The sequence below is a fragment of the Pantoea coffeiphila genome, from assembly GCF_016909495.1.
GTDB lineage: Bacteria > Pseudomonadota > Gammaproteobacteria > Enterobacterales > Enterobacteriaceae > Erwinia > Erwinia coffeiphila.
In genome coordinates this window covers 402,383-460,053 of record NZ_JAFBFW010000002.1, presented here as the reverse complement: position 1 = coordinate 460,053, position 57,671 = coordinate 402,383, and the positions used below count along the sequence as shown (strand labels likewise).

50 protein-coding genes and 13 tRNA genes (1 of these 63 cut by a window edge) are annotated in these 57,671 nt (G+C 53.6%); 43 read left to right on the top strand and 20 right to left on the bottom strand.

The genetic code is table 11. The features are described 5' to 3' along the window. Nucleotides 1–68: 68 nt before the first annotated feature. The gene (miaB, locus tag JOE09_RS07805; RefSeq protein WP_200547373.1) at nt 69–1,493 is read right to left on the bottom strand and encodes a tRNA (N6-isopentenyl adenosine(37)-C2)-methylthiotransferase MiaB; all 1,425 of its coding nucleotides are present in this window, start codon (nt 1,491–1,493) and stop codon (nt 69–71) included. Nucleotides 1,494–1,672: 179 nt separating this feature from the next. On the opposite strand from miaB, the gene ubiF reads away from it, so the two are divergent. Continuing rightward, the gene (gene ubiF / locus JOE09_RS07800; RefSeq protein ID WP_200547374.1) at nt 1,673–2,851 is read left to right on the top strand and encodes a 3-demethoxyubiquinol 3-hydroxylase; all 1,179 of its coding nucleotides are present in this window, start codon (nt 1,673–1,675) and stop codon (nt 2,849–2,851) included. A gap of 131 nt (nt 2,852–2,982) precedes the next feature. Here the strand turns inward: ubiF and JOE09_RS07795 are convergent. From JOE09_RS07795 to nagB, 12 genes are all read right to left on the bottom strand, one after another. After that, nucleotides 2,983–3,057, bottom strand: a tRNA-Gln gene (locus JOE09_RS07795). A gap of 68 nt (nt 3,058–3,125) precedes the next feature. Then, nucleotides 3,126–3,200 (bottom strand) — tRNA-Gln (locus tag JOE09_RS07790). A gap of 6 nt (nt 3,201–3,206) precedes the next feature. Then, nucleotides 3,207–3,283, bottom strand: a tRNA-Met gene (locus JOE09_RS07785). A 28-nt stretch (nt 3,284–3,311) separates the two neighbouring features. Next, nucleotides 3,312–3,386: transfer RNA gene (locus JOE09_RS07780), tRNA-Gln, on the bottom strand. Between the two features lie 55 nt (nt 3,387–3,441). Further along, nucleotides 3,442–3,516 (bottom strand) — tRNA-Gln (locus JOE09_RS07775). A 26-nt stretch (nt 3,517–3,542) separates the two neighbouring features. Then, a tRNA-Leu gene (locus JOE09_RS07770) sits at nt 3,543–3,627 on the bottom strand. Nucleotides 3,628–3,638: 11 nt separating this feature from the next. Next, a tRNA-Met gene (locus tag JOE09_RS07765) sits at nt 3,639–3,715 on the bottom strand. Between the two features lie 219 nt (nt 3,716–3,934). Next, nucleotides 3,935–5,599 (bottom strand): asparagine synthase B, encoded by a 1,665-nt coding sequence (asnB, locus tag JOE09_RS07760; RefSeq protein ID WP_105591051.1) that lies wholly within the window; start codon nt 5,597–5,599, stop codon nt 3,935–3,937. A gap of 267 nt (nt 5,600–5,866) precedes the next feature. Continuing rightward, on the bottom strand, nt 5,867–6,619 hold the full coding sequence (locus tag JOE09_RS07755; RefSeq protein WP_205065366.1) for an HAD-IIA family hydrolase: 753 nt from the start codon (nt 6,617–6,619) through the stop codon (nt 5,867–5,869). A gap of 17 nt (nt 6,620–6,636) precedes the next feature. Beyond that, on the bottom strand, nt 6,637–7,857 hold the full coding sequence (gene nagC / locus JOE09_RS07750; RefSeq protein WP_205065365.1) for a DNA-binding transcriptional regulator NagC: 1,221 nt from the start codon (nt 7,855–7,857) through the stop codon (nt 6,637–6,639). Nucleotides 7,858–7,864: 7 nt separating this feature from the next. Then, the gene (gene nagA / locus JOE09_RS07745; RefSeq protein WP_205065364.1) at nt 7,865–9,013 is read right to left on the bottom strand and encodes an N-acetylglucosamine-6-phosphate deacetylase; all 1,149 of its coding nucleotides are present in this window, start codon (nt 9,011–9,013) and stop codon (nt 7,865–7,867) included. A gap of 101 nt (nt 9,014–9,114) precedes the next feature. Continuing rightward, a complete protein-coding gene (nagB, locus tag JOE09_RS07740) occupies nt 9,115–9,915 on the bottom strand; it encodes a glucosamine-6-phosphate deaminase (protein ID WP_105591055.1) in 801 nt (266 codons plus the stop codon). 332 nt (nt 9,916–10,247) lie between these two features. Between nagB and nagE the strand changes: the two genes are divergently transcribed. From nagE to JOE09_RS07720, 4 genes are all read left to right on the top strand, one after another. Then, complete coding sequence (gene nagE / locus JOE09_RS07735) at nt 10,248–12,203, top strand: PTS N-acetyl glucosamine transporter subunit IIABC (protein WP_205065363.1); 1,956 nt, start codon at nt 10,248–10,250, stop codon at nt 12,201–12,203. A gap of 157 nt (nt 12,204–12,360) precedes the next feature. Next, nucleotides 12,361–14,028, top strand: coding sequence for a glutamine--tRNA ligase (gene glnS, locus JOE09_RS07730; protein WP_205065362.1), 1,668 nt, complete (start codon nt 12,361–12,363; stop codon nt 14,026–14,028). Between the two features lie 253 nt (nt 14,029–14,281). Further along, complete coding sequence (chiP, locus tag JOE09_RS07725) at nt 14,282–15,685, top strand: chitoporin ChiP (RefSeq protein ID WP_205065361.1); 1,404 nt, start codon at nt 14,282–14,284, stop codon at nt 15,683–15,685. Nucleotides 15,686–15,730: 45 nt separating this feature from the next. After that, the gene (locus JOE09_RS07720) at nt 15,731–18,391 is read left to right on the top strand and encodes a beta-N-acetylhexosaminidase (protein WP_205065360.1); all 2,661 of its coding nucleotides are present in this window, start codon (nt 15,731–15,733) and stop codon (nt 18,389–18,391) included. Nucleotides 18,392–18,398: 7 nt separating this feature from the next. On the opposite strand, the gene JOE09_RS07715 is transcribed toward JOE09_RS07720, so the two are convergent. Beyond that, the gene (locus JOE09_RS07715) at nt 18,399–19,316 is read right to left on the bottom strand and encodes a LysR family transcriptional regulator (RefSeq protein ID WP_205065359.1); all 918 of its coding nucleotides are present in this window, start codon (nt 19,314–19,316) and stop codon (nt 18,399–18,401) included. 71 nt (nt 19,317–19,387) lie between these two features. Here JOE09_RS07715 and JOE09_RS07710 point away from each other — a divergent pair, with 71 nt between their 5' ends. The 3 genes from JOE09_RS07710 to mtr all read left to right on the top strand — a co-directional run bounded on the left by JOE09_RS07710 (nt 19,388) and on the right by mtr (nt 22,487). Beyond that, nucleotides 19,388–20,737: an MFS transporter gene (locus JOE09_RS07710; RefSeq protein WP_205065628.1), complete on the top strand. Its 1,350-nt coding sequence runs from the start codon at nt 19,388–19,390 to the stop codon at nt 20,735–20,737. Continuing rightward, on the top strand, nt 20,734–21,123 hold the full coding sequence (locus tag JOE09_RS07705) for a hypothetical protein (protein ID WP_205065358.1): 390 nt from the start codon (nt 20,734–20,736) through the stop codon (nt 21,121–21,123). The genes JOE09_RS07710 and JOE09_RS07705 overlap by 4 nt, the downstream gene beginning before the upstream one ends. A 116-nt stretch (nt 21,124–21,239) precedes the next feature. After that, a complete protein-coding gene (mtr, locus tag JOE09_RS07700; RefSeq protein ID WP_205065357.1) occupies nt 21,240–22,487 on the top strand; it encodes a tryptophan permease in 1,248 nt (415 codons plus the stop codon). A gap of 55 nt (nt 22,488–22,542) precedes the next feature. Here mtr and fur read toward each other — a convergent pair whose 3' ends face one another. The 4 genes from fur to ybfF all read right to left on the bottom strand — a co-directional run bounded on the left by fur (nt 22,543) and on the right by ybfF (nt 25,250). Then, nucleotides 22,543–22,986, bottom strand: a complete 444-nt coding sequence (gene fur / locus JOE09_RS07695; protein ID WP_105591064.1) for a ferric iron uptake transcriptional regulator — start codon at nt 22,984–22,986, stop codon at nt 22,543–22,545. Nucleotides 22,987–23,381: 395 nt separating this feature from the next. Then, nucleotides 23,382–23,912 carry a flavodoxin FldA gene (gene fldA / locus JOE09_RS07690; RefSeq protein WP_205065356.1) on the bottom strand — a complete coding sequence of 177 codons (531 nt, stop codon included), beginning with the start codon at nt 23,910–23,912 and terminating at the stop codon, nt 23,382–23,384. Between the two features lie 145 nt (nt 23,913–24,057). After that, the gene (gene ybfE / locus JOE09_RS07685; protein WP_105591066.1) at nt 24,058–24,339 is read right to left on the bottom strand and encodes a LexA regulated protein; all 282 of its coding nucleotides are present in this window, start codon (nt 24,337–24,339) and stop codon (nt 24,058–24,060) included. A 146-nt stretch (nt 24,340–24,485) separates the two neighbouring features. Beyond that, a complete protein-coding gene (ybfF, locus tag JOE09_RS07680; RefSeq protein ID WP_200547384.1) occupies nt 24,486–25,250 on the bottom strand; it encodes an esterase in 765 nt (254 codons plus the stop codon). Nucleotides 25,251–25,512: 262 nt separating this feature from the next. Between ybfF and seqA the strand changes: the two genes are divergently transcribed. Both seqA and pgm read left to right on the top strand, forming a co-directional pair. After that, nucleotides 25,513–26,049 (top strand): replication initiation negative regulator SeqA, encoded by a 537-nt coding sequence (seqA, locus tag JOE09_RS07675; protein WP_105591068.1) that lies wholly within the window; start codon nt 25,513–25,515, stop codon nt 26,047–26,049. A gap of 24 nt (nt 26,050–26,073) precedes the next feature. Beyond that, the gene (gene pgm, locus JOE09_RS07670; RefSeq protein WP_105591069.1) at nt 26,074–27,714 is read left to right on the top strand and encodes a phosphoglucomutase (alpha-D-glucose-1,6-bisphosphate-dependent); all 1,641 of its coding nucleotides are present in this window, start codon (nt 26,074–26,076) and stop codon (nt 27,712–27,714) included. A 68-nt stretch (nt 27,715–27,782) separates the two neighbouring features. On the opposite strand, the gene kdpE is transcribed toward pgm, so the two are convergent. Beyond that, entirely contained in the window at nt 27,783–28,466 is a 684-nt protein-coding gene (gene kdpE / locus JOE09_RS07665; RefSeq protein ID WP_200547386.1) for a two-component system response regulator KdpE, read from the bottom strand. 300 nt (nt 28,467–28,766) lie between these two features. Between kdpE and JOE09_RS07660 the strand changes: the two genes are divergently transcribed. From JOE09_RS07660 to nei, 8 genes are all read left to right on the top strand, one after another. Further along, on the top strand, nt 28,767–28,973 hold the full coding sequence (locus tag JOE09_RS07660) for a YbfA family protein (RefSeq protein ID WP_105591071.1): 207 nt from the start codon (nt 28,767–28,769) through the stop codon (nt 28,971–28,973). 184 nt (nt 28,974–29,157) lie between these two features. Next, the gene (locus tag JOE09_RS07655; protein WP_205065355.1) at nt 29,158–30,135 is read left to right on the top strand and encodes a DUF523 and DUF1722 domain-containing protein; all 978 of its coding nucleotides are present in this window, start codon (nt 29,158–29,160) and stop codon (nt 30,133–30,135) included. 18 nt (nt 30,136–30,153) lie between these two features. Further along, on the top strand, nt 30,154–31,584 hold the full coding sequence (gene phrB / locus JOE09_RS07650; protein WP_205065354.1) for a deoxyribodipyrimidine photo-lyase: 1,431 nt from the start codon (nt 30,154–30,156) through the stop codon (nt 31,582–31,584). 2 nt (nt 31,585–31,586) lie between these two features. Further along, nucleotides 31,587–32,330, top strand: a complete 744-nt coding sequence (locus JOE09_RS07645) for a type 2 GTP cyclohydrolase I (protein WP_105591074.1) — start codon at nt 31,587–31,589, stop codon at nt 32,328–32,330. A 122-nt stretch (nt 32,331–32,452) separates the two neighbouring features. After that, entirely contained in the window at nt 32,453–33,109 is a 657-nt protein-coding gene (pxpB, locus tag JOE09_RS07640; RefSeq protein WP_205065353.1) for a 5-oxoprolinase subunit PxpB, read from the top strand. Next, on the top strand, nt 33,103–34,029 hold the full coding sequence (gene pxpC, locus JOE09_RS07635) for a 5-oxoprolinase subunit PxpC (RefSeq protein ID WP_205065352.1): 927 nt from the start codon (nt 33,103–33,105) through the stop codon (nt 34,027–34,029). The genes pxpB and pxpC overlap by 7 nt, the downstream gene beginning before the upstream one ends. Continuing rightward, nucleotides 34,026–34,763 (top strand): 5-oxoprolinase subunit PxpA, encoded by a 738-nt coding sequence (pxpA, locus tag JOE09_RS07630; RefSeq protein ID WP_205065351.1) that lies wholly within the window; start codon nt 34,026–34,028, stop codon nt 34,761–34,763. The genes pxpC and pxpA overlap by 4 nt, the downstream gene beginning before the upstream one ends. A 143-nt stretch (nt 34,764–34,906) precedes the next feature. Further along, complete coding sequence (gene nei, locus JOE09_RS07625) at nt 34,907–35,698, top strand: endonuclease VIII (protein WP_205065350.1); 792 nt, start codon at nt 34,907–34,909, stop codon at nt 35,696–35,698. Nucleotides 35,699–35,774: 76 nt separating this feature from the next. Here the strand turns inward: nei and JOE09_RS07620 are convergent, their stop codons facing one another. Continuing rightward, on the bottom strand, nt 35,775–37,058 hold the full coding sequence (locus tag JOE09_RS07620; protein WP_205065349.1) for a citrate synthase: 1,284 nt from the start codon (nt 37,056–37,058) through the stop codon (nt 35,775–35,777). A 628-nt stretch (nt 37,059–37,686) separates the two neighbouring features. Here JOE09_RS07620 and sdhC point away from each other — a divergent pair. The 25 genes from sdhC to JOE09_RS07495 form a co-directional block, all read left to right on the top strand. Next, nucleotides 37,687–38,076, top strand: coding sequence for a succinate dehydrogenase cytochrome b556 subunit (gene sdhC, locus JOE09_RS07615; RefSeq protein WP_105591080.1), 390 nt, complete (start codon nt 37,687–37,689; stop codon nt 38,074–38,076). Continuing rightward, nucleotides 38,070–38,417, top strand: a complete 348-nt coding sequence (sdhD, locus tag JOE09_RS07610; RefSeq protein ID WP_123336541.1) for a succinate dehydrogenase membrane anchor subunit — start codon at nt 38,070–38,072, stop codon at nt 38,415–38,417. The genes sdhC and sdhD overlap by 7 nt, the downstream gene beginning before the upstream one ends. Continuing rightward, nucleotides 38,417–40,183: a succinate dehydrogenase flavoprotein subunit gene (sdhA, locus tag JOE09_RS07605; protein ID WP_205065348.1), complete on the top strand. Its 1,767-nt coding sequence runs from the start codon at nt 38,417–38,419 to the stop codon at nt 40,181–40,183. Before sdhD ends, sdhA begins: the two co-directional genes overlap by 1 nt. A 15-nt stretch (nt 40,184–40,198) precedes the next feature. Next, nucleotides 40,199–40,915: a succinate dehydrogenase iron-sulfur subunit gene (locus JOE09_RS07600; RefSeq protein ID WP_123336537.1), complete on the top strand. Its 717-nt coding sequence runs from the start codon at nt 40,199–40,201 to the stop codon at nt 40,913–40,915. 229 nt (nt 40,916–41,144) lie between these two features. Next, on the top strand, nt 41,145–43,952 hold the full coding sequence (sucA, locus tag JOE09_RS07595) for a 2-oxoglutarate dehydrogenase E1 component (RefSeq protein WP_205065347.1): 2,808 nt from the start codon (nt 41,145–41,147) through the stop codon (nt 43,950–43,952). Nucleotides 43,953–43,966: 14 nt separating this feature from the next. Continuing rightward, a complete protein-coding gene (odhB, locus tag JOE09_RS07590) occupies nt 43,967–45,187 on the top strand; it encodes a 2-oxoglutarate dehydrogenase complex dihydrolipoyllysine-residue succinyltransferase (protein ID WP_205065346.1) in 1,221 nt (406 codons plus the stop codon). 91 nt (nt 45,188–45,278) lie between these two features. Next, nucleotides 45,279–46,445 carry an ADP-forming succinate--CoA ligase subunit beta gene (sucC, locus tag JOE09_RS07585; protein WP_105591086.1) on the top strand — a complete coding sequence of 389 codons (1,167 nt, stop codon included), beginning with the start codon at nt 45,279–45,281 and terminating at the stop codon, nt 46,443–46,445. Continuing rightward, nucleotides 46,445–47,320: a succinate--CoA ligase subunit alpha gene (gene sucD / locus JOE09_RS07580; protein WP_105591087.1), complete on the top strand. Its 876-nt coding sequence runs from the start codon at nt 46,445–46,447 to the stop codon at nt 47,318–47,320. Before sucC ends, sucD begins: the two co-directional genes overlap by 1 nt. Before the next feature lie 606 nt (nt 47,321–47,926). Beyond that, nucleotides 47,927–49,495 (top strand): cytochrome ubiquinol oxidase subunit I, encoded by a 1,569-nt coding sequence (gene cydA, locus JOE09_RS07575; RefSeq protein WP_105591088.1) that lies wholly within the window; start codon nt 47,927–47,929, stop codon nt 49,493–49,495. 15 nt (nt 49,496–49,510) lie between these two features. After that, nucleotides 49,511–50,650, top strand: a complete 1,140-nt coding sequence (cydB, locus tag JOE09_RS07570; protein WP_105591089.1) for a cytochrome d ubiquinol oxidase subunit II — start codon at nt 49,511–49,513, stop codon at nt 50,648–50,650. Between the two features lie 14 nt (nt 50,651–50,664). Continuing rightward, nucleotides 50,665–50,772, top strand: a complete 108-nt coding sequence (cydX, locus tag JOE09_RS07565; protein ID WP_105591090.1) for a cytochrome bd-I oxidase subunit CydX — start codon at nt 50,665–50,667, stop codon at nt 50,770–50,772. Further along, nucleotides 50,772–51,065: a cyd operon protein YbgE gene (ybgE, locus tag JOE09_RS07560; protein ID WP_205065345.1), complete on the top strand. Its 294-nt coding sequence runs from the start codon at nt 50,772–50,774 to the stop codon at nt 51,063–51,065. Before cydX ends, ybgE begins: the two co-directional genes overlap by 1 nt. Before the next feature lie 250 nt (nt 51,066–51,315). After that, nucleotides 51,316–51,720, top strand: coding sequence for a tol-pal system-associated acyl-CoA thioesterase (gene ybgC / locus JOE09_RS07555; RefSeq protein WP_200548051.1), 405 nt, complete (start codon nt 51,316–51,318; stop codon nt 51,718–51,720). A 5-nt stretch (nt 51,721–51,725) separates the two neighbouring features. Continuing rightward, a complete protein-coding gene (gene tolQ, locus JOE09_RS07550) occupies nt 51,726–52,403 on the top strand; it encodes a Tol-Pal system protein TolQ (protein WP_205065627.1) in 678 nt (225 codons plus the stop codon). A gap of 12 nt (nt 52,404–52,415) precedes the next feature. Beyond that, on the top strand, nt 52,416–52,844 hold the full coding sequence (gene tolR, locus JOE09_RS07545) for a colicin uptake protein TolR (protein WP_205065344.1): 429 nt from the start codon (nt 52,416–52,418) through the stop codon (nt 52,842–52,844). Nucleotides 52,845–52,873: 29 nt separating this feature from the next. Further along, nucleotides 52,874–54,181: a cell envelope integrity protein TolA gene (gene tolA / locus JOE09_RS07540; protein WP_205065343.1), complete on the top strand. Its 1,308-nt coding sequence runs from the start codon at nt 52,874–52,876 to the stop codon at nt 54,179–54,181. A gap of 109 nt (nt 54,182–54,290) precedes the next feature. After that, nucleotides 54,291–55,583 carry a Tol-Pal system beta propeller repeat protein TolB gene (gene tolB, locus JOE09_RS07535; protein WP_205065342.1) on the top strand — a complete coding sequence of 431 codons (1,293 nt, stop codon included), beginning with the start codon at nt 54,291–54,293 and terminating at the stop codon, nt 55,581–55,583. Between the two features lie 42 nt (nt 55,584–55,625). Then, nucleotides 55,626–56,141, top strand: coding sequence for a peptidoglycan-associated lipoprotein Pal (gene pal, locus JOE09_RS07530; protein ID WP_123336515.1), 516 nt, complete (start codon nt 55,626–55,628; stop codon nt 56,139–56,141). 9 nt (nt 56,142–56,150) lie between these two features. Next, entirely contained in the window at nt 56,151–56,954 is an 804-nt protein-coding gene (gene cpoB, locus JOE09_RS07525) for a cell division protein CpoB (protein WP_205065341.1), read from the top strand. Nucleotides 56,955–57,118: 164 nt separating this feature from the next. Continuing rightward, nucleotides 57,119–57,194, top strand: a tRNA-Lys gene (locus JOE09_RS07520). Between the two features lie 30 nt (nt 57,195–57,224). Further along, a tRNA-Lys gene (locus tag JOE09_RS07515) sits at nt 57,225–57,300 on the top strand. A gap of 75 nt (nt 57,301–57,375) precedes the next feature. Continuing rightward, nucleotides 57,376–57,451, top strand: a tRNA-Val gene (locus JOE09_RS07510). Between the two features lie 4 nt (nt 57,452–57,455). Then, nucleotides 57,456–57,531, top strand: a tRNA-Lys gene (locus JOE09_RS07505). Nucleotides 57,532–57,580: 49 nt separating this feature from the next. Then, nucleotides 57,581–57,656 (top strand) — tRNA-Val (locus tag JOE09_RS07500). A 4-nt stretch (nt 57,657–57,660) separates the two neighbouring features. Next, nucleotides 57,661–57,671 (top strand) — tRNA-Lys (locus JOE09_RS07495) (it continues 65 nt past the right edge of the window).

Sequence of the window (57,671 nt, the reverse complement as noted above, 5' to 3'; positions counted from 1 at the left end):
AGAAACCAACCGTTGTTGCATGAAATAATGCGGCGAACTGGAAGCCTCGCCGCATTTAAAAGGCGGGATCAGGGCTGGAATGACCCTACGCCCAGCTCGTTTTCTTTACGGGTACGAGCAATCACCGAGGCAGGGGATTCAATACTGCGCAGGCCCATCTGTTCTTCGCTGCGCACCAGCACGCCGCGCAGTGAGTTGGTGTAAACATCCACGATTTCGACATCAACGAATTTGCCGATATGTTCAGGTGTACCTTCAAAGTTGACCACGCGATTATTTTCCGTGCGGCCTGAAAGCTCCATCACATTCTTACGCGAGGTGCCTTCGACCAAAATTCGCTGGACGGTACCGAGCATGCGGCGGCTCCACGCCATCGCCTGCTGGTTAATGCGGTCCTGCAAAATATACAGGCGCTGCTTCTTCTCTTCTTCTGACACATCGTCAGGGAGGTCGGCGGCAGGCGTACCGGGGCGCGCGGAATAGATAAAGCTGAAGCTAACGTCGAAGTTGATATCGCCAACCAGCTTCATCGTCTGCTCAAAATCGGCCTGCGTTTCACCAGGGAAGCCGATGATAAAGTCGGAGCTCATCTGAATATCGGGTCGTGCGGCCAACAGCTTACGGATAATTGCCTTATATTCCAGCGCGGTATGCGAACGCTTCATCAGTGTGAGTATGCGGTCGGCACCGCTTTGTACCGGCAGATGCAGGAAGCTGACCAGTTCGGGCGTATCGCGATAGACGTCAATAATGTCGTCAGTAAATTCAATCGGATGGCTGGTGGTGAAACGAATGCGATCAATACCGTCAATGGCGGCGACCAGGCGCAGCAGTTCGGCAAATGTGCAGATTCCACCGTCGTAAGTTTCACCCCGGTAAGCGTTAACGTTTTGCCCCAACAGGTTGACTTCACGCACGCCCTGAGCGGCGAGCTGAGCAATTTCAAACAGAATGTCATCCGAAGGTCGGCTGACCTCTTCACCACGCGTATAGGGCACCACGCAGAACGTACAGTACTTATTGCAGCCTTCCATGATAGAAACAAAAGCAGTAGGACCGTCCGCGCGCGGTTCTGGCATGCGGTCGAATTTTTCAATTTCCGGGAAGCTGATATCCACCACCGGGCTTTTGGTGCCGCGAACGGTGTTGATCATTTCCGGCAGGCGATGCAGCGTTTGCGGGCCAAAAACAATATCCACGCAGCTGGCGCGCTGACGAATATGTTCACCCTCCTGCGATGCCACACAGCCACCCACGCCGATAATGACGTCCGGTCGCGCTTCTTTCAGTTTTCGCCAACGGCCAAGCAGATTGAAAACCTTTTCCTGAGCCTTTTCACGAATTGAGCAGGTGTTGAGCAGCAGTACATCAGCGTCTTCCGCTTCTTCGGTCAGCGTATAGCCGTGGGTGCTGTTTAACAGGTCAGCCATTTTGGATGAGTCATACTCATTCATCTGGCAGCCCCAGGTTTTAATATGCAGTTTTTTTGTCATCGACTTGCCATTTGTCATGCAGAAAAGAGTGCAGGGCGCGTATCCTATTGTTTCGCGACCAGTGAAACTGAGGTAACGGGGTTAAAATCCGGTACACTTACTAACTATCAGGATAACAGAATTCGCCCGGCGAGGTGTAGCTGTAGAGCATATTTGGCAACGCCGGTGAAGGAAAAACAATGACAGAAAATGAGCAGAAGATAGATGTGGCCATTGTGGGCGGTGGCATGGTTGGCGCCGCGCTGGCCAGTGGTCTGGCACAGCACGGGTTTGAGGTAGCGGTTCTGGAGCAGGAAGCCCCGGTGGAATTTGATCCGGCCAGTCCTCCCGATGTGCGTATCTCAGCTATTGGTGCTGCATCCGTCGCTTTACTCAAACAGCTTGATGTCTGGCCAGCGGTTACCGCAATGCGCTGTGTGCCCTATCGTCGGCTGGAAACCTGGGAGTGGCAGACGGCTCAGGTGTCCTTTGATGCCGCCTCGCTTGGACTGCCGGAACTCGGCTATATGGTGGAGAACAGCGTGCTGCAGCGGGCGCTGTGGCAGCGCTTGCAACAGCAGCCCGTGCGGATAATCTGCCCCACGCGGTTGCAGAGTTTACAACCGGTCAACGGTGGCTGGCAGCTAACGCTGGACGGCGGCCAGCGGCTGAATACCCGTCTGGTGATCGGTGCTGACGGGGCCAATTCTCAGGTGCGCCAGATGGCTGGTATTGGTATTCGCGGCTGGAATTATGCTCAGTCCTGTATGTTAATCAGCGTGCGCTGTGAGCATGATGCGGGAGATACCACCTGGCAGCAGTTTACTCCGCAGGGGCCACGTGCATTTCTGCCGTTGTTTGATAACTGGGCATCACTGGTCTGGTATGACAGCCCGGCGCGCATTCGCCAGCTACAGGCGATGCCGATCCCTCAGCTGCAAAAAGAAATTGCTGCACATTTCCCGGCGCGGTTAGGCAAAGTGACTGCCGTAGCGGCCGGATCGTTCCCGCTGGTGCGCCGCCATGCCATTGATTACGTCAAGCCCGGCCTTGCACTGGTGGGGGATGCGGCGCACACCATTAATCCGCTGGCAGGGCAGGGTGTAAATCTTGGCTATCGCGACGTGGACGCGTTGATTAACGTGCTGAGTGAATCACGTTTGCGTGCTGAAGACTGGGCTTCTGAAGCGGTTCTGCTGCGCTATCAGCGTCAGCGCCAGAAAGATAATCAGCTGATGCAGAGCGGCATGGATCTGTTCTATTTCGCCTTCAGCAACCAGCTGGGCCCGTTGAAGCTTGTGCGTAATCTGGGATTGATGGCGGCACAGCATTCCGGCGGGCTGAAGCGACAGGCGTTGCGGTACGCGCTGGGACTGTAGTTTTACTCCGGGTAGGTTAACCGCCTGCCCGTTAATCCATAGCGCGGTCTGTTTTAAGAGTGCTGTATGCGACTGGAATTTCATGATCGACAGACGTAAAAAAGCCCGCTTGCGCGGGCTTCTTTACTTTATGGCTGGGGTGCAGGGATTCGAACCCCGGAATGCTGGTATCAGAAACCAGAGCCTTACCACTTGGCGACACCCCAATTTTTACTGCGACTGGCGAACCAGGCGACTTTTACTTTGCGACTTAATACAACCAGCCGTCTTTATATGGCTGGGGTGCAGGGATTCGAACCCCGGAATGCTGGTATCAGAAACCAGAGCCTTACCACTTGGCGACACCCCAATAATTTGGTGGCTACTACGGGAATCGAACCTGTGACCCCAGCATTATGAGTGCTGTGCTCTAACCAGCTGAGCTAAGTAGCCGTACATTATTGCTTTACAACTTTCTGACTGGCTGGGATACCTGGATTCGAACCAGGGAATGCCGGTATCAAAAACCGGTGCCTTACCGCTTGGCGATATCCCAATGTCCGCATCGTGATAACACGACAGTCAGAACTACACATTCTACTACAAAAAACTGGCTGGGGTACCTGGATTCGAACCAGGGAATGCCGGTATCAAAAACCGGTGCCTTACCGCTTGGCGATACCCCATCCTTGCTGCAAACCTCTGTCGGAAATGGTGCGGGAGGCGAGACTTGAACTCGCACACCTTGCGGCGCCAGAACCTAAATCTGGTGCGTCTACCAATTTCGCCACTCCCGCGCAAAAAGAAGTGGTGGCTACTACGGGAATCGAACCTGTGACCCCAGCATTATGAGTGCTGTGCTCTAACCAGCTGAGCTAAGTAGCCTTCTTTTTTTGCGTCACCTTCATCGGCGTTGCGGGGCGCATTATGCGGAGTTGGCCCAAAAGCGTCAACTAGTTTTTTCCCGTTTTTTGCCATAAACGTGTTGTTTGCATGGCTTGTGACCATTATGTCGATAAAATCGACGAATTCTGAGTCTAAACAGCGTTATGGCAAAAAAAAACGGGCCATAAAGGCCCGTAAGTATTTGTGAAACGGTGAGGATTAGTAGGCTGCCTGATGCACGCCAACCGCACGTCCTGACGGATCGTCCATGGTTTTGAACGCTTCGTCCCATTCGATGGCTTTAGCCGACGAGCAGGCCACGGACGGACCGCCTGGAACGCACTCAGCCGCGCTTGGTACCGGGAACAGCTCTTCAAAGATTTCACGGTACAGATACGCCTCTTTTGAGGTTGGCGTGTTGTACGGGAAGCGGAAGTGCGCGGTTTGCAGCTGCTGGTCGCTAATCTGCTCTGCTGCCACTTCTTTCAGCGTATCAATCCAGCTGTAGCCAACGCCGTCAGAGAACTGCTCTTTCTGGCGCCATGCTACGCTTGCCGGCAGGTAGGATTCAAAACACTCACGCAGGATGTGTTTTTCCATTTTGCCGTTGCTGCCGCACATTTTATCTTCCGGGTTGATGCGCATTGCCACATCAAGGAATTTCTTGTCCAGGAACGGTACGCGAGCTTCCACGCCCCAGGCTGACATCGCCTTGTTGGCACGCGCACAGTCAAACATGTGCAGCGCATGCAGTTTACGCACGTTCTCCTCGTGGAACTCCTGTGCGTTTGGTGCCTTATGGAAGTACAGGTAGCCGCCGAAGACTTCGTCCGCACCTTCGCCGGACAGCACCATCTTGATGCCCATCGCTTTGATCTTGCGTGACATCAGATACATCGGAGTGGATGCACGAATGGTGGTCACGTCATAGGTTTCAATGTGATAAATCACATCGCGAATCGCATCAAGGCCTTCCTGCACGGTGAAGTGAATCTCATGGTGCACAGTACCCAGATGCTCAGCCACGGCTTTCGCTGCTTTCAGGTCCGGTGAACCTTCCAGACCCACAGCGAAGGAGTGCAGCTGTGGCCACCAGGCTTCGCTCTTGTCGTGATCTTCAACGCGCTTGGCGGCAAATTTCTTGGTAACGGCTGAAATAATTGAAGAATCCAGTCCGCCGGACAGCAGAACGCCGTAAGGCACATCTGACATCAGGTGGCTTTTTACTGACTCTTCCAGCGCGCCTTTCAGAGCTGCTGCATCGGTGGTGTTGTTAGCCACTGCGGCATAGTCGAACCAGTCACGCTGCCAGTAGCGTTTGATTTCACCGTCGGTGCTGGACATATAGCTGCCCGCCGGGAACTCTTTGATTGTGCGGCAAACCGGCACCAGCGCCTTCATTTCAGAAGCGACGTACAGGTTGCCGTGCTCGTCGTTGCCCATATACAGCGGAATGATACCGATATGGTCACGGCCAATCAGCCAGGTTTTCTTCTCGGTGTCATACAGAATAAAGGCGAACATGCCCTGCAGATCGTCGAGGAAGTCGATACCTTTTTCCTGATACAGCGCGAGGATCACTTCGCAGTCGGAATCCGTCTGGAATTCATAGCGGTCGCTCAGCTCAGCGCGCAGTGCCTGATGGTTGTAAATCTCGCCGTTAACCGCCAGAACGTGGGTATGCGCAGCGTTGTACAGTGGCTGTGCGCCATTGTTCACGTCAACGATCGACAGACGCTCGTGTGCCAGGATGGCATAGTCATCGGCATAAATGCCAGACCAGTCCGGGCCACGGTGGCGCATCAGGCGAGAAAGCTCCAACGCTTTCTTACGCAGTTCAGTAGGATCGGTTTTCAGATCGAGTACACCAAAAATAGAACACATACACAGCTCCCTAAACGACTTACCTTGCGGTATTGATATTGGTTTGAGGCGAGAGTTGCCGCCTGATGTATAAGAAAATGCGCTAACGGAGCAGACTATGCAAGCAATTTAGCCAATACCTGAAAAATAGCCCGTTGACCTGGCCTTATCTTTGATGATTATTCAATTAATGGGTGTTTTTATTGTCGAATCGGCAAAAAATGGCAAAAATCGGCTGAATTTTGCGCGAAGAAGAAAGAGAAAGCCCGGCGCTAACCGGGCTGGGGATTAAAAAATGTCGATATCTGCGACGGAGGGGTAAACCCACGTAGGGCGGAAGGGCATGGCGTCAATATCGCTGAGGCTGGAAACGCCGGTAAGCACCAGTATGGTTTCCAGACCGGCCTGGAATCCGGCCAGAATATCGGTGCGCAGATTATCGCCAACGATAACCGTTTCCTCTGAATGGGCCTGCATCTTATTCAGCGCGGCACGCATAATCCACGGGCTGGGCTTACCGACGTAGAAAGGCTGTCGGCCTGAGATACGCTCAATTCCGGCACAGAGTGCGCCGCAGGCAGGCGAATGGCCGTGGCCATGGCTGTCCGGGTTGGTGGCAATAAACCGCGCGCCGTTAGCAACGAAGAAGGCGGCTTTGTGCATCATGTCCCAGTTAAAGGAACGCGTCTCGCCGACAATCACAAAATCCGGATTGATATCGGTAATGGTAAACCCGGCTTTATACAGCTCATGGATTAATGCGCCTTCACCGACGACATAGGCTTTTTTCCCTTCCTGGCGCTTAAGAAAATCGGCGGTAGCCATGGCGGAGGTATAAAACACGCTGTCCGGGAGGTCTATACCCGCGGAGGCAAAGCGGTTGGCCAGATCCATGGCAGTTTGTGACGGGTAGTTGGTCAGTACCACCAGCGGCATATTATTTCCCATGATCCGCTGCAGGAACTCGCGAGCCCCGGGTACGGCAGTATTGTCATGCATTAATACGCCGTCAATATCGCAAATTACGTTCTTAATCGTCATGCACTTACTGTCCTTGATTACGCTTCCAGAAGTCGCTGCAGCAGGATGCCGTTAAGCATCGCCCGTTTTGCCAGCGCAAAGGCGCCGATAGCCGAGCGATGATCGATCTCTGAGCGTACTACCGGCAGATTTTTTCGGAACGCTTTTAGCGCCTGAGTATTGATGCAGCTTTCAATCGCGGGTAGCAGGACCTTATCGGCCTCGGTTATTTCACCGGCGATAACAATTTTCTGCGGGTTAAACAGGTTAATCGCAATCGCAATCGCTTTGCCCAGATGGCGGCCCACATGTTCGATAACCTCGGCGGCCAGCGCATCGCCGCGATTGGCGGCACTGCAAATATGCTGGATCTGGCAATTATCCAGACTCAGGCTGCTCGGATATCCCTGCGTCAGCAGATGCCGTACGCGATTTTCAATGGCACTATTAGCGGCAATGGTTTCCAGGCAGCCAAAGTTGCCGCAGTGGCAGCGCTCTCCCAGCGGATCGACCTGGATATGCCCCAGCTCACCGACATTACCGTTACTACCGAGGAAGATATGTCCGTTGGCGATGATTCCCGCCCCCGTTCCGCGATGAACACGCACCAGAATGGAGTCTGCGCAGTCGCGCGAGGCACCAAAATAGTGCTCCGCCAGAGCAAGACTGCGGATATCGTGGCCGACAAAACTAGTGACGTTAAAGCGTTTTTCGAGGTTGGCGACCAGCGGCCAGTGACTGACGCTGATATGCGGCATGTAGCGGATCACGCCGTTCTTCGGATCGACCAGGCCGGGAAGAATCACGGAGATCGCAATGAGTTCGCGCAGCTTGCGCTGATGTTGCTCATGGAAGGCGGCGATGGCATTAAACAGCGCATGTTCCAGCGTTTCCTGGCTGCGCTCTGGCAGAGGGTAGTGCTCTTCCGCCAGTGATTTGCCGCTGAGATCGAACAAAGTCAGCGTGGCATCGTTACGGCCAAGGCGAACGCCAATGGTATTAAAGCCGCGAGTTTCGCAGACAATCGATATGGCCCGGCGGCCACCGGTTGATGCCTGTTGCTCAACTTCTTTAATCAGCCCGCGTTCAATGAGCTGCCGGGTGATCTTGGTGACGCTGGCGGGTGCAAGCTGGCTGTGTTCGGCAATCTGAATGCGCGATATGGGCCCCTGCTGATCGATGAGCCGGTACACGGCTGCGCTATTCAGTTGTTTAACAAGATCAACATTTCCAATTTGGGCCTGGCCGCCAGTGGTCATTAAATATCTACTCGCTAAAGACCTCGTTACCATTAACGATGGTCCGGGTGATTTTATAGTCGCGGGTGAATACCGTCAGGTTCGCCACTTTTCCGGCTTCAATTGACCCTAACTGATTATCAACCCCCATTGCACGGGCTGGATAAAGCGTTGCCATACGGAGCGTTTCATCCAGAGCGATACCAACATGTTCGACGCTGTTCTCGACAGCTTCAATCATAGTTAGTGCAGAACCACTCAGTGTACCGTTCTCATCAACGCACAGCCCGTTACGATAGTATATTGTTTTGCCAGCAAAAATGAACTGGTCAATATTAGCGCCTGCCGGTGCGGTGGCATCGGTTACCAGTACCAGCTTGTCACCTTTGATGCGTTTTGCATTCCGAATGTTGGCGAAATGAACGTGTAAACCGTCGGCAATCACACCACACCAGACGTCCGGTGAATCAAACAGCGCACCGATCAAACCCGGTTCGCGGCCGGTGGTGGTTGGCATTGCGTTATAAAGGTGGGTCGCAAAACTGACGCCGGCGGAGATGCCGCTGCGTGCTTCATCATAGGTCGCGTGCGAGTGCCCGGCTGAAATCACAATGCCGGCCGCGCGCAGCTGGCGGATGACTTCTGTGCCCACTTTTTCAGGGGCCAGCGTAATCTTGGTAATCACGTCCGCATTTTCACACAGGAAATCAACCAGCGCTTTATCCGGTGCACGAATCAGTGCCGGATTGTGCGTACCTTTCTTCAGCGGATTCAGCCACGGACCTTCCAGGTGCAGACCCAACGCCTGATTGCTGTTTTGTGCCAGCCAGGCCCGCATCACTTCAACCGCACGCTTCATCAGCTCGTCGGTACTGGTGATAAGCGTTGGCAGGAAGCTGGTACAGCCGGATTTTTCATTTGCTTTCTGCATAATATTCAGCGTTTCAACGCTGATTGCAGCAGGGTCATCATTGAACTGCACGCCGCCACAGCCGTTAAGCTGCAGATCGATAAAGCCAGGGGCAATAATGGCACCGTTGACGTCACGGGTTTCAATACCGGCAGGCACATCGCCCTGCGGGCAAACACGGTCGATCAGGCCGTCAGCGATCACCACTGCGTGCCCGTCGAGGACTTCATGGCCGGTATAAATGCGACCCTGAGTTAAAGCGTACATAGTCATTCTCCTGACTTTTAATGCTGGTACGATCCGGCCAGCGTTAAGGAAACCGCGTTTGGCCGGATGCGATCGGTGAAGGGGAGGCTTACCTCCCGGCATCACAGACCGGTGATATTTTCCGCTTCCATTTCGCGGAAGTACTTCACGGTCTTCACTTTCAATTCCATGGTCGCTGGCTCATCGCAGACGACAACGGATTTCGCATGCAGCTGCAGGCAGCTGATGGTCCACATATGATTCACATTGCCTTCAACGGCCGCTTTCAGTGCATGAGCCTTCAGGTGCCCGGTAACCAGAATCATTACTTCCTCTGCATCAAGCAGCGTACCGACGCCTACGGTCAGCGCGTATTTAGGTACCTGATCCACATCGCCACCGAAGAAACGCGAGTTGGCGATACGGGTATCGTGGGTCAGCGTTTTGATACGGGTACGTGAAGCCAGAGAGGAAGCGGGTTCGTTAAAGGCGATGTGTCCGTCGTTGCCTACGCCACCCATAAACAGATGGATTTTGCCGTAAGCGCGAATTTTTTCCTCATACTGACGACATTCTGCGTCAATATCAGGCGCATTACCATTGAGAAGGTTGATGTTTTCGCTTTGAATATCAACATGATCGAAAAAGTTACGGTGCATAAAGCTGTGATAGCTTTCAGGGTGCTCTTTTGGCAGACCCACATATTCGTCCATATTGAACGTAACAACATGCTTGAAGCTAACCTGGCCCGCTTTATGCATATCAATAAGGTGTTTGTAGGCTTCCAGTGGGGTGCCACCGGTCGGCAGGCCGAGAACGAAAGGGCGCTCTGCGGTAGGCTTAAAGTTATTAATGCGGTTAACAATGTGGCGTGCTGCCCACTTGCCGACCTGAGGAGATGTTGCCAGTGGAATCAGTCTCATGATGAACCTCGTCAATTGCGCAATATGAAATAGGTCTGAAAACGCTGCCCTGCTAGTTAAGAATTATCGTAACGTGATTACGAACAGATAACAGAGGGATAAGTCCGTTTTGATTTTTCGTATCATAAAATAAGTTTGTTCTGTTGACCAGTGTAATGGTTGCAAAAATGCTCTTTTTGGTGATTTTAGTCACATAAGTAGCGATATAATTTGCGAAGCGAATTAATTTTTTTTTACACTTATGGCTGTGGTGTATACTGTCACTCAGACTGCAGAAGACCGTAAAAAAATAAACGATTTCTGGCACCTTAACGGGTTCAAAGGGGGAAAAGGTGAATATTTTAGGATTCTTTCAACGATTGGGGCGTTCGCTACAGCTGCCGATAGCCGTACTACCGGTTGCTGCACTGATGCTGCGCTTTGGTCAGCCTGATTTACTGAATATGCCGTTCATCGCGCAGGGCGGCGGTGCAATCTTCGATAACCTGGCGCTAATCTTCGCCATCGGCGTGGCGTCAACCTGGTCAAAAGATAATGCCGGTGCGGCAGCACTGGCTGGTGCAGTGGGTTATTTCATCCTGACTAAAGCGATGGTCACCATCAATCCCGCGATTAATATGGGCGTGCTGGCCGGTATCATCACCGGTCTGGTCGCGGGCGCAACCTATAACCGCTGGGCCGACATCAAACTGCCTGACTTCCTCAGTTTCTTCGGCGGCAAGCGCTTTGTGCCGATTGCGACGGGCTTCTTCTGTCTGGTGCTGGCAGCCATTTTTGGCTATGTCTGGCCGCCGGTTCAGAACGCGATTCACGCCGGTGGTGAGTGGATTGTGGCTGAAGGCGCATTCGGGGCAGGTGTGTTCGGCTTCGTTAACCGTTTGCTGATCCCTACCGGTCTGCATCAGGTGCTGAATACCATTGCCTGGTTCCAGATTGGTGAATTCACCAACGCAGCAGGCACCGTCTTCCACGGCGACATCAACCGTTTCTACGCCGGTGATGGCACCGCAGGGATGTTTATGTCGGGCTTCTTCCCGATCATGATGTTCGGTCTGCCGGGCGCTGCGCTGGCGATGTATATGGCCGCGCCAAAAGAGCGTCGTCCAATGGTTGGCGGTATGCTGTTGTCCGTTGCGGTAACGGCTTTCCTGACCGGTGTAACCGAGCCGCTTGAATTCCTGTTCATGTTCCTGGCACCGATGCTGTATCTGATCCACGCATTGCTAACCGGCATCAGCCTGTTTGTCGCCACGCTGCTGGGTATTCATGCCGGATTCTCCTTCTCTGCGGGTGCCATCGACTATGCGTTAATGTACAACCTGCCTGCCGCCAGTAAGAACGTTTGGATGCTGCTGGTGATGGGTGTTGTTGCCTTTGTGGTCTACTTTGTGCTGTTCAGCGCCGTCATTCGCATGATGAACCTGAAAACGCCTGGCCGCGAGGATGCATCTGACCTGGTGGTAGAAGAAGAGGCAAACAGCAATACCGAAGAGGGTATGGATCAGCTATCCCGCCAGTATATCGTGGCAGTTGGCGGTTCCGATAACCTCAATGTGATTGATGCCTGTATTACTCGCCTGCGTCTGTCGGTGAAAGATGCCGGACTGGTTAACGATGCGGCCTGTAAGCGTCTGGGCGCATCCGGTATTGTTCGGCTGAACAAGCAGACAATTCAGGTGATCGTGGGTGCGAAAGCAGAATCCATTGCTGAAAGCATGAAAAAACTGATTGCTAAAGGACCTGTCGCAGCGGCAGCGGCTACCGCTACCCCAGTCGTTCCTGCAGCATCTGCTGCGGCGCCACAGGCGGTTCCAAACGCCAGCAAAGGGATTGTTGGTACTCTGGTGGCACCGGTAAGCGGTACGGTTGTAGCCATTGACCAGGTGCCTGATGAAGCCTTCGCCAGTAAAGCGGTAGGTGACGGTCTGGCGATCAAACCGACCAGCAGCACCGTTGTTGCGCCGGCCAGCGGTACGCTGGTGAAAATCTTTAACACCAATCATGCCTTCTGTCTGGAAACGGAAAAAGGGGCAGAAATCGTGGTGCACATGGGGCTGGATACCGTTGCACTGCAGGGTAAAGGCTTTACCCGCCTGGTGGAAGAGGGTGCTCATGTGGTTGCCGGTCAGCCGGTTCTGGAGATGGATCTGGCCTTCCTTGAGGCGAATGCCCGCTCGATGATAAGTCCGGTCGTGGTCAGCAACATCGAGGACTTCTCCGGATTAACGCTGCTGGCAGGCGATACCGTGGTTGCCGGTGAGAGCCGTATCTACGAGATTAATGGCTAAAATACGATACTAGCGTAAGCAGAAAGGGCGGCGAGCAATTCCCGCCCTTTTTTTATTGGATTTCCGTAACAAACGGTTGTCTCTGTCCCCCGCTTTGTGGATCATACTCCGTTATTTCGTAGCGAATTTATTCCAGGCATTAATTGAGGAAATTGAGATGAGTGAGGCTGAAGCCCGCCCAACGAACTTTATTCGTCAGATTATCGACGAAGATCTGGCGTCCGGTAAGCACAAGAGCGTGCATACCCGCTTCCCGCCTGAGCCAAACGGCTACCTGCATATTGGTCACGCTAAGTCGATCTGCCTGAACTTTGGTATCGCCAATGATTACCAGGGGCAGTGCAACCTGCGTTTTGATGATACTAACCCGGTGAAGGAAGACCTGGAGTTCGTTGAGTCAATTAAACGTGACGTGCAGTGGCTCGGCTTCGAGTGGAGCGGCGAGGTGCGTTACTCATCTGACTATTTCGACCAGCTGCACAACTATGCGGTAGAACTGATCGAGAAAGGACTGGCGTATGTGGATGAGCTCTCACCGGAGCAGATCCGTGAATACCGCGGCAGCCTGACCGCGCCGGGCAAAAACAGCCCTTATCGCGATCGCAGCGTAGAAGAGAACCTGGCGCTGTTCGAGAAAATGCGCAGCGGCGGTTTTGAAGAAGGGAAAGCCTGCCTGCGTGCCAAAATCGATATGGCGTCAAACTTTATCGTTTTGCGCGATCCGGTTCTGTACCGTATTAAGTTCGCCGACCACCATCAGACCGGCTCAAAGTGGTGCATCTATCCGATGTACGACTTCACGCACTGTATTTCCGATGCGCTGGAAGGGATCACCCACTCCCTGTGCACCCTGGAATTCCAGGACAACCGCCGCCTTTATGACTGGGTGCTGGATAACATCACTATCCCGGTTCACCCGCGTCAGTACGAGTTCTCTCGTCTGAATCTTGAATACGCCATTATGTCGAAGCGCAAGCTGAGCCAGCTGGTGAGCGAGAACGTGGTTGAAGGCTGGGACGATCCGCGCATGCTAACCGTTTCCGGTCTGCGTCGTCGTGGTTATAGCGCGGAGTCAATCCGTGAGTTCTGCCGCCGTATCGGCGTGACCAAGCAGGATAACAATGTTGAGATGGCCGCTCTCGAATCCTGTATTCGTGACGATCTGAACGAAAACGCCCCGCGCGCGATGGCGGTGCTGGACCCGGTTAAACTGGTGATTGAAAACCTGCCTGCTCATCATGAAGAGATGATTAGCATGCCGAACCACCCGAACAAGCCGGAAATGGGCACCCGTGAAGTTCCGTTCAGCCGTGAGATCTATATCGATCGCGCCGATTTCCGTGAGGAAGCGAACAAGCAGTATAAGCGTCTGGTGCTGGGTAAAGAAGTTCGCCTGCGTAACGCCTATGTGATTAAAGCCGAGCGCGTGGCGAAGGATGAAGACGGCAATATTACCTGCCTGTTCTGCACCTGCGATGTTGATACCCTGAGCAAAGATCCCGCCGATGGCCGTAAAGTAAAAGGCGTGATCCACTGGGTTTCCGCCGTGCATGCGCTACCGGCAGAGTTCCGCCTGTACGATCGCCTGTTTAGTGTGCCAAACCCGGCGGCAGCGGAAGATTTCCTTGCCAGCATCAACCCTGAATCTCTGGTGATCCGTCACGGTTTCGTCGAGCCGGGTATGCAGAAAGCGGAAGCTTCAGCGGCGTATCAGTTTGAGCGTGAAGGCTATTTCTGTGCCGACAGCGTTTATTCTTCAGCCAATAATCTGGTATTTAACCGTACCGTAGGCCTGCGTGACACCTGGGCTAAAATCGGCGACTAACCGATTCTGTTTTAATAAAAGGGCGATTATTCGCCCTTTTTTTTCGCCTTAACATCCCCATCATTGATTTACATTCATTAAATGTGCTGTCGATCATACTTTGCACTTTTTGCTGTTTTAATCGATTGATAATTCGCGATGCGAAAAATATCCTAATCCAATAATTAGCCGGTTCTGGATTCAGCTGGCTGAGATTAACTGATAGTAATCTACTGACATAAATGGATTTTTTCTGGGATAAAAGGATTTTTCAATGCAGCGCAAAGCCGTGCTTACTAAAGCACTTAGTACTATTTTAGCTATTATCTCTGGTTCCAGCGGCGTTTTGCTAAATTCGCCTGCCCTGGCCAGTGGTTTTATTGATGACTCTTCGCTGGCTGGCGGCGTTTATTACTGGCAGCGCCATCGCGAACGCAAAGATCTTCAACCCGATAGCGAAAAATATAAACAGTACACCTCAAATCTTCATCATTCGACAATTAACGCCAACCTCGATTTTTCTTCAGGCTTTGCCGCCGACTGGATCGGTATTGATCTGGCGGCATTTACCGCTGTAGAGCTTTCTAACAAAGGGCCTGGTGCACCGAACGAAATCGGTTTCAGCGACGGTGACAGCCGTTGGGATGAGCCGTGGAGCGGTGACAGAAATGGCGTAAGCCTCTATAAAGCTGCGTTAAAAATGAAATACAACGACAGCTGGCTGCGTACCGGATATCTGCAACCCAGTGGGCAAACGCTGATGTCGCCGCACTGGAGCCTGCTGCCGGGTACCTATCGCGGAGTAGAAGTGGGGACAGCACGCCACTTTGCTTCTTTGGGCAATCTGTCCGTTTCTTATCTGTGGTCCGATAAATATAAGGCACCGTGGTATCAGCATATGTATGACTTCCGCAAGGCGGACGGCACAACGAAACTGAACTACATGCATTCGCTGGGTGCTAAATTTTCCTCGGAAAATAAGTGGCAGCTGGAAGCGGCTGTTGGCCAGGCCGATGGCTATATGGACCAGTTCTTTACTAAAGCCAGTTATGCCGTTCCGCTGCTGGGCAACGATCTGGAAACCAGCTGGCAGTTTTATGGCGCACACGATCGCGAGCACGGCGGTGCAGCAAATGTTAACGATGTCTATTCCGGTCTTGCCTGGCTGCAGGCGCTCACCCTGGGTTATCGCACCGGTCCGTTTAAATTCCGCCTGGAAGGCACCTGGGTCAAAGCTGACGGTAATCAGGGATATTTTCTTCAGCGTATGACCCCATCCTATGCCAGTTCGAATGGTCGCCTGGATGTCTGGTGGGATTCGCGTTCTGACTGGAATGCCAACGGTGAAAAAGCGGTGTTCGCCGGCGTGATGGTTGAGCTGGATGGCCTTCACCTGCCCGGATGGGAAACGGGGACTTCATTTGCCTGGGGATGGGATGCCAAACCCAGCAGCAACCCGGCATTCGACCAAAATCAACGCGTACGCGAATCGGCGTGGAATCTGGATTTGCTCTATACGCTTCAGCAGGGCTGGGGCAAAGGGACCCAGTTCAGGTTGCACTACACCCACTACGATAATCACAGCAGTATTCCGAGCTACGAAGGGGGCTACGGCAATATGTTTCAGGATGAAAAGGACGTGAAGTTTATCGTCACCGCGCCGTTTACCATTTTTTAAGCGGTGACTGGCGTAATGGATAACCTAACCTCAAAGGGGAACAGGATGAGGCTTATTGCAACAACAATCGCTGCGGCAACGCTGGGGCTGGCAGGGTGTAGTAACGGCGTTAATGACCAGCAAACCGTCCACCGCATCAGCCAGTTTGGCGTCAGCTATCAGGTAACGCAAAATGATGCGGCGGCACACGGTGTGGACTGTGCTGCGCTGGGAGCGGACTGGGCCGCCTGTAACCTCGCCACCATCAGATTGACCAACCCCGGACCGGCAGTGAACAGTAAAAACTGGGCTATCTGGATGAGCAACGTCCACCAGACGATCAAAGTAGACAGCGACCAGTTCCGTATTGTGCATATTGTCGGCGATCTCAGTCGCCTGGAGCCGACCAGTAAGTTCAAAGGATTTGCCGCCGGAGAGTCCGTTGAGATACCGATTATCAACGAGTACTGGCAGCTGTTTATTACCGATATCATGCCGCGCTGGTACGTCACTGCCGGTAAGGCGGAACCGGAGATTATGGTCAGTACCAATACGGAGGATCTGACGACGTTTGTTGAGCCGTTTGGCGATAACTGGAAGCGTTTCGCCGGGGATAAAAATGTCCTGATGACGGCCGAAAGCCGCTTTGCCAAAAATGCGGACGTGAGTTTGCTGCCTGCTGCGGCGCTACGGGCCGAAATTTTTCCGACTCCGTTGAAAGCAACCCGCTTAAACGGTAATGCCGATCTCAGCCGGGGTGTGTTGCTCAATTTGTCTGGGTTAAACACCGATGAGGCTCGCGCCGCCGAGCAGCGTTTTGCGCTGATGGGCATTAAGGTTAATTCTCGCGGTTATTCCGTTTCTACTCGCATCGATTCGCGTGGATTTAGCGACAGCATGGCGGTATCCGGTGCCTATCGTCTGGAAGTCCTGCCGGGGGGAGCCACCATCGTGGGCTATGACAGTGCGGGCATTTACTACGGTCTGATGTCTGTGCTGTCTCTGGTTCCCGCTTCCGGCCCGCAAAAAATCGCCGCGCTGCGAGTGAAAGATGCGCCGCGCTTTGCGTATCGCGGAATGTTCCTGGACGTTGCGCGTAACTTCCACAGCAAGCAGATGGTGCTGAGGCTGCTGGATCAAATGGCGGCGATGAAAATGAATAAGTTCCACTTCCACCTGTCCGACGATGAAGGCTGGCGTATTGAAATCCCAGGCCTGCCGGAGCTGACGGAAACAGGGGCCAGGCGCTGCCACGATCTTACCGAGCAACAGTGTCTGCTGCCGCAGTTGGGCTCTGGCCCGTTCAGCGACAACAACGGCAGCGGCTATTTCACCCGCAGCGATTACATTGAAATCCTGAAATATGCCAGGGCGCGGAATATTGAAGTGATCCCCGAAATTGATATGCCGGCTCATGCGCGAGCTGCGGTGATCTCTATGGAAGCCCGTTATCAGAGGCTGATGCGCGAAGGCAAGCCGGATGAGGCCGGTGAGTATCGTCTGCGCGATCCCAGCGATACTTCAAATACCACGTCGGTACAGTTTTACGATCGCACCAGCTACCTGAATCCGTGCCTGGATTCATCGCTGCGTTTTGCCGATAAGGTCATCACTGAAATCGATCTGATGCACCAACAGGCTGGCGTGCCGCTGACCACCTGGCATTTTGGTGGAGATGAGGCGAAAAATATCTATCTTGGCGCGGGCTACACCGATATCAGACATCCTGAGGCCGGAAAGGGCATTAAGGATATGAGCCACGAAGATAAGCCATGGGCAAAATCTAAAGTCTGCCAGCGTATTATTAAGGATGGTAAGGTTGAGGAGCTGTCACATCTGCCCAGCTATTTTGGCCTGAAGGTCAGTCGGATCGTTGCCGAAAAAGGTATTGGCGACATGCAGGCCTGGCAGGACGGTCTTAAGGATGCTAAAGCCGCGAGCGATTTTGCCACTCAGCACGTTCGGGTGAACTTCTGGGATACGCTGTTCTGGGGCGGAGCCTCCAGCGTCAACGACTGGGCCAATAAGGGATATCAGGTGGTGATCTCCAACCCGGACTATGTCTATCTGGACTTCCCTGCAGAGGTTAACCCGCTGGAGCGCGGTTACTACTGGGGGACTCGCTACAACGATGAACGTAAGATCTTTAGCTTCGCGCCGGATAATCTGCCACAGAATGCTGAAACCTCGGTTGACCGTGACGGCAATACCTTTGATACCAAATCAGAACAGCCGTGGCCGGGTGCCTACGGTCTGTCTGCACAGCTGTGGAGCGAAACGGTTCGTACAGACGGCCAGGTTGAGTCGATGATTTTTCCACGAGTATTGGCGGTAGCCGAACGCAGCTGGCACCGCGCCGCGTGGGAGCAGGATTACCAGCAGGGCAGGGAGTATCAGGGGGGGAAAACGCATCACGTTGACCAGCAGGCCCTGCATCGCGACTGGCAACGCTTTGCTAACCTGCTGGGGCAGCGTGAACTGGCCAGGCTCGACAAGGCCGGTATTGCCTGGCGCCTGCCGCAGCCGGGTGCAGTAATTGTCGATAGCTATCTGCAGGCAAATACCGCGCTACCGGGGATTCTGGTGGAATATTCCATCGATGAGGGGCGCAGCTGGCAGCGCTACAGCGACAGCCATCGCCCGCTAATTAACGGGGAAGTCTGGGTACGCACCAGTAGCGCTGACGGCAAGCGCTTCAGCCGTACAGAACACGTTATGCCTCTGTAGGTCTGATCTAACCCGGCTGCATCGGTAATTTCTGCGAAAGAAAATCGATAAACAGCCGGGTTTTTCGTTGCATTTCCCCCTGTCCGGCAAACACGGCACTGACCGGTTGATTCGGCAGCTGCCACTCTTTACACAGATGCTGTAGCCTGCCTGCGGCAATATCTTCGCGTACCAGCCATTCTGGCAGCACCGCGACACCCATTCCGCCCAGTGCCATCTGGCGGACGATTTGCGCGGAGTTGGCAGTATAAGCAGCATCGGACTTCAGCTCGGACAAACGATTATCCGCTCCACGAAACGTCCAGCGGCCGGGATGAGCCAGGTTGCTGTTGTGTATCCACGGCATGGCAAAAACCGCCTGCAGATCCTGCGGACGACAGCGTTTGACCAGAGAAGGTGAAGCCACCAGTAAAATGGCATAGTCTGCCAGCCTGCGGCTTTTTAGCGACGAGTCGCGCAGCGACCCCAGCCGTATCGCCACATCCAGTTTATTAGTGACCAAATCATCCAGTGAAGCCCCCACGCTGTAGTTCAGTTTCAGCAACGGGTGGCGCTGGCAAAATTCGCTGACCAGCGGCATCAGGAACTGCTGGCCATACTCCCACGTGGAGGTGATGCGCAGTTCCCCGGAGAGGGAGTGATGCTCTGTGGCGACTCGCGAGACCGCCCGGTCAATATCAGCGAAAATCAGCTTAAAATCCTGATAAAACTGCTGTCCGTGGCCGGTGAGGGCGAGGCTACGGGTATTGCGTACCAGCAGTGTGACGCCAAGCAGCTGTTCCAGGCTTTTGATATGCAGGCTGACCATCGCGCGGCTCAAGCCGAGATTACTGGCGGCCCGGGTAAAGCTGCCGCTGTCGACAATCGCAAAGAAGGTGTGGATCTTATCAAGATGGGCGTGCATCGGATTATTCAGTTTAATCAAACAATCATTTAAATTTATGCGTCTTTATTTGTCAGGTCAACCATCGCTATGCTGCGCGTGGAGGTATGACAATGCACTATGGTTATCGGGTTGCAGCGATCTTTCTGCTCGGCTTTTTCATTGATTGTATTAATATTTTTATGTCAGCCATTGCGCTGCCGTCGATTGCAGCGCAGATGTCCGTGGCGACGGAATCCATCAGTTGGGTGGCTAATAGTTATATTTTGGGGCTGACGCTGATCGTGCCGTTGAGCGGCTGGCTGGCTTCACGTTTTGGCACCCGGCAGACCATCGTTGCCTCAATGCTGATTTTCAGCATCGCTGCGCTGGGCTGCGCGCGGGCCGATTCCTTTAGCACACTGGTTGCGTGGCGCTTTATCCAGGGCGCGGGTGGAGGGTTGCTGATCCCGGTAGGGCAGGCGCTAACCTTTAATTTGTTTCAGGGGCGGCAGCGCGCCGCTATTTCGACGTTGATCATGTGCGTAGCGCTGATTGCCCCGGCGCTGTCCCCTCTGCTGGGGGGCATGTTGGTGGATGTGCTTTCCTGGCGCTGGATCTTCTATAGCAATATTCCTTTCAGCCTGCTTGCGGCGCTGCTGGCAGCGATATGGATTCGCCCACAGGCAATGGATCGCACACGTGCAGATATCACCGGAATCATTCTGGTCTGCGGCACTTTGGGTACGCTGTTGAGAAGCCTGTCGCTGTTTAGCGAGCAGCACGCTGTACTGCAGGCTGCATTATGGCTGGGCGTTTCTTTACTGCTGGGGTGTGGCTATCTACGGCACTACCGCCGCCAGTCGACGGCCATTCTCGATCTCAGCCTGCTGCGCAATCCTCAGTTGAATCTGTCCATTGCCGTTTACTATGCCGTTCCGGGCGTGTTTACCGGGGTTAATCTGCTTAACATTTTCTACCTGCAGCAGGTTTTGCATTTCAGTGCCGGGCATACCGGTAGCTTTATGCTGCTTTACGGCGTCGGCGCGCTGGCGGCGATGCTGGTGGCCGGGCGGATTTATTATCGCGCAGGCGCACCCCGCTTATTCATCTGCGGCATGTTGCTGCATAGCGGCGGCATTGCGCTGCTGTCCTTAGTCAGTGATACAAGTAGTAGTGGGATCCTGTGTGCGGCCTATCTGCTGATGGGGATTGGCGGCGGGATTGCTGCAAACTGCGCGCAGACCACGGCGTTAATTGAACTGAACGAGCAGCAAATGAGCGGGGGAAGTACGCTGTGGAATATTAACCGGCAACTGACGTTCAGCCTCGGCACCGCGTTGTTTACGCTGCTGCTGGCGGTGCTAAGCCGTTATTTTCCTGGTGAACTGGCGTGGCATCTGGCATTTATTATTGCAGCCGTGAGCGGTTTACTACCGCTGTGGCTAATTTATCAACGACGTTTTCATAAGGAAATCCAATGATCGATCTTACTAACAAGGCATCACAGAGCGTCATTGTTCTGCATCAGCTGATTGAGGCTGTCTTTCACGGCGACGGCAGCAAGACTGCTGAGCTGCTCACGCATTTTGCCGACGATTTTGTGATGGTCACCCCGACCGGTAAAAGCCTGGCGCTGGCAGACGTAGGAGACTTATTCAACCGCTTAACCGGCGCGCGTCAGGGGATGATGATAAGCATTGAGCAGTTCAATGTCATTTCGCAGCGGGGGGATGAGGTGGTCATCCAGTATCACGAGCTGCAACAGCAGCAGAATAATCATTCGCATCGTATTTCGCTGGCGGTCATCGACTGTGCCACCCAGCCGCCGAGCTGGCGTTATCTGCAGGAAACCATGGTAACAAACTGATTATCGTACTAGTTCGCGGGTGCGGTCTGGTGTAGAATGTGCGGCGTTAATGCCGTGCATCCAGTGAATAATTCCGGGGATGGCGGTGAGTTTCCGTTTTTTGCTAAGGATTAGTCATGGATTTACCGGTTTCCACCGCCCGCCTGCCTTCTACTCTCTGGGGAACGCTAATTATTAGCGGCACGATTATCGGTGCCGGGATGTTCTCGTTACCGGTGGTGATGTCCGGTGCATGGTTTCTCTGGTCGTCAGCATTACTGATTATCACCTGGTTCTGCATGCTGCTTTCCGGGTTGCTGTTTTTGGAGGCCAGCCTGCATTATCCGGCCGGTTCAAGCTTCGACACGATCACTCGCGATCTGTTGGGACGGGGCTGGAATCTGATTAACGGTCTGTCCGTCGCCTTTGTTCTGGGGATACTGACCTATGCCTATATCTCCGCCAGCGGAGCGATTATTCAGCACACGCTGAGCCAGCTATCGCTGCCGGTTTCTGCCCGCAGCGCTGGGTTCGCTTTTACGCTACTGGTAGCGCTGTTTATCTGGCTGGGTACGGCAATGGTCAGTCGTATGACGCTGATTTTTCTCGGCGCGAAAGTGATTACGTTTTTGATTATTTTTGGCGGACTGCTGTGGCACATCGAACCGGTGAAACTGCTGGACAGCCATGGGGAGGAAAGCCACTACCTGCGCTATCTGTGGATGGTTATCCCGTTCTGCCTTGCGTCATTTGGCTATCACGGGAATATCGCCGGGCTGGTCAGCTACTATCAGAAGAACGGCAGCCGGGTTTGTCGCTGTCTGGTATTTGGTACACTGCTGGCACTGGTCATCTACTTTATCTGGATTATTGGCACGATGGGCAATATTCCGCGCCATGAATTCAAAGCGATTGCAGCGCAGGGCGGAAATATCGACGTGCTGGTCGCCGCACTGTCGGGTGTGCTGCACAGCCCCTATCTGAATCTGCTGCTGGATATTTTCTCGAACTTTGCCGTCGCCTGTTCATTCCTTGGCGTCAGTCTGGGTTTCTTCGACTATCTTGCCGATCTTTTTAAGTTTGATCGTTCAGCCTTCGGTCGGTTAAAAACGACGGTGGTCACCTTTATTCTGCCGCTGACGGCGGCGATGATCTGGCCAAACGGCTTTCTTGTGGCGATTGGTTATGCCGGGCTGGCGGCTACGCTGTGGGCGGTGATCACTCCTGCAATGCTGGCGCGAAAGGCTCGACAACATTTCACCAACGCGGCCTGGCAGGTGAGAGGAGGGACGGCACCGATCGTTCTGGTACTGATCTTCGGCGCGGTGAATGCGCTGGTTTCCATACTTTCGTACTGGAACGTCCTGCCGGTCTATGCCGGATAACGCGCAAAAAAAAACCGGTGGATAGCCACCGGTTTCATACTGATTTCAGAACGGATTACTCGTCGTGCAGCGTATCGTCTTCGCGGCAGTCGCCCTTAGAGCAATGGCCATAGAGATACAGGCTGTGATTGCTCAGCTTGATTCCGTGGCGAGTCGCGATTTCACGCTGACGTGCTTCGATATACTCGTCGCGGAATTCAATAACTTTACCGCAGTCCAGGCAGATCAGATGATCGTGGTGGTGCTGCTGAGTCAGTTCGAAAACGGATTTACCGCCTTCAAAGTTATGACGGGTAACGATCCCTGCGTCATCAAACTGGTTGAGCACGCGGTAGACCGTGGCTAAACCGATTTCTTCGCCCATATCAATCAGGCGCTTATACAAGTCTTCCGCACTGACGTGATGGCCTTCTGGTTCCTGAAGCACTTCCAGAATTTTCAGTCGTGGAAGCGTGACTTTCAGGCCGGCCTTCTTTAATGCGGTATTGTTGTCAGTCATGCGGATATTGTCCTGTTACTTTGCTAGTCACTTAGTGGCTGAAAAGCCCTGAACATCGGTTGACGCTAGAGTTGGATGCGTCACAGTATAGAACTCATACATCGAAATGAAAACAACAAGGAATGCCTGATACCACTATTGGATGTAAGGATTAATGTCATTACGTCCAGTGAGGCCTGCGTCCAAATCTTATAAAGTTAACATTTCGCTCTATCTCACCCCGCCGCACGGCGATCGCAAAAAGATCGTTTAGAGAGGCTGAAGGATGAGAAAGCGGGTAACCGATAGGGTTATTGTACATTTTTACAGGTGGAAGTTACAAATACGTATCTATTACTTCTATAGGAAAAATCACTGGCCTGATGTGAGATGTCTCTCACATCAGGCCGTTTGGCTTAGGCTTCGATGATTTCTTTCAGCTGAAGTTCATCAAAAATTTGCTTAACCCACTTGTCAACGCGTTCGTTGGTCAGTTCTGGCTGACGATCTTCGTCAATCGCCAGACCCAGGAAGTGGTTGTCATCCGCCAGGCCTTTAGAAGCTTCGAAACTGTAGCCTTCGGTCGGCCACTGGCCCACCAGGATCGCACCGTTTGGTTCAATGATGTCGCGGATAGTGCCCATCGCATCGCAGAAGTATTCTGAGTAGTCTTCCTGATCGCCACAGCCGAACAGGGCTACCAGCTTACCGTTGAAGTCGATCTCTTCCAGCGTAGGGAAAAAGTCATCCCAGTCACACTGGGCTTCACCGTAATACCAGGTGGGAATGCCCAGCAGCAGAATGTCGAAGGCTTCAAGGTCTTCTTTGCTGCTTTTGGCAATATCACGAACTTCTGCAACGTCTTTACCCAGCTGTTTCTGGATCATCTTTGCAATGTTTTCCGTATTGCCTGTATCGCTGCCAAAGAAAATGCCTACGAGTGCCATGAGTTTAATAACCTCTTGAATCTTAATGATATGGTGGCTGCCAAAATTTTTGCAGATAGCCGTAATAATAGCAGACCGCCGTCAATGGATAAATGAGTAATCCTGCGGCATTTGTCGCTTTGTGCGTTGAGCGCACGCGGTGTATTCAGGACTGAAGGTGTTTCAACTGGTTTAGCAACATCTCTTCAATCAGTTCACTGCGGCTCATATTGCGCGCTTCGGCCAGCTGGTTAAGTGCATCAACGGCTTCACTGTTCATTTTCAGCTCGACACGCTTAAGCCCGCGAACTTTATCGCGTTTAAGCTGATTACGTTTATTGATGCGCAGCTGCTCATCACGCGTCAGCGGATTAGTTTTCGGTCGTCCCGGGCGACGTTCATCTGCGAACAGATCGATCGTTGTGCGGTCCGTGTTCTCTTTTGCCATAGATTAGTGATACTGAAAGGCTGGATTTCTGATGTGTCAGGCCGTTATCCGCCGTAAAAATCACCAGCGGAAAAATGTCAGCGCGCATCATACCCCAGTGAAAGTGATGACGACAATGTTTTAACAACATAGGGAAATAATTGTTTTTACAGCACAAAAAATCGACGAATTGCGCGTAAAACTGCATCAGGTTTTTCAGCGTGAACCCAGTGCCCGGCCCCGGCCACAACATGCGCCCGTGCCTGAGGAAACTGTGCCAGCAGTGCGTCACGATATTCATCGGCCAGATAGGGTGAACGCTCACCGCGAATGAACAGTGCAGGATGCGGCCAGGCAGGCACTGGCTGCCAGCCAATAATCTGGTCGTAGCATTGGTACAGCACCGGGACATTAAAACGCCATTCACCTTCGTGGAAAGATTTTAACAGAAACTGGATCACGCCCTCTTCCGCCAGTGTCTGGCGCATGAGCGCTGCGGCCTGACTACGCGAGGTGATACCAGCATGGGTAACTGCCTGGAGCGCGGCGAAGATATCATCATGATGGCGGGTGGGGTAGGCGACCGGTGCCATATCAATTACCACCAGTCCTGCCACGCGGTCCGGTGCCAGTGCGGTTAACATCATGGCGATTTTGCCGCCCATTGAATGGCCGATAACGCCGAAACGCTCAATGCCCAGTCCGTCTAGTGTTTCCAGCACATCCTGCGCCATCAGCGCGTAGCTCATTTCGTTCGAGCGTGGCGACAGACCATGATTGCGCACATCAATCTGAATCAGTCGACGGTACTGAATGAGGTCACGAGCAAGGATACCCAGGTTATCAAGGCTGCCAAAAAGCCCGTGGATCAATACCAGAGGCAGATCGTCTGTTGCAGATTGTTCAGATTGCAGGCGGACATTCAAATTCATAGCAAAGTTCTTACAGTTGGAACGAAGGCTTAGGGTATCATGGATTTTACATTTTCTGCCGGGGGTAGCACAGGCGCTGCCAACGATCTTTTTACGGCAAATTCTGACTTTTGCTGGCAAAGAGGGCTTAGGCTACACCCGGGCTGGATTTAACTTTATAATCCTGAAGTTAGGATACGGGTTCCAGAAAGCCGACGATCCTGAAGATCGTATCTGTTTTTGCGCTCGATTCTGATAGAAGCAACAACCGTACTGGATAAAGATGAAAACGATAGAAGTCGACGAAGAGCTATACCGCTATATTGCCAGCCATACTCAGCATATTGGGGAAAGTGCATCGGACATTTTACGCCGTATGCTGAAGTTCACTGCGGGGCAGACTGCGCCAGCGGCACCCGTTGCCCAGGTGGTTAAAGAGCCCGCTGTCGTGAAATCTGAACCTCGCCCGCAGGACCGGGTTCGCGCCGTGCGTGAACTGCTGCTTTCTGACGAATATGCCGAGCAGAAGAAAGTGGTGAACAGGTTTATGCTGATTTTATCGACTTTATACACCCTGGACGCCAAAGCCTTTGGCGATGCCACCGAGTCGCTGCATGGCCGCACGCGGGTCTATTTCGCGGGTAACCAGCAGACGCTGACTCAGAATGGTACGCATACCAAGCCTCAGCATATTCCGGGTACCCCTTACTGGGTAATCACCAACACTAATACCGGCCGCAAGCGCAGCATGGTGGAACATATCATGTTATCGATGCAGTTCCCGGCGGAACTGACCGAGAAAGTTTGCGGTACCCTTTAACCGAAGCGTCAGGGAGAAGCGCCAATGGCCAATCACCCCCGTGCCGGGCAGCCAGCCCGGCAGAGCGATTTAATTAACGTTGCACAGTTAACATCGCAGTACTACGTATTGCAGCCTGAATTGGGTAATGCTGAACATGCAGTAAAATTCGGTACCTCAGGCCATCGCGGTAGCGCGGGTCGTCACAGTTTCAATGAAACGCATATCCTGGCTATTGCTCAGGCTATTGCCGAAGAACGTAAAAAGAACGGCGTGACCGGGCCCTGCTACGTCGGTAAGGACACCCATGCGCTGTCTGAACCGGCGATTATCTCGGTTCTTGAAGTGCTGGCGGCAAACGGTGTGGATGTGATTGTGCAGCAGGATAATGGCTATACGCCGACCCCTGCGATTTCCAACGCCATCCTTGAGCATAATAAAGCCGGTGCTGCACTGGCGGACGGCATTGTGATTACGCCTTCCCACAATCCACCGGAAGATGGCGGCATCAAATACAATCCGCCAAACGGCGGACCGGCGGATACCAACGTCACCAAAGTGGTGGAAGATCGTGCCAACGCCTTAATTAAGGACGGTCTGAAAGACGTTAAGCGTATTTCTCTCGATCAGGCATGGGCCAGCGGCCATCTGCAGGAGCAGGATCTGATCCAGCCGTACATCGAAGGCCTGGCGCAGATCGTTGATATCCCGGCAATCCAGAAAGCGGGCCTGAAAATTGGCGTCGATCCGTTGGGTGGCTCCGGCATTGCCTACTGGCAGCGTATCGCTGAGTTCTACAAGCTCGATCTGACCATCGTTAACGATGCTGTCGATCAGACTTTCCGCTTTATGCACCTGGATAAAGATGGCGTGATCCGTATGGACTGCTCATCCGAGTGTGCAATGGCGGGCCTGCTGGCGCTGCGCGACAAGTTCGATCTGGCGTTTGCTAACGACCCGGATTATGACCGTCACGGTATTGTCACGCCTGCCGGATTGATGAATCCTAACCACTATCTGGCGGTTGCGGTGAACTACCTGTTCCAGCATCGTCCGCAGTGGGGCAAAGATGTTGCAGTCGGCAAAACGCTGGTGTCCAGCGCAATGATTGACCGTGTGGTTGACGATATCGGCCGTAAGCTGGTGGAAGTGCCGGTGGGCTTTAAGTGGTTCGTTGATGGCCTGTTTGACGGGACCTTCGGATTCGGCGGTGAAGAGAGCGCGGGTGCATCCTTCCTGCGCTTCGACGGCACCCCATGGTCGACCGACAAAGACGGTATCATCATGTGTCTGCTGGCGGCAGAAATCACCGCCGTAACCGGCAAGAATCCGCAGCAGCACTATGATGAACTGGCCGCACGTTTTGGTGCCCCAAGCTACAACCGTATCCAGGCAGCGGCAACGTCTGCTCAGAAAGCCGCGCTGTCGAAGCTTTCGCCGGAAATGGTGAGTGCAGACACGCTGGCAGGCGATCCGATCACCGATCGTCTGACCGCCGCGCCAGGCAACGGAGCCTCCATTGGTGGCCTGAAAGTGATGACCAAAAACGGCTGGTTTGCCGCGCGTCCTTCCGGTACTGAAGATGCCTACAAAATCTACTGTGAAAGCTTCCTCGGTGCCGAGCATCGCGAGAAGATAGAGAAAGAAGCAGTAGAGATCGTTAGCGCGGTGTTGAAAAACGCCTGAGTCTGACGTTATTTTTGCAGTAAATATGAAAAGGCCATTCACTGAATGGCCTTTTTTGTTGCCGTGATTCAGGGAATAAAGCGATAGCCAACGCCGGTTTCCGTCAGCAAATGCTGCGGCTGGGCAGGATCGCGTTCCAGCTTCTGGCGAAGGTGCCCCATATAGATCCGCAGGTAGTGGCTGTGCTCAACCGCATTCGGTCCCCAGACCTGAACCAGCAGCTGGCGCTGGGTCATCACTTTGCCTGGATGATTCAGCAGGCTGACCAGCAGACGAAATTCAATCGGCGTCAGATGCAGATCGCTGCCATCTCGTGTGACTCGCCGGGCAGCAATATCGACGCTGACCTCGCCAAAGGTAATTTGCGCCTGTTCACTGCTGCTGGTGGAACTTGGACGGTGGCGCAGGGCAACACGCACTCTCGCCAGCAGTTCACCCACGCCGAAAGGTTTCGTCAGGAAATCATCCGCACCGGCATCCAGCGCGTTGATTTTGTCCTGCTCGTCGCTGCGGGCTGACAGGACAATTACCGGCATACTGCTCCACTGGCGCACCTCGCGAATAAACTGAATGCCGTCGCCGTCCGGCAACCCGAGATCGAGGATCGCCATCTCAGGCTTACGTGTAGCGGCCTCAATTAACCCGCGGCTGAGCGTATCGGCATCAACCACGCGAAAGCCTTCGCCTTCAAGTGCCACGCGCAGAAAACGGCGGATCTCTTTTTCATCTTCAACGATCAGAATAGTGGTCAATGTTCCTCCGCACCGGCAGCCAGAGAGCCTTACCGGAAAACGTCATTATGGCGGCTAATTTAGCAAAAGATGATGCGGCTCGCCCACCGCAGTTTTACTGGAGGGTAATTGTGAATTAATCGATCTTATTAACGGCTTTTTTAAGCCTTAATTAACCATTCTGTAACAGAATTACAGTCAGAGCAAAAACAGCACAATTTTTCGTCAAAAAAGTGGTCCGATCAGTAGTAAAATTACATTAAAGGCGGTATTATTTTGCTCAGATTACAGACAATCTTTTAGCCGATTTGAGGAGGACGTATGAATCTTTATCACTCTTATTCTACTACGCGGATTTTCATGCGTCGTGCAGCGGTAGTGCTCGCCGGTGTGCTCGCGCTGCCGGTTATGCTTTTCCGCGCCGACCGCGCCCGCTTTTACAGTTATCTGCATCGTGTTTGGGTAAAAACCAGCGATAAGCCCGTCTGGCTGGCCGAGGCTGAATCGGTCTGCTGCGATTTTTATTAAGCATCGCTTTGAGGTTACAGCTCTAAAGCTAACCCCAACGATTTCAATGAATTTGTTCTGTTTACTATCCCGCCGGAGTGCGGGATTTTTTTTGCGAAAAATTCAGCAATTAAGGTTTTAAGAGAAAAAATAGCGAAATTGATCTACACTCAAACCTGTACAATAATTTTTTGGTTGTATAGATATGAGCAAAAAAATTCCTGTTGGCATCAGTGCCTGCCTGCTCGGTGAGCGGGTAAGATTCGACGGTGGGCATAAGCGTTCTGTTTTCGCGGCAGAAGAGCTGGCCCCTTATCTTCATTACGAACCGGTCTGCCCGGAAATGGCGATAGGCCTGCCTGCTCCGCGACCCGCACTGCGTTTGACTCAGGGCGAAGAGGGCGAAGTTGCCCTGCGATTTAGCAACGATAAAGAATCTGCCGTCATCGGGAAGAACTCTGCCGTCACAGAAAATATGCAGGCGTTTTCCGCTGAAAAGGTGGCTCAGCTTCACCACCTGTGCGGCTATATTGTTTGTGCCAAATCGCCCAGCTGCGGCATGGAACGCGTCCGTGTCTATCAACCTGACAATAATAATAATCAAAAAGAGGGCGTCGGCATTTTCACCCGCGAGCTGATGGCACAACTGCCGTGGCTGCCGGTGGAAGAAGACGGGCGGCTGCACGACCCCATCCTGCGGGAGAATTTTGTCGCGCGCGTTTACGCGCTGCATGAATTTAATCAGCTGTGGGCAGGTGGCCTGACCCGGGCAAAACTGATGGACTACCACAGCCGATACAAACTGCTGCTGCTGGCCCACTCCCAGCCAAAATACCGGGAAATCGGCCCGTTCGTGGCAAAAATGGATCGCTGGGAATCGCTGGAGGAGTTCGCTTTTGCCTACCGTCAGCTGCTGATGGATTTGATGAAGCTGCCTGCCTCGCGCAGCAACCACACCAATGTGCTGATGCATGTTCAGGGCTATTTCCGTCGCGAGCTGAATTCGCCGCAGCGCCAGGAGCTGTCCACGCTGATTGACAGTTACCGCCGTGGCATCCAGCCTTTACTGGCACCGATGACCCTGCTGAAACACTATATGGCGCAGTATCCGCATCCCTGGCTGACCGGGCAGCGCTACTTCTCTCCTTATCCCGAAGCCCTGCGGCTGCGTTATGGATACTAATTAAATTCAGGGAGCATTATGACAACCCACCTTGTCTGGTTGCGTAACGATCTGCGCATAAACGACAATCATGCCCTTTATGCCGCCTGCCGCACGAACAGCGCGAAAGTCATTGCGCTATTTATCGCCACGCCGAAACAGTGGCACAGCCATGATATGGCCGCGAAGCAGGCGGAGTTTATCTGGCAGAATTTGCAGGACCTGCAGCAATCGCTGGCGCAAAAGGGCATTGAGCTGCACCTCGCTGAATGTGATGATTTCAGCGCCTCCGTAGATGTGCTACTGGACTTCTGCCGGGAGCATCGCGTTGACCGGATGTTCTATAACTATCAGTACGAGGTCAATGAGCGCCAGCGTGATGCTGCAGCCGAACGGGTGCTGTTTGATAATGATGTGATGGTGCAGGGTTTTGACGATAGCCTGCTGTTACCTCCCGGCAGCGTACTGACCGGTAATCGTGAGATGTATAAGGTGTTTACACCGTTCAGCAAGGCCTTTGTTAAGCGCCTGCAGGAAGGATTACCTGAATGCTTTACCGCACCTGCCGCACGAGAAAGCGGGCCGATAAAAGACGTTTCTCCGCTGAAGCCGTTTAACTATCCACGAGAATCCGTCGACAGCTCACTGTTTCCCGTTGGTGAGAAGGCCGCGATTGCCAGGTTGCGGGAGTTCAGCCAGCAGCCTGTGACACACTACCCCGACCGGCGTGATTTGCCTGCGCTTGATGGCACCAGCCGTCTTTCAGTCTATTTGACCATCGGCGTGCTGTCACCGCGTCAATGCCTTTATCGACTGCTGAAAGAACATCCGCGCGGACTGGAAGACGGTAAGGTTTTTGTCTGGCTGAATGAGCTTATCTGGCGCGAGTTTTACCGCCATTTGATCGTGGCTTATCCGGCGCTGTGCCGCCATCAGCCTTTTGTTCGCTGGACGCGAAAAGTCGCCTGGCGCGATGAACCCAGGCATCTTGCCGCCTGGCAGGAAGGCAAAACAGGCTATCCGATTGTCGATGCCGCTATGCGCCAGCTAAACAGCCTTGGCTGGATGCACAACCGGCTGCGGATGATTACTGCCAGTTTTCTGGTGAAAGATCTGCTAATCGACTGGCGCGAGGGCGAACGCTACTTTATGTCACAGCTGATTGATGGCGACCTGGCCGCCAACAACGGCGGCTGGCAGTGGGCCGCGTCTACCGGCACCGATGCCGCACCTTATTTCCGCATTTTTAACCCGACTACACAGGGTGAACGTTTCGATGCGGCAGGCGAGTTTATCCGCCGGTGGCTGCCAGAGCTGCGGCAGGTGCCGGAAAAATATATCCATCAGCCCCACGAGTGGGCAAAGAAAACTAACCAAAAGCTCGATTATCCTGTGCCGATCGTGGAACATAAACAGGCACGCCAGCAAACGCTGGACGCCTTTGAAGCTGCACGAAAACAGATGGATTAATTATGCGCAATAGTGAACTCGAACAGCTGGTTAACCAGTTACTGAATGCCGCCGCCTTCAAAGACTACGGCCCGAACGGGTTGCAGGTTGAAGGCAGAAGCGAAATTAAAAAAATCGTCACCGGCGTCACCGCCTGCCAGGCGCTCCTCGACGAAGCCGTGCGGTTGGAAGCCGATGCTGTACTGGTGCATCACGGCTATTTCTGGAAGAACGAACCTTCTGTTATCAAAGGGATGAAGCGTCAGCGCCTGAAAACGCTGCTGGCAAACGACATTAACCTGTTTGGCTGGCATCTGCCGCTGGATGCGCACCCTGAACTGGGCAACAACGCGCTGCTGGCGAAGCTGTTTGGGATTGAAGTTAAAGGTGAAGTGGAAGAACTGCTGTTCTGGGGTGAATTTGCCCAGCCGGTTAGCGGTGAACAGCTGGCGAAACGCATTGAAGATACGCTGGGGCGCACTCCTCTGCACTGTGGCGACAACGCACCAGCACTGATTAAACGCGTGGCGTGGTGCAGCGGCGGCGGACAGGGCTTTATTGATGCCGCTGCCGCGTTTGGCGTCGATGCGTTTATCAGCGGCGAAGCTTCCGAACAGACCATTCACAGCGCGCGCGAGCAGGGGCTGCATTTTTATGGTGCTGGTCACCACGCCACCGAACGCTGCGGTATACAGGCGCTCGGCGAGTGGCTGGCAGAAAATCACGGGCTGGATGTCACTTTTATCGATATCAATAACCCGGTCTGATCCCAGATAAGCAACCTGCCGGGCACCATCGTCGCTGCCCGGCAGGTTGACACCGTTACCGCAATCTCGCATAACTATTTTCCTGTCCGTCAATGGCTATCACTTCCGCTCAGGAGGCTTGAGTGCAGCGAGCACGATGTTATTTGTTAGGAGAACGCACGGTGGTGCTGGAACTGGACCCGCCGGTTTCACTCAGCAGCCAGCAGCGAATATGGGGACTGGCTCAGCGCCTTCACGATCGTCCTGAAGTTATCGATGTTGTCCCCGGGATGAATAATATTACCGTCGTGTTAAGCGATCCGCAGCAAACCGCACTGGATGCCATCGAGTGGCTGCAGCAATGGTGGGAAACCAGTGAAATACAGGTCCCGGAATCACGCTTAATCGACATCCCTGTGGTCTACGGTGGCCCGGCGGGTCCCGATCTTGACGAGGTCGCGCGCCACTGCGAAATGAGCGCCTCGCAGGTGGTTGAATGCCACAGCGCCGTGGAGTACGTCGTCTACTTCATCGGTTTCCAGCCTGGTTTTCCTTATCTTGGCGGCCTTGACCGTCGTCTGTACACTCCACGGCGTGCCGATCCCAGGCTAACGGTTCCTGCCGGCTCGGTTGGTATCGGCGGGGCACAAACCGGTATTTATCCTCTGGCCACGCCCGGTGGCTGGCAGCTGATCGGTCAGGCTCAAACCACGCTCTTCACACCAGATCAGCAGCCGCCGGTGCTGTTACGTCCCGGCGATCGGGTGCGCTTTGTGCCACAGAAGGAGGGGGTATGCTAAACATCATTCGTGCCGGGATCAGCACCAGCATTCAGGACGCCGGTCGGCAGGGCTGGCGTCAGTACGGCATCAGCCGATGTGGATCGCTGGATAATCCGGCAATGCAGACCGCAAATATGCTGGTAGGAAACCCGGCGGAGGATGCGGTGCTGGAAATCACTCTTGGGCAGTTTACTGCGGAGTTTGGCCGCGACGGCTGGCTGGCACTGACCGGCGCGGGCTGTAACGCAAAACTGGACGGAAAGACCGTCTGGACCGGCTGGCGAACCGCAGTAAAGAAAGGCCAGCGGCTGACTTTAAGTATGCCGCAGCGTGGCATGCGCAGCTATCTGGCCATCAATGGCGGTTTTGCTGTTGAACCGCAGCTGGGGTCGATGAGCACCGATCTGAAAGCGGGTTTTGGCGGGCTTGATGGGCGCAAGATTCAGGATGGCGATAGGCTTCCTCTAAGGGCCGCGACGCGTGATTTTAGTGAACCCGCAGGCGTACGGCAATTACTGTGGGGTAACCGGGTACGCGCATTACCCGGGCCGGAGTATCATGAATTCAGTGCCGAGAGCCGTGAGGCCTTCTGGCGCACTGCATGGCGGCTCGATCCGCAAAGTAACCGGATGGGATACCGCCTTCAGGGGCGTAAGCTACAGCGCGATGCCGATCGTGAACTACTTTCCCACGGGCTGGTTCCCGGCGTAGTCCAGGTTCCCGCCGGAGGGCAGCCAATCGTGCTGCTGGCCGACGCACAAACAACCGGTGGCTATCCGCGCATTGCCTGCGTCATTGAAGCGGATCTTTATCATCTGGCACAGCTGCGGTTGGGAGAGCCGATCCACTTTGTGCACTGTACTCTGGAAGAGGCGCTGTGGGCCAAAAGGGAACAGCAGCGTGTTCTGGATCAGATCGCCTGGGGGTTACGTGCATGAAGATCGATCTGAACGCTGATATCGGTGAAGGATGCTCCGGCGAGCGTGAGCTTCTGACGTTGGTCACCTCGGTGAATATCGCCTGCGGTTTTCACGCGGGCGATGCCTCCACCATGTTGCAGTCGGTGCGGCAGGCTATGGAAGCGGGCGTGGCGATTGGCGCACATCCCAGCTTTCCGGATCGGGAAAACTTTGGTCGTACTGCAATGCATCTGCCGCCGGAAGAGGTCTATGCACAGGTAATCTATCAGGTTGGCGCACTGAAGGCGCTGACCGAGAGCCTTGGCTGCAGGCTGGTTCACGTCAAACCTCACGGTATGTTGTACAACCAGGCGGCGAGAGAAGCACCGCTGGCGGAAGCGATAGCTCAGGCGGTAAAAGCTGTCGATCCGGCACTGATTCTGGTCGGATTAGCCGGTAGTGAATCCATTCGTGCTGCGCGCGCGCAGGGGCTGGTCACCTGCGAAGAAGTGTTTGCGGATCGCGGCTATCAGGCCGACGGTTCGCTGGTAACGCGCGGGCAGCCGGGGGCGTTGATAGACGACGTGGAGCTGGCGATTCGCCAGACGCTGGATATGGTACGGCGTGGCGAAGTGCAGAGCGTGGCTGGCGAGTGGGTGAAGGTAAAAGCGGAAACAGTCTGCCTGCACGGCGACGGCGCCCACGCGCTTAACTTTGCACAGCGGCTTCGGCAGGCTTTTCGTGCGCATCAAATCGATGTCACCCGACGTTAAAGCCGGGATTCTTAGTCAATACACTCTCTTTATGTAACGACGCAGCGTTCCCGGTCATAAAGCCTTACAAGCTGATTATTCCACGGTCGTCGTCAGAAATGTTTCTGTCGCCGACTTTTTCTTACAGACGCAACGGAGTTTGCATGCCGGAAGGTCCTGAAATTCGCCGGGCGGCGGACCGCCTGGAAGAGGCAATTCAAGGTAAAGTGCTGACCAAGGTTTGGTTCGCCTATCCTGCGTTGCAGGCCCGTCAGCATGAGCTGGTGGGGCAGCGGGTGACGGCAATTGAGACGCGCGGTAAGGCCTTACTGACTCACTTTTCCAATGGGCTAACGCTATACAGCCACAATCAGCTTTACGGTGTATGGCGCGTGGTGCCAACCGGCAAAGAGCCGGACAGCAAGCGCGTGCTGCGGGTCAAACTGTCGGCGGTGGATAAAACGCTGCTTTTATATAGCGCATCGGATATCGAACTGTTGGATGCCAACGGCGTGGCCGCCCATCCGTTCCTGAACCGGGTCGGGCCGGACGTGCTGGATATGAAGTTGACGGTTGAGCAGGTACGCGAGCGTTTGCTGTCGAAGCGCTTTCGCCGTCGCCAGTTCAGCGGGCTGCTGCTCGATCAAAGCTTTCTTGCCGGATTGGGTAACTACCTGCGGGTTGAAATTCTCTGGCAGGCTGAGCTGGCGGCGAGTCATCGGGCCGAGGATCTGAGTGATGCGCAGTGTGATGTACTGGCGGGAGCACTGCTGGCAATACCGCGACTTTCCTACAAAACGCGCGGCACACCAGATGAAAACCGCCATCACGGCGCGATTTTCAGTTTTAAGGTGTTTCATCGCGCAGGGCAGGCCTGCGAGCGATGCGGCGAAACTATCGTCAAAACGACGCTATCTTCCCGGCCGTTTTACTGGTGCCCGGGTTGCCAGAAATAAAAAAAACCGGGATGCAGATCCCGGCTTTTTACTGGCGTGTTTCTGGCACTGATTAAAAATCAGGCCAGCCTCGCAGTTACTTCTTCAGACTGGAGGTAAAATCGCGTTTGTCGTAGCCGGTGTACAGCTGACGCGGACGGGCAATTTTCACGCCGTCGTCGTGCATTTCTTTCCAGTGTGCAATCCAGCCAACGGTACGCGCCATCGCGAAGATAACGGTAAACATTGAAGATGGAATGCCCATTGCTTTCAGAATGATGCCGGAATAGAAGTCGACGTTTGGATAGAGCTTGCGTTCAATAAAGTACGGATCGTTCAGCGCGATGTGCTCCAGTTCCATGGCGACTTCCAGCAGGTCATCTTTCATACCCAGTTCTTTCAGCACTTCATGGCAGGTTTCACGCATCACGGTGGCACGCGGATCGTAGTTTTTGTACACGCGGTGGCCGAAGCCCATCAGGCGGAACGAATCGTTCTTATCTTTGGCGCGGCGCAGGAACTCAGGAATGTGTTCAACGGTACTGATCTCTTCCAGCATACGCAGGCAGGCTTCGTTCGCGCCGCCGTGAGCCGGTCCCCACAGCGAGGCGATGCCCGCGGCGATACAGGCAAACGGGTTCGCACCGGAAGAACCGGCGGTACGTACGGTAGAGGTGGAGGCGTTTTGCTCGTGATCGGCATGCAGGATCAGAATACGATCCATCGCTCTTTCCAGTACCGGATTCACGACATAATCCTCACACGGTGTGGAGAACATCATGTGCAGGAAGTTACCGGCATAGGAAAGATCGTTGCGCGGATAGGCAAACGGCTGACCGATTGAATATTTGTAACACATTGCCGCCATGGTAGGCATTTTAGACAGCAGGCGGAAAGCGGCGATCTCACGATGGCGTTCAATGTTAACGTCCATGGCATCATGATAGAAAGCAGCCAGCGCGCCGGTTACGCCGCACATAACGGCCATCGGATGCGAGTCGCGACGGAAGCCGCGGAACAGATGATGGATCTGCTCGTGCAGCATGGTGTGGCGGGTCACTGTCGTTCTGAATTCGTCAAACTGGGCTTTTGTCGGAGCTTCGCCGTTTAACAGGATGTAGCAGACTTCCAGATAGTTGGAATGCAGAGCCAGCTGATCGATGGGGAAACCACGATGCAGCAAAATGCCTTCATCGCCGTCGATGTAGGTAATTTTTGATTCGCAGGACGCGGTAGAGGTAAAGCCTGGATCAAAGGTGAAATACCCTTTGGAACCTAAAGCCCGGACATCAATCTCTTCCTGACCTAATGTGCCTTTAAGCACATTAAGTTCAATAGGAGCTTCGCCTTCGAGGGTTAGCGTCGCTTTTTTATCAGCCATTTATAGTCTCCTTAGCGCCTTATATAGGGATCTTTAACACCGGGAAGTCACGCACTCCCAGCTCATTGCCTGGCGCAGAAGGTAATCATCTCTGTGGCATCTTTAAGGCGTGCAGGGTACAGAGTGACGGGCGCTCGTGGGCTGGGTTAGGCACATTCCTGAGAGTGTAGCATGGTAGTTAAGAGATCCGGTCTAAACATGCTTACGTTATAACCAATACCGTTGCTTTATAAAGAATACGACTCAATGTTACATAACTTGTGCTTAGGGGAAAGTGTATCCCCATAACTTTTGTGCATCATAGAACTTTTATTGCTCAGTTTGTAACAGAGATGTTGAAGTTATGTCAAATCAGATAATTAAATTTGTATCAAATATGAAAACCGTGAATGCGATCACTGTTCTATCGAAATGTCTCCAAAGTGTTTGTAGGGGAATTGTAATGAGAATGTGATCCGCCTATACTGCCGCCAGGTCTCCGGGAATACCCTGTTGTAGGAGCCACCCAGCGTTTCATACGCGTCGTTTTGACACTGGATGTTGTTTTAGGTGCCTGGCGCAATGTTTGACTTGTTAACGCTGTCTGACCCGCCCTCAGGACCGGAGGAAGCAAAATAAGAAAAGCTGTGTGGGCAAAACCGTGAAAAAACAAAGACCTGTCAACTTGGATCTCACTACGATCCGGTTTCCCGTTACTGCAATAGCATCCATTCTCCACCGCGTTTCCGGTGTGATCACCTTCGTGGCGATCGGGATTCTGCTCTGGTTACTGGGTCTGTCACTCTCTTCACCCGAAGGCTTCCAGCAGGCATCCGCCGTGATGGACAGTTTTATCGCTAAATTCATTATGTGGGGCATTCTGACCGCGCTGGCTTATCACATTGCCGGTGGCATTCGCCATTTAATGATGGACTTTGGCTATCTGGGTGAAACGTTAGAAACGGGCAAACTTTCTGCGCAAATTGCGTTCGGTATTACTGTCGTGCTCTCAATCCTGGCTGGAGTCCTTGTATGGTAAGCAATGCTTCTGCACTGGGTCGTAATGGCATCCATGACTGGCTGCTGCTACGTGCCGCCGCCATGGTGATGACCCTCTATGTGATTTATATCCTCGGTTTTCTGGTGATGTCTGGGACCCTGACCTATGACATCTGGCGTGGTTTTTTCGCCTCTTCCTTTACTAAAGTTTTCACCCTTCTGACGCTGTTGTCCATTCTGGTGCACGGCTGGATCGGTATGTGGCAGGTACTGACCGACTACATTAAACCACTGGCGCTGCGCATGATGCTGCAGCTGGTGATTGTGGTTGCGCTGTTGGTATATGCAATTTATGGAACTGTAGTGGTGTGGGGTGCGTAATGAGTTTGCCAGTCAGAGAATTTGATGCCGTAGTTATTGGTGCCGGTGGTGCAGGTATGCGCGCCGCACTACAAATTTCCCAATCGGGCCAGACCTGTGCCCTGTTGTCTAAAGTTTTCCCAACCCGTTCCCACACCGTGTCTGCTCAGGGCGGTATTACCGTAGCGCTGGGTAACAGCCACGAAGATAACTGGGAATGGCACATGTACGATACCGTTAAGGGTTCCGACTATATCGGTGACCAGGACGCGATTGAATATATGTGCAACGTCGGTCCGGAAGCGATTCTGGAACTGGAGCATATGGGTCTGCCTTTCTCCCGTCTGGATGATGGCCGAATCTACCAGCGTCCGTTCGGCGGCCAGTCGAAGAACTTCGGTGGCGAGCAGGCTGCTCGTACTGCAGCAGCCGCTGACCGTACCGGCCATGCGCTTCTCCATACGCTGTATCAGCAGAACCTGAAAAACCACACCACTATCTTCTCCGAATGGTACGCGCTGGATCTGGTGAAAAACGCCGACGGTGCCATCGTGGGTTGTACCGCACTGAATATTGAAGATGGTGAAGTGGTTTATTTCAAAGCCCGCGCTACCGTGCTGGCAACCGGCGGTGCCGGACGTATCTACCAGTCAACCACCAATGCGCATATCAACACCGGTGACGGCGTGGGTATGGCGCTACGTGCCGGTGTACCGGTACAGGATATGGAAATGTGGCAGTTCCACCCGACGGGTATTGCCGGTGCCGGCGTGCTGGTAACGGAAGGCTGTCGTGGTGAGGGTGGTTACCTGCTGAACAAACACGGCGAGCGTTTTATGGAACGCTACGCGCCAAATGCGAAAGATCTCGCCGGTCGCGATGTGGTTGCTCGCTCGATCATGATCGAGATTCGTGAAGGCCGCGGCTGCGATGGTCCGTGGGGCCCGCACGCCAAGCTGAAACTCGATCACCTGGGTAAAGATGTTTTAGAAGCGCGTCTGCCGGGCATCCTCGAACTGTCCCGTACCTTTGCTCACGTCGATCCGGTGAAAGAGCCGATCCCGGTTATCCCGACCTGCCACTATATGATGGGCGGTATTCCGACCCGCGTAAGCGGCCAGGCGCTGACGGTAAATGAACAGGGTGAAGATGTGTTGATCCCTGGCCTGTTTGCCGTGGGCGAAATCGCCTGCGTATCGGTACACGGTGCTAACCGTCTGGGCGGTAACTCGCTGCTTGACCTGGTGGTCTTTGGCCGTGCTGCGGGTGTGCACCTGCAGGAATCTATCGCCGAGCAGGGTGAGCTGCGCGATGCGACAGAAGAAGAGATCGAAGCCTCGCTGGCACGTCTGAACCGCTGGAATAACAACGTTTCCGGTGAAGATCCTGCCGAGCTGCGCAAGGCGCTGCAGGCCTGCATGCAGAATAACTTCTCGGTATTCCGTGAAGGTGATGCGATGGCGAAAGGCCTGGCCGAACTTAAAGTTCTGCGTGAGCGCCTGAAAAATGCCCGTCTTGACGATCGTTCCAGCGACTTCAACACCCAGCGCGTTGAGTGCCTGGAGCTGGATAACCTGATGGAAACGGCTTATGCCACCGCGGTGTCGGCTAACTACCGCACCGAAAGCCGTGGAGCGCACAGCCGCTTCGACTATCCTGAGCGTGATGATGCGAACTGGTTATGTCACAGCCTGTATCTGCCGCAAAGTGAAAGCATGACGCGCCGTGAGGTGAACATGCAGCCGAAACTGCGTGCGGCCTTCCCGCCGAAAGCGCGTACTTACTAGTTTGCGGAGAAACACATGAGACTCGAATTTTCCATCTATCGTTACAACCCGGATGTCGATGATGCTCCGCGGATGCAGGATTACACGCTGGAGTCTGAAGAAGGCCGCGACATGATGCTGCTGGATGCGCTGATGCGTCTGAAAGAGAAAGATCCGACATTAGCCTTCCGCCGTTCGTGCCGTGAAGGGGTATGTGGTTCTGACGGTATCAACATGAACGGTAAAAACGGTCTGGCCTGCATCACGCCGGTTTCCGCACTGGGCAACGGCAAGAAGAAAATTGTTATCCGCCCGCTGCCGGGATTACCGGTTATTCGTGATTTGGTGGTAGACATGGGGCAATTCTATGCTCAGTATGAGAAGATTAAGCCTTACCTGTTGAATAATGGGAAAAAACCACCAGCAAGGGAGCATTTGCAGCAGCCTGAGCAGCGTGAAAAACTGGATGGCCTGTATGAGTGTATTCTGTGTGCATGCTGTTCCACCTCGTGCCCGTCATTCTGGTGGAACCCGGACAAGTTTATTGGCCCGGCAGGTTTACTGGCTGCGTACCGTTTCCTGATTGACAGCCGCGATACGGAAACCGATGCGCGTCTGGATAATCTGAATGATGCTTTCAGTGTATTCCGCTGCCACAGCATCATGAACTGTGTCAGTGTCTGCCCAAAAGGGCTAAACCCGACCAAAGCCATCGGCCATATCAAGTCGATGTTGCTGCAGCGTGGTGCATAATAGTGCTGTTTCCGGGAACCTCTGGTTCCCGGTGTTTTAACAGGACATCTTTGTAAGATGTTTCCAATAGAGTGCAGTTGTTGGAAACGTCTTGCAAAGGTTCCCTTACGGGCCGGTCGCTCGTATCGAAGAACCGTATTTCGGTAAGCCGTTTACGCGGCGCGGGACTTGCAAAGGTTCCATTAAACAACCACGGCGAAAAAAAGCAAAAAATGCTTAAGGGATCACAATGCAGAACAGCGCGATGAAACCCTGGCTGGACTCCTCCTGGCTGGCCGGCGCGAACCAGTCCTACATAGAACAACTCTATGAGGACTTTTTAACCGATCCTGACTCTGTCGATGATGCATGGAAGTCTCTTTTCCAGCAGCTTCCCGGTACTGGGGTTAAACCTGAGCAATTTCATTCCTCCACTCGCGAGTACTTCCGCCGTCTGGCGAAAGACGCATCGCGTTACACCGCCTCCGTTAGCGATCCTGAAACCAACGCCAAGCAGGTCAAGGTTCTCCAGCTGATTAATACTTTCCGCTTCCGCGGACATCAGCATGCCAACCTCGATCCGTTAGGGCTATGGAAGCTGGAGACGGTTCCGGATCTTGATCCTGCGTATCATGGATTAAGTGAGGCCGATTTCCAGGAAAGCTTCAACGTCGGTTCTTTTGCCATCGGCAAAGACACCATGAAGCTTGCCGACCTGTATGCAGCACTGAAGCAAACCTACTGCGGTTCAATCGGCGCTGAGTATATGCATATCACCAATACCGATGAGAAGCGCTGGATTCAGCAGCGTCTTGAGTCGGTGATGGGGCGCGCTTCGTTCTCTCCAGAAGAGAAGAAAGGCTTCCTCAAGCAGCTGACCGCAGCAGAAGGTCTGGAGCGCTATCTGGGGGCGAAATTCCCGGGTGCTAAACGCTTCTCACTGGAAGGCGGCGATGCACTGGTGCCAATGCTCAATGAGATGATCCGTCATGCCGGTAAGAGCGGCACGCGTGAAGTGGTGCTGGGTATGGCGCACCGCGGACGTCTTAACGTGCTGATCAACGTGCTGGGCAAAAGGCCGCAGGAACTGTTCGACGAGTTCTCCGGCAAGCATAAAGAACATCTGGGTACCGGCGACGTTAAGTACCATATGGGCTTCTCCTCTGACGTTGAAACAGAGGGTGGCAGCGTGCACCTGGCGCTGGCCTTTAACCCTTCGCACCTGGAGATCGTTAGCCCGGTAGTTATGGGCTCCGTTCGCGCGCGCCTCGATCGTCTTGATGAGCCGAGCAGCAATAAAGTACTGCCGATTACCATTCACGGCGATGCAGCCGTCACCGGGCAGGGCGTGGTGCAGGAAACCCTGAACATGTCGCAGGCTCGTGGTTATGAAGTGGGCGGTACCGTACGTATCGTGATCAACAACCAGATTGGTTTCACCACCTCAAACCCGAAAGATGCCCGTTCGACTCAGTACTGTACCGATATCGGTAAAATGGTGCTGGCACCGATTTTCCACGTAAACGCGGACGATCCGGAAGCCGTTGCCTTTGTCACTCGTCTGGCGTTGGATTTCCGTAACACCTTCAAACGCGACGTCTTTATCGATCTGGTTTGCTATCGCCGTCACGGCCACAACGAAGCTGATGAGCCAAGTGCGACGCAGCCGGTGATGTACCAGAAAATCAAGAAACACCCTACGCCGCGTAAACTCTATGCTGACAAGCTGGAAGCCGAGAAGGTCGCCAGCCTGGAAGATGCCACGGAAATGGTCAATCTGTACCGTGATGCTCTGGATGCCGGTGAATGCGTGGTGCCTGAGTGGCGTCCGATGAGCCTGCACTCCTTTACCTGGTCTCCTTATCTTAACCACGAGTGGGACGAGAAATATCCGGAAACCACAGAGCTGAAGCGTCTGCAGGAACTGGCTAAGCGCATCAGTACGGTGCCGGAAGCGGTTGAAATGCAGTCGCGCGTAGCGAAAATTTATAACGACCGTGCCGAAATGGCCGCGGGTAATAAACTGTTCGACTGGGGCGCAGCTGAAAACCTTGCCTACGCCACGCTGGTTGATGAGGGCATCCCATGCCGTCTGTCCGGTGAGGATATGGGGCGCGGTACCTTCTTCCATCGCCATGCGGTGATCCACAACCAGGCTAATGGTTCTACCTACACCCCACTGCAGCATGTACACAATGGGCAAGGGACCTTCAAAGTCTGGGACTCTGTACTCTCAGAAGAAGCGGTACTGGCCTTTGAATATGGTTATGCCACAGCAGAACCTCGTACCCTGACCATCTGGGAAGCGCAGTTTGGCGACTTCGCCAACGGTGCTCAGGTGGTAATCGATCAGTTCATCAGTTCCGGCGAGCAGAAGTGGGGCCGTATGTGTGGCCTGGTGATGCTGCTGCCGCACGGCTATGAAGGTCAGGGACCGGAGCACTCCTCCGCGCGCCTGGAGCGTTATCTGCAACTTTGTGCTGAGCAGAATATGCAGGTTTGCGTGCCGTCTACACCGGCTCAGGTTTATCACATGCTGCGTCGCCAGGCGCTGCGCGGTATGCGCCGTCCGCTGGTGGTGATGTCACCGAAGTCATTGCTGCGTCATCCGCTGGCGGTATCTTCTCTGGAAGAACTGGCTAACGGCGGCTTCCAGCCTGCTATCGGTGAAATCGATGAGCTTGATCCGCAGGGCGTGAAGCGCGTTGTGCTGTGTTCCGGTAAGGTTTATTACGACCTGCTGGAAAAACGTCGCAAAAACGAGCAAACCAACGTGGCTATCGTACGTATCGAGCAGCTGTATCCGTTCCCGCACAAAGCGGTACAGGATATTCTGCAGCAGTACGCCCACGTGCATGATTTTGTCTGGTGTCAGGAAGAGCCTCTGAATCAGGGTGCATGGTACTGCAGTCAGCATCATTTCCGCGAAGTCGTGCCGTTTGGGGCTTCATTACGTTATGCCGGTCGTCCCGCATCTGCATCGCCGGCAGTTGGCTATATGTCCGTTCACCAGAAGCAGCAGCAAGATCTGGTTGATGACGCGCTGAACGTTGAATAAATTAAGGAAAAATAATGAGTAGTGTAGAGATTCTTGTTCCCGATCTGCCAGAATCCGTTGCTGATGCGACTGTTGCAACCTGGCATAAAAAACCTGGCGACAGCGTTCAGCGCGATGAAGTGCTGGTCGAGATCGAAACTGACAAAGTGATTCTGGAAGTTCCTGCTTCAGCAGACGGCGTACTGGAAGCGATCGTTGAAGATGAAGGCGCAACCGTAACGTCTCGTCAGGTGTTGGGTCGCCTGAAAGAGGGCAATAGCGCGGGCAAAGAAACGTCTGCGAAAGCCGACAGCAAAGAGTCAACTCCGGCACAGCGTCAGAGCGCTTCTCTGGAAGAAGAGAGTAACGATGCTCTGAGCCCGGCGATTCGTCGCCTGATCGCTGAGCACAACCTGGATGCCGCAGCAATCAAGGGTAGCGGAGTCGGTGGTCGTCTGACTCGTGAAGATGTGGAGAAACATCTGGCTAAGGCTTCGGCTCCGAAAGCCGCCGAGCCAAAAGCCGCTGACGCTGCTCCTGCCAGTTCGCTGGGCAACCGCAGTGAAAAACGCGTGCCGATGACTCGTCTGCGTAAACGCGTAGCCGAGCGTCTGCTGCAGGCGAAAAACAGCACCGCCATGCTGACTACCTTTAACGAAGTCAACATGCAGCCAATCATGGCGCTGCGTAAGCAGTACGGTGATGCCTTCGAAAAACGCCACGGCGTGCGTCTGGGCTTCATGTCCTTCTACATCAAAGCCGTGGTAGAAGCGCTGAAGCGTTATCCGGAAGTGAACGCCTCAATCGACGGCGAAGATGTGGTTTACCACAACTACTTCGACGTCAGCATTGCGGTATCCACCCCGCGTGGTCTGGTGACTCCGGTTCTGAAGGATGTTGATGCCCTGAGCATGGCGGACATCGAGAAGAAAATTAAAGAACTGGCCGTGAAAGGCCGTGACGGTAAGCTGACCGTAGATGAACTGACTGGCGGTAACTTCACTATTACCAACGGCGGCGTCTTTGGCTCACTGATGTCTACGCCGATTATCAACCCACCACAGAGTGCGATTCTTGGCATGCACGCCATTAAAGATCGCCCTATGGCGGTAAACGGTCAGGTTGTGATTCAGCCAATGATGTATCTGGCGCTCTCGTACGATCACCGTCTGATTGATGGCCGCGAATCTGTCGGCTATCTGGTGGCGATTAAAGAGCTGCTGGAAGATCCGGCTCGTCTGCTGCTGGACGTTTAAAACCCCTGGCGTGCGGCCCTGTGCCGCACCCATCCTATGTGTAGCCGTTGCTGACGGCTAAGTCTTTTCAGACCTGAATGGATAGAACATCATGAACTTACACGAATATCAGGCAAAACAGTTGTTTGCACGGTATGGCTTACCGGCACCAACCGGTTATGCCTGCACCACGCCACGTGAAGCAGAAGAAGCCGCCTCTAAAATCGGCGCCGGTCCGTGGGTAGTGAAATGTCAGGTTCATGCCGGTGGCCGCGGTAAAGCGGGCGGTGTGAAAGTGGTTAACAGCAAGGAAGACATTCGTGCTTTCGCTGAAAACTGGTTGGGCAAAAACCTGGTTACTTACCAGACAGATGCTAACGGCCAGCCGGTAAACCAGATTCTGGTTGAAGCGGCGACCGACATCGACCAGGAGCTGTATCTGGGTGCAGTGGTTGACCGTGCAACGCGTCGCGTTGTGTTTATGGCGTCGACCGAAGGCGGCGTGGAAATTGAAAAAGTGGCGGAAGAAACCCCGCACCTGATTCATAAAATGGCGCTGGACCCACTGACTGGCCCGCAGCCTTTCCAGGGTCGCGAGCTGGCCTTTAAACTGGGCCTGACCGGTAAGCAAATTGGGCAGTTCACCAAAATCTTCATGGGTCTGGCAACGCTGTTCCTGGAGCGCGATCTGGCACTGGTTGAGATCAACCCGCTGGTGATCACCAAGCAGGGTGATCTGGTCTGCCTGGACGGCAAACTGACTGCCGATGGTAACGCGATGTTCCGTCAGCCTGAGCTGCGCGAAATGCGTGACCCGAGCCAGGAAGATTCCCGTGAAGCACACGCAGCGCAGTGGGAACTGAACTACGTGGCGCTGGAAGGCAACATCGGCTGTATGGTTAACGGCGCAGGTCTGGCGATGGGTACCATGGACATCGTTAAGCTGAGCGGCGGCCAGCCTGCTAACTTCCTGGACGTTGGCGGTGGCGCAACCAAAGAACGCGTGACCGAAGCGTTCAAAATCATTCTGTCCGATGACGCAGTGAAAGCAGTATTCGTGAACATCTTCGGCGGCATTGTTCGCTGTGACCTGATCGCTGACGGTATCATCGGTGCTGTGGCGGAAGTGGGTGTAAACGTACCGGTTGTTGTGCGTCTGGAAGGTAACAATGCTGAACTGGGTGCCAAAAAACTGGCAGACAGCGGCCTGAATATTATTGCAGCAACCAGCCTGAGTGACGCGGCGCAGCGCGTTGTTGCCGCAGCGGAGGGTAAATAATGTCAATTCTGATCGATAAAAACACCAAAGTGATCTGCCAGGGTTTCACCGGCGGTCAGGGTACCTTCCACTCCGAACAGGCGCTGGCCTATGGTACGCAGCTGGTTGGCGGCGTAACGCCAGGTAAAGGCGGTACTGAGCACCTGGGTCTGCCGGTATTTAACACCGTGCGCGAAGCCGTAGAAGCGACAGGCGCAACCGCATCTGTTATCTATGTTCCGGCTCCGTTCTGTAAGGACGGTATCCTGGAAGCTATCGATGCCGGTATCAAACTGATTATCACCATCACCGAAGGTATTCCGACGCTGGATATGCTGACCGTGAAGGTGAAGCTGGACGAAGCCGGTGTGCGCATGATCGGTCCTAACTGTCCGGGCGTTATCACCCCAGGCGAATGTAAGATCGGCATCATGCCTGGTCACATTCACCAGCCGGGTCGTATCGGTATCGTTTCACGTTCCGGTACACTGACTTATGAAGCCGTTAAGCAAACGACTGATATCGGCTACGGCCAGTCTACCTGCGTCGGTATCGGCGGTGACCCAATTCCTGGCTCTAACTTCATTGATATTCTGAAGCTGTTCCAGGACGATCCGCAGACTGAAGCGATCGTGATGATCGGTGAAATCGGCGGCAGCGCTGAAGAAGAAGCCGCAGCGTTCATCAAAGAACACGTCACCAAACCTGTTGTTGGCTACATTGCTGGTGTTACTGCGCCGAAGGGCAAGCGTATGGGCCACGCCGGTGCGATCATCGCCGGTGGTAAAGGTACTGCTGACGAGAAATTTGCAGCTCTGGAAGCGGCCGGTGTTAAAACTGTACGCAGCCTGGCTGACATCGGCGATGCGGTTAAAGCCGTTCTGCCACAGAAATAACGTTAAAAAAACTCGACATATTGGCCACCTTCGGGTGGCCTTTTTTTTGATCCTCTGCCAGGCTTTAAGCAGTTCATCAAAAAATGGCTTATTTATTATTTAATATAATATTTCTCGTCATGTCTTAAATTGCCCATCATATTACCTTAATGTTTAACTGTTACGTAAATATAAGGTACAAATAATTAACAACACTGCCTTCGCTACCATTTGTTAATGGTCTAAATATTATTTTAGATCAAAAAAACGCGAGTTATTTACCAGGTATTTAACTGGAAGAATTTGTCAATTTTGGTATAAATTGCGCTATATCAAATGGATGTTCTGGCCCGCCATGTGCTGAAATTTGATCTGGATATAAAAAACAATAATGCAGTGATAAACCCCTTTAAATATAAGTCTATTGGGGCGTATTATAGCTGGTGCAAGTCTTACCGAGCTTTTTAACCTGTCTTTAACTTTTAGAACACCCTGGCGGGAGGCGCGCTGTTATGCGTCTGAAACCAATACCAGGAATAATTATGTATTTTCGGGTCAGCGGAATATACCTGAGTAATTTACTCAATTATTTTTTGCCACGACCCATTAGCGGAGCAAGGAGTCAAAATGTTGGATATTGTCGAACTGTCGCGGTTACAGTTTGCCTTGACTGCCATGTATCACTTCCTGTTTGTACCATTAACGCTGGGTATGGCGTTTCTGCTGGCAATAATGGAAACGGTATATGTGCTTTCAGGTAAGCAAATCTATAAGGATATGACTAAGTTCTGGGGCAAGTTGTTTGGGATTAACTTTGCTCTTGGCGTCGCAACAGGACTCACCATGGAGTTCCAGTTCGGTACCAACTGGTCCTATTACTCTCACTACGTAGGCGATATCTTCGGTGCGCCGCTGGCGATCGAAGGCCTGATGGCGTTCTTCCTCGAATCGACCTTTGTCGGCCTGTTCTTCTTCGGTTGGGATCGTCTGGGTAAAGTGCAGCATATGGCTGTGACCTGGCTGGTTGCGCTGGGATCAAACCTTTCTGCACTGTGGATTCTGGTCGCCAACGGCTGGATGCAGAACCCGATTGCCTCAGAATTTAACTTCGAAACCATGCGTATGGAAATGGTCAGCTTCTCTGAGCTGGTGCTGAACCCGGTCGCTCAGGTTAAATTCGTTCATACCGTTGCTGCGGGTTACACCTGCGGCGCGATGTTTATCCTCGGTATCAGTTCTTACTATCTGCTTCGTGGCCGCGATCTGGCATTTGCTAAACGCTCATTCGCGATTGCAGCCAGCTTCGGTATGGCCGCTATTCTGTCGGTTATCGTACTGGGTGATGAATCCGGTTATGAAATTGGTGACGTACAGAAAACTAAACTGGCGGCGATAGAGGCCGAGTGGGAAACCCAGCCGGCTCCTGCTGCGTTTACCCTGTTTGGTATTCCCGATCAGGATACGCAGGAAAATAAATACGCGGTACAAATTCCCTGGGCGCTGGGCCTGATTGCTACCCGTTCGGTGGATAAACAAGTAACCGGTCTGAAAGAGCTGCTTGGCCAGCATGAAGTCCGTATCCGTAACGGGATGAAAGCCTATGAACTGCTGCAGGAACTGCGCAGCGGCAACCAGGACCCGGCTGTTCGTACTGCCTTCAATGCGGCGAAACATGACCTCGGATATGGCCTGCTGCTCAAACGCTATACGCCAAACGTCACTGATGCCAGCGAAGCGCAAATCGAGATGGCAACCAAGGATTCAATTCCACGCGTAGCACCGCTCTATTTCTCCTTCCGCATCATGGTGGGCTGTGGCGTGCTGATGCTGCTGATTATCGGCCTGTCATTCTGGTCAGTGATTCGCAACCGTATCGGTAACTGTAAAACGCTGCTCAAATGTGCTCTTTACGGTATTCCACTGCCGTGGATTGCTATCGAATCCGGCTGGTTTGTTGCCGAGTACGGTCGTCAGCCTTGGGCAATCGGTGAAGTGCTGCCAACTGCCGTGGCGAACTCCTCACTGACCGCTGGTGACCTGTTGTTCTCGATGGGGCTGATTTGCGGGCTGTATACCCTGTTCCTGGTCGCGGAAATGTATCTGATGTTTAAATTCGCCCGCCTTGGACCGAGTAGCCTGAAAACCGGACGCTATCACTATGAGCTGTCCAGTACTCATTCGCAGCCGGCACGCTAAGACAGGAGTTCTCACATGTTTTCTTACGAGATATTGCGTTTTGTATGGTGGGTGCTGATCGGTGTATTGCTGATTGGGTTTGCCGTCACCGAAGGCTTTGACATGGGCGTGGGTATGCTGTCGCGTATTCTGGGTAAAACCGATACCGAGCGCCGCGTGATGATTAACAGTATTGCACCGCACTGGGACGGTAACCAGGTCTGGCTGATTACCGCCGGTGGTGCACTGTTCGCTGCCTGGCCAACGGTCTATGCCGCAGCGTTCTCCGGTTTTTACGTAGCGATGATTCTGGTGCTGGCGTCTTTATTCTTCCGTCCGGTAGGGTTTGATTACCGCTCGAAAATTGAAGACATGCGCTGGCGCGGAATGTGGGACTGGGGCATTTTCATCGGTAGCTTTGTGCCGCCGCTGGTGATCGGTGTGGCGTTTGGTAACCTGCTGCAGGGTGTGCCGTTCCATATTGATAGCGATCTGCGCCTGTTCTACACCGGCAACTTCTTCCAGCTGCTGAATCCGTTTGGCCTGGTGGCAGGTATCGTCAGCCTGACGATGTTCCTGACCCAGGGGGCGACTTATCTGCAAATGCGGACCGTGGGTGAACTGCATCTGCGTTCACGCGTTACCGCGCAGATTTCTGCACTGGTGATGATGGTGTGCTTCCTGCTGGCAGGTGTCTGGGTTGTCTACGGCATTGATGGCTATGTCGTGACCTCCGCTATCGATCATAACGGCGTTTCTAATCCGTTACTGAAAGAAGTGAGTCATGAAGCGGGAGCCTGGATGCGGAACTTCAACAGCGCTCCGATACTGTGGGTTATTCCTGCGCTGGGCGTTGTGCTGCCGCTGCTGACGATTCTCTGTTCTCGTCTGGAGAAAGGAGCCTGGGCATTCGTCTTCTCTTCTCTGACGATGGCCTGCGTTATCCTGACCGCGGGCGTGGCGATGTTCCCATTCATCATGCCTTCAGTAACCGTACCTAACGTCAGCCTGACCATGTGGGATGCAACGTCGACTCTGCTGACGCTGAGAGTAATGACCGTAGTGGCAATTATCTTTGTGCCAATTGTCCTGTCTTACACCATCTGGTGTTACTACAAAATGTTCGGTCGTGTGACCAAAGAGCAGATTGAAAGTAACAGCCATTCTCTCTACTAAGAAGGAGCGACACTATGTGGTATTTTGCCTGGATACTTGGCACGCTGCTGGCCTGTGCTTTCGGTGTGATCACCGCGCTGGCTCTGGAGCAGGCAGAAGCAACAGCGAAAGATAAACATTAATGGGGCAGGGCATCGCTCATCTTTATCGGCTGATGGATAAGGGCCCGTTGCGGGTCCTTTCACTAATAGCAGCACTGCTGCTGGCGGGCTGTATGTTTTGGGACCCGTCGCGCTTTGCTGCTAACAGCAGCCAGCTTGCTATCTGGCAGGGACTGGTGCTGATGTGGGCCGTTTGCAGCGGGGTGATTCACGGCGTAGGCTTTCGTCCGCGCCGCCTGCGCTGGCAGGGATTTTTCTCACCGCTCCCGGCTCTGGTAGTACTTATCATCGGTCTGGCATTTTTCTTTTTATAAACGCCTCTGGGGTCAGCGGTGACTGGCCCTTTCACTCTCTTCTTCCTTCTGTACGATTCAGTGCTAAGAAATCTTTTTTTAGCTTCATTTCTGTCAATGTTTGTCTGTTAAATGTGCTGAAATCAGCTAAGTTGTTACCGGCTGATAATTATTTTCGTTCCCCTCTGGCAACCCATTCCAAAGGCGTAATCTCTTGCGTATAGTAGCAACGTTTTCATGTACCAACGTTTAAGCATTACCGGGATGTAGAGTGAGTACAACGCTGTTTCAATGGCCGGTTCGCGTCTATTACGAAGACACCGATGCCGGTGGTGTGGTTTACCACGCCAGCTATGTCGCTTTTTATGAACGAGCACGGACTGAGATGCTGCGTCAGCGCCATTTCAATCAGCAGGCGCTTCTGGAACAACAGGTCGCTTTTGTCGTGCGTCGTATCACGGTCGATTACCTTGCAGCTGCCCGCCTCGACGATATGCTCGACGTGCAGAGCGAGGTCGTTGCCATGAGCAGAACGACCATGACATTTGCCCAGCGTATCCTTAATGCAGATGGCCGTGTGCTCAATGAAGCAGAAGTCCTTATCGCCTGCATCAACCCACATCTAATGAAGCCGATAGCGCTTCCCAAGTCTATTGTCGCGGAGTTCAAGCAGTGACTGACATGAACATTCTTGATTTGTTCCTGAAGGCGAGCCTTCTGGTCAAACTTATCATGTTGATTTTGATCGGGTTTTCAATCGCTTCCTGGGCGGTCATTATTCAGCGTACCCGTATCCTCAATGCTGCGACACGCGATGCGGATGCTTTTGAAGACAAGTTCTGGTCGGGTATCGAACTGTCTCGGCTGTATCAGGAAAGCCAGGCGCGCCGCGATGAGTTGGGCGGTTCTGAGCAGATTTTCTACGCGGGCTTTAAGGAATTTGCCCGTCTGCATCGCGCCAATAACCATGCGCCGGAAGCGGTGGTGGAAGGGGCGACGCGTGCCATGCGCATCTCGATGAATCGTGAGCTAGAAGCGCTGGAAAACCACATTCCCTTCCTCGGTACCGTGGGTTCCATCAGTCCGTATATCGGTCTGTTTGGTACGGTATGGGGGATCATGCATGCCTTTATCGCGCTGGGTGCGGTGAAACAGGCGACTCTGCAAATGGTTGCGCCGGGTATCGCTGAAGCACTGATTGCCACGGCGATCGGTTTGTTCGCGGCAATCCCAGCCGTTATGGCCTATAACCGCCTGAACCAGCGAGTGAATAAGCTGGAACAGAACTACGACAACTTTATGGAAGAGTTCACGGCTATCCTGCATCGTCAGGCTTTCTCCAGCGACGTAAGCAAGTAAGTCGGAGGTTTTATGGCCAGAAAGCGTGGTCGCGGTCGTCGCGACCTTAAGTCCGAAATCAATATCGTGCCATTGCTGGATGTGCTGCTGGTTCTGTTGCTGATTTTCATGGCAACTGCACCGATTATCACCCAGAGCGTGGAAGTGGATTTGCCGGACGCAACCGATTCAAAAACAGTCTCCAGCGACGATAATCCTCCGGTGATTGTCGAAGTCGCGGGCGTCGGACAGTACAGCCTGGTGGTCGATCACGACCGGATGGAGCAGCTGCCGCCGGAACAGGTGATTGCCGAAGCGCGAAGCCGCATTACGGCGAATCCGAAGACCGTGTTCCTGATTGGCGGTGCTAAAGAAGTGCCTTACGACGAAATCATTAAGGCGCTGAACTTGCTGCATCAGGCAGGCGTTAAGTCCGTCGGACTGATGACGCAGCCGATTTAATTCATCCGAACCGTTTTTGGGAACCGAGAGTGTCGAAGGCAACCGAGCAAGACGATAAGTTAAAACGAGCCATAACCATTTCCGTGGTGCTGCATATCATTTTGATTGCGGCGCTGGTATGGAGCTCGTTTGACGAAAATATCGACGCCAGCGGCGGCGGTGGCGGTAGCGATATTGACGCGGTGATGGTCGATCCTGGTGCTGTCGTTGAACAGTACAATCGCCAACAAAATCAGCAGAGCGACAGCAAGCGCGCCGAGCAGCAGCGTCAGAAGCAGGCAAAACAGCAGGCGGAAGAGCTGCAGCAGAAGCAGGCCGCTGAGCAACAGCGGCTGAAGCAGCTGGAAAAAGAGCGCCTGCAGGCGCAGGAAGACGCTAAGCAACAGGCGGCGGAACAGGCAGCCGAGCAGAAACAGGCGGAAGCCGCAGCCAAACAGGCGCAGCAGGAACAGAAACAGGCCGAGGCGGCTGCAGCAAAAGCGAAGGCTGAAGCGAAAGCCGAAGCGGACGCCCAGGCTAAGGCGAAAGCGGATGCCCAGGCGAAAGCCAAGGCCGATGCGCAGGCTAAGGCAGATGCCGATGCTCAGGCGAAAGCCGCAGCGGATGCCAAGAAAAAAGCCGAAGAAGAGGTCAAAAAGGCTGCTGCTGACGCGAAGAAAAAAGCGGAAGAGCAGGCTAAGCAGGCCGCTGCGGAAGCGGCTAAAGTGAAAGCTGCCGCGGATGCGAAAGCTGCCGCCGCGGAAGCCAAGGCGCAGGCTGCTGCCGAGGCGAAAGCCCAGGCCGCAGCAGATGCGAAAGAAAAAGCCGCAGCGGAAGCCAAAGAGAAAGCCGCCGCTGAAGCGAAGGAAAAAGCCGATGCGGCCGCGAAAGCCAAAGCTGACGCCGCAGCAAAAGCGAAAGCCGATGCCGCAGCCAAGAAGAAAGCGGCAGCCGAGGCAGCGAAAGATGCCGGTGACGTAGGCGACCTGCTGGGGGATCTCTCCTCCGGTAAGAATGCGCCGAAATCAGGTAAGGCAGCCGGTGGTGGCGGTGCTGCAGGGCAGGGCACGCAGAAGAAATCCGGTGCCTCCGGCGCGGCGATAGACAGCTATCTGGGCCAGGTTAAAGCGGCGATTCAAAGCAAGTTTTATGATGCGGATACCTTTGCAGGTAAAAAATGTGAAATACGAATTAAACTTGCTGAGGATGGCACGCTGTTTGGTCCGACGTCACTGGGTGGCGATGATGCCCTTTGTCAGGCTGCGATAAATGCGGCTAATTCGGCAAGAATTCCGAAACCGCCTAGTCCGGAAGTCTGGCAGGCAGTGAAAAACGCCACTTTGGAGTTTAAACCGTAAGAATGCGGTAACCAGCGGCATGTTGAACTATGTTAAGCATGCCGTACTCTTAGGTTTGTTGATACAAGGCTAATTATCATGGGCGTTTTGTCCGGATAAGGGAGAAATAATGAAGCAGGCATTTCGTGTAGCGCTGAGTTTTTTACTGCTGTTTGTCGCCGTGGCGCATGCAGAAGTACGCATTGAAATTACTCAGGGTGTGAACTCTGCACGTCCTATCGGCGTGGTACCGTTTAAGTGGGATGGCCCTGGCGCTGCCCCGGAAGATATTGGTGGCATCGTTGCTGCCGACCTGCGTAACAGCGGCAAATTCAACCCGCTGGACCGTTCACGTTTACCACAGCAGCCAACCTCTGCTGCGGAAGTGCAGCCTGCTGCATGGACCGCGTTGGGTATTGATGCCGTAGTGGTGGGTCAGGTGCAGCCTGGTGCCGACGGTAGCTATCTGGTTTCCTACCAGCTGGTCGATACCTCCGGCAACCCCGGTGCGGTACTGGCGCAAAACCAGTTCAAAGTCACCAAGCAGTGGCTGCGCTATGCGGCTCACACCGCCAGTGATGAAAGCTTTGAGAAGCTGACCGGTATTAAAGGTGCGTTCCGTACGCGTATCGCCTACGTGGTGACTACCAACGGCGGACAGTTCCCGTATGAGCTGCGCGTTTCCGACTACGATGGCTACAACCAGTTTGTGGTTCACCGTTCACCACAGCCGCTGATGTCACCGGCCTGGTCTCCGGACGGTAGCAAAGTCGCCTATGTGACCTTTGAGAGCGGTAAATCAGCGCTGGTAATCCAGACGCTGGCCAACGGTGCTATCCGTCAGGTTGCTTCGTTCCCACGCCACAACGGCGCACCGGCATTCTCACCGGACGGCAGCAAGCTGGCCTTCGCCCTGTCTAAAACCGGCAGCCTGAACCTGTACGTGATGGATATTGGCTCTGGTCAGATCCGCCAGGTCACCGACGGTCGCTACAACAGCACCGAACCAACCTGGTTCCCGGACAGCCAGAGCCTGGCCTATACTTCTGACCAGGCCGGACGCCCGCAAATTTATAAAGTCAGTGCAAGCGGTGGTACACCGCAGCGTATTACCTGGGAAGGTTCACAAAACCAGGATGCGGACGTGAGCGCTGACGGCAAATCAATGGTGATGATCAGCACCAACGGCGGCGCTCAACACGTCGCCCGACAAGATCTGGTAACGGGAGCCGTTCAACAATTAACGGACACGTTCCTGGATGAGACGCCAAGTCTCGCACCTAACGGCACAATGGTAATCTACAGCTCAACTCAGGGTATGGGTTCCGTATTGCAGTTGGTTTCGACGGATGGGCGTTTCAAAGCGCGTCTTCCGGCAACTGATGGACAGGTCAAGTTTCCTGCCTGGTCGCCGTATCTGTAATGCATATAAATATGTATGACAAACAATAATTAGGAATCAAAAATGCAACTGAACAAAGTGCTGAAAGGCTTAATGCTGGCACTGCCAGTAATCGCGGTAGCGGCTTGTAGCTCTCACAAGAACAACAACAACGACCAGACCAATGCAGGTCAGGACGGTTCTAACAGCGGCTACAACAACGGCGGCAACATGTCTTCTGACGAGCAGGCGCGTCTGCAGATGCAGCAGCTGCAGCAGAACAACATCGTTTACTTCGGTCTGGACAAATATGACATCCAGTCTGAATTCGCTCAGATGCTGGATGCGCACGCTAACTTCCTGCGTAGCAACCCGTCTTACAAAGTGACTGTTGAAGGTCACGCGGATGAGCGCGGAACTCCTGAGTACAACATCGCACTGGGCGAGCGTCGTGCTAACGCAGTTAAGATGTACCTGCAGGGTAAAGGCGTTTCTGCTGACCAGATCTCTATCGTTTCTTACGGTAAAGAGAAGCCAGCTGTACTGGGCCACGACGAAGCAGCCTATGCTAAAAACCGTCGTGCCGTACTGGTTTACTAAGAGACTGACATGATTAGTAGCTTCAGAACTCAACTATTGAGTCTGTCGTTACTGATTGGCATAGCGGCCCCCTGGGCCGCTAATGCCCAGGCAACAATCAGTAGCGTTGGCTCAGGCTCGGTCGAAGACCGCGTCACCACACTTGAGCGTATTTCTAATGCTCAGGCACAACTCCTCCAGCAGCTTCAGCAGCAGCTTTCCGACACGCAAAACGACATCGATTCTTTGCGCGGCCAGATCCAGGAAAACAGCTATCAGCTGAACCAGGTTGTTGAGCGACAGAAAAGTATCCTTCAGCAGATTGACACTCTGAGCAGCGGCGGTGCCGGTGCGCAGGCCAGCGGTGCGGGAGATGCAGCAGCCGGAGCGGCGGCTGCAACCGGCAGTGCGGCAGGCGATGCAACGGCGGCGGCCCCAGCGGCCGCACCGACGCAAAGCGGCGATGCGAATACCGACTACAACGCGGCGGTGGCGCTGGTACTGGAAAAAAAACAGTACGATCAGGCTATCGCAGCGTTTCAGGCCTTTGTGAAAAAGTATCCGGATTCAACCTATCAGCCTAATGCCAACTACTGGCTTGGGCAGTTGAATTACAACAAAGGCAAAAAAGACGATGCGGCCTACTATTTCGCCACCGTTGTCAAAAACTACCCTAAATCGCCAAAAAGCGCCGATGCGCTGTTTAAGGTTGGGGTGATCATGCAGGAAAAAGGCGATAAAGCAAAAGCCAAAGCCGTTTACCAGCAGGTCATAAAACTTTATCCAAACAGTGAAGCGGCAAAGCAGGCGCAAAAGCGTTCCGCAGCTCTTTAACTGGCGCGATTTGACCAGAATACGCCTGAATTCTGGTCTTAACGCGTGAAAGCTAAGCAGTTGAACGTAATGTGTTGAAATAGTGGTTGCGCTGGAAATTCAAATCAGTAATATATGCCGCCGTTGCCGGGGGATATGTAAATAGCATCCAGCAGCACAAAAGTGGGTCGTTAGCTCAGTTGGTAGAGCAGTTGACTTTTAATCAATTGGTCGCAGGTTCGAATCCTGCACGACCCACCACTTTAAAGCTGTAAAGATTTACCGAGCGTCGGGTCGTTAGCTCAGTTGGTAGAGCAGTTGACTTTTAATCAATTGGTCGCAGGTTCGAATCCTGCACGACCCACCATCACTTAGGTTAATACTTAATGTGATGAGCGATGTAAGTCGCAGAGTAATAAAAGAAGTACAGCAGTTCTGATATGGGTGATTAGCTCAGTTGGTAGAGCATCTCCTTTACACGGAGGGGGTCGGCGGTTCGAGCCCGTCATCACCCACCATATCGGGTCGTTAGCTCAGTTGGTAGAGCAGTTGACTTTTAATCAATTGGTCGCAGGTTCGAATCCTGCACGACCCACCATCACTTAAAGTGATGCGTAGAGCAAGAGCAGTAAAAGCAGTTCCGAAATGGGCGATTAGCTCAGTTGGTAGAGCATCTCCTTTACACGGAGGGGGTCGGCGGTTCGAGCCCGTCATCGCCCACCATTTCGGGTCGTTAGC

What these genes read in the sequence shown, in the direction of transcription:
- JOE09_RS07660 (WP_105591071.1), top strand. Translation starts at nt 28,767, where the DNA reads ATGAATCTTTATCACTCTTATTCTACTACGCGGATTTTCATGCGTCGT.
- pxpC (WP_205065352.1), top strand. Translation starts at nt 33,103, where the DNA reads ATGCTAAACATCATTCGTGCCGGGATCAGCACCAGCATTCAGGACGCC.
- miaB (WP_200547373.1), bottom strand. Translation starts at nt 1,493, where the DNA reads ATGACAAAAAAACTGCATATTAAAACCTGGGGCTGCCAGATGAATGAG.
- cydA (WP_105591088.1), top strand. Translation starts at nt 47,927, where the DNA reads ATGTTGGATATTGTCGAACTGTCGCGGTTACAGTTTGCCTTGACTGCC.
- sdhA (WP_205065348.1), top strand. Translation starts at nt 38,417, where the DNA reads ATGAGTTTGCCAGTCAGAGAATTTGATGCCGTAGTTATTGGTGCCGGT.
- JOE09_RS07620 (WP_205065349.1), bottom strand. Translation starts at nt 37,058, where the DNA reads ATGGCTGATAAAAAAGCGACGCTAACCCTCGAAGGCGAAGCTCCTATT.
- cpoB (WP_205065341.1), top strand. Translation starts at nt 56,151, where the DNA reads ATGATTAGTAGCTTCAGAACTCAACTATTGAGTCTGTCGTTACTGATT.
- mtr (WP_205065357.1), top strand. Translation starts at nt 21,240, where the DNA reads ATGGATTTACCGGTTTCCACCGCCCGCCTGCCTTCTACTCTCTGGGGA.
- JOE09_RS07600 (WP_123336537.1), top strand. Translation starts at nt 40,199, where the DNA reads ATGAGACTCGAATTTTCCATCTATCGTTACAACCCGGATGTCGATGAT.
- glnS (WP_205065362.1), top strand. Translation starts at nt 12,361, where the DNA reads ATGAGTGAGGCTGAAGCCCGCCCAACGAACTTTATTCGTCAGATTATC.
- sucC (WP_105591086.1), top strand. Translation starts at nt 45,279, where the DNA reads ATGAACTTACACGAATATCAGGCAAAACAGTTGTTTGCACGGTATGGC.
- ybgE (WP_205065345.1), top strand. Translation starts at nt 50,772, where the DNA reads ATGGGGCAGGGCATCGCTCATCTTTATCGGCTGATGGATAAGGGCCCG.
- JOE09_RS07720 (WP_205065360.1), top strand. Translation starts at nt 15,731, where the DNA reads ATGAGGCTTATTGCAACAACAATCGCTGCGGCAACGCTGGGGCTGGCA.
- ubiF (WP_200547374.1), top strand. Translation starts at nt 1,673, where the DNA reads ATGACAGAAAATGAGCAGAAGATAGATGTGGCCATTGTGGGCGGTGGC.
- JOE09_RS07645 (WP_105591074.1), top strand. Translation starts at nt 31,587, where the DNA reads ATGCGCAATAGTGAACTCGAACAGCTGGTTAACCAGTTACTGAATGCC.
- fldA (WP_205065356.1), bottom strand. Translation starts at nt 23,912, where the DNA reads ATGGCACTCGTAGGCATTTTCTTTGGCAGCGATACAGGCAATACGGAA.
- nagA (WP_205065364.1), bottom strand. Translation starts at nt 9,013, where the DNA reads ATGTACGCTTTAACTCAGGGTCGCATTTATACCGGCCATGAAGTCCTC.
- pgm (WP_105591069.1), top strand. Translation starts at nt 26,074, where the DNA reads ATGGCCAATCACCCCCGTGCCGGGCAGCCAGCCCGGCAGAGCGATTTA.
- cydX (WP_105591090.1), top strand. Translation starts at nt 50,665, where the DNA reads ATGTGGTATTTTGCCTGGATACTTGGCACGCTGCTGGCCTGTGCTTTC.
- JOE09_RS07755 (WP_205065366.1), bottom strand. Translation starts at nt 6,619, where the DNA reads ATGACGATTAAGAACGTAATTTGCGATATTGACGGCGTATTAATGCAT.
- sucA (WP_205065347.1), top strand. Translation starts at nt 41,145, where the DNA reads ATGCAGAACAGCGCGATGAAACCCTGGCTGGACTCCTCCTGGCTGGCC.
- cydB (WP_105591089.1), top strand. Translation starts at nt 49,511, where the DNA reads ATGTTTTCTTACGAGATATTGCGTTTTGTATGGTGGGTGCTGATCGGT.
- tolR (WP_205065344.1), top strand. Translation starts at nt 52,416, where the DNA reads ATGGCCAGAAAGCGTGGTCGCGGTCGTCGCGACCTTAAGTCCGAAATC.
- asnB (WP_105591051.1), bottom strand. Translation starts at nt 5,599, where the DNA reads ATGTGTTCTATTTTTGGTGTACTCGATCTGAAAACCGATCCTACTGAA.
- ybfF (WP_200547384.1), bottom strand. Translation starts at nt 25,250, where the DNA reads ATGAATTTGAATGTCCGCCTGCAATCTGAACAATCTGCAACAGACGAT.
- ybfE (WP_105591066.1), bottom strand. Translation starts at nt 24,339, where the DNA reads ATGGCAAAAGAGAACACGGACCGCACAACGATCGATCTGTTCGCAGAT.
- chiP (WP_205065361.1), top strand. Translation starts at nt 14,282, where the DNA reads ATGCAGCGCAAAGCCGTGCTTACTAAAGCACTTAGTACTATTTTAGCT.
- phrB (WP_205065354.1), top strand. Translation starts at nt 30,154, where the DNA reads ATGACAACCCACCTTGTCTGGTTGCGTAACGATCTGCGCATAAACGAC.
- JOE09_RS07710 (WP_205065628.1), top strand. Translation starts at nt 19,388, where the DNA reads ATGCACTATGGTTATCGGGTTGCAGCGATCTTTCTGCTCGGCTTTTTC.
- fur (WP_105591064.1), bottom strand. Translation starts at nt 22,986, where the DNA reads ATGACTGACAACAATACCGCATTAAAGAAGGCCGGCCTGAAAGTCACG.
- sdhD (WP_123336541.1), top strand. Translation starts at nt 38,070, where the DNA reads ATGGTAAGCAATGCTTCTGCACTGGGTCGTAATGGCATCCATGACTGG.
- JOE09_RS07655 (WP_205065355.1), top strand. Translation starts at nt 29,158, where the DNA reads ATGAGCAAAAAAATTCCTGTTGGCATCAGTGCCTGCCTGCTCGGTGAG.
- nagB (WP_105591055.1), bottom strand. Translation starts at nt 9,915, where the DNA reads ATGAGACTGATTCCACTGGCAACATCTCCTCAGGTCGGCAAGTGGGCA.
- pal (WP_123336515.1), top strand. Translation starts at nt 55,626, where the DNA reads ATGCAACTGAACAAAGTGCTGAAAGGCTTAATGCTGGCACTGCCAGTA.
- nagC (WP_205065365.1), bottom strand. Translation starts at nt 7,857, where the DNA reads ATGACCACTGGCGGCCAGGCCCAAATTGGAAATGTTGATCTTGTTAAA.
- seqA (WP_105591068.1), top strand. Translation starts at nt 25,513, where the DNA reads ATGAAAACGATAGAAGTCGACGAAGAGCTATACCGCTATATTGCCAGC.
- tolQ (WP_205065627.1), top strand. Translation starts at nt 51,726, where the DNA reads ATGAACATTCTTGATTTGTTCCTGAAGGCGAGCCTTCTGGTCAAACTT.
- nei (WP_205065350.1), top strand. Translation starts at nt 34,907, where the DNA reads ATGCCGGAAGGTCCTGAAATTCGCCGGGCGGCGGACCGCCTGGAAGAG.
- odhB (WP_205065346.1), top strand. Translation starts at nt 43,967, where the DNA reads ATGAGTAGTGTAGAGATTCTTGTTCCCGATCTGCCAGAATCCGTTGCT.
- JOE09_RS07705 (WP_205065358.1), top strand. Translation starts at nt 20,734, where the DNA reads ATGATCGATCTTACTAACAAGGCATCACAGAGCGTCATTGTTCTGCAT.
- sucD (WP_105591087.1), top strand. Translation starts at nt 46,445, where the DNA reads ATGTCAATTCTGATCGATAAAAACACCAAAGTGATCTGCCAGGGTTTC.
- tolB (WP_205065342.1), top strand. Translation starts at nt 54,291, where the DNA reads ATGAAGCAGGCATTTCGTGTAGCGCTGAGTTTTTTACTGCTGTTTGTC.
- pxpA (WP_205065351.1), top strand. Translation starts at nt 34,026, where the DNA reads ATGAAGATCGATCTGAACGCTGATATCGGTGAAGGATGCTCCGGCGAG.